Origin of the sequence: Mesorhizobium sp. LCM 4576, assembly GCF_001854815.1 — a bacterium.
GTDB lineage: Bacteria > Pseudomonadota > Alphaproteobacteria > Rhizobiales > Rhizobiaceae > Mesorhizobium > Mesorhizobium plurifarium.
This window is the reverse complement of sequence record NZ_MDDT01000089.1, coordinates 346,028-403,698: the sequence shown is the minus strand read 5'-3', so window position 1 is coordinate 403,698 and position 57,671 is coordinate 346,028. Positions and strand designations below refer to the sequence as shown.

The 57,671-nt window shown below is 64.3% G+C and carries 53 protein-coding genes (2 of these 53 running past the window's edge); 29 read left to right on the top strand and 24 right to left on the bottom strand.

The features are described 5' to 3' along the window. Positions 1-198 carry the 3' portion of a BrnT family toxin gene (locus tag LCM4576_RS33580; RefSeq protein WP_071036554.1) on the top strand. 48 nt of this gene lie to the left of the window's left edge, so only the last 198 of its 246 coding nucleotides appear in the window; its start codon lies beyond the left edge, outside the window; its stop codon occupies positions 196-198. Continuing rightward, complete coding sequence (locus LCM4576_RS33575; RefSeq protein ID WP_071036553.1) at positions 185-496, top strand: BrnA antitoxin family protein; 312 nt, start codon at positions 185-187, stop codon at positions 494-496. Before LCM4576_RS33580 ends, LCM4576_RS33575 begins: the two co-directional genes overlap by 14 nt. Positions 497-506: 10 nt before the next feature. Here LCM4576_RS33575 and LCM4576_RS33570 read toward each other — a convergent pair whose 3' ends face one another. The 4 genes from LCM4576_RS33570 to puuE form a co-directional block, all read right to left on the bottom strand. Then, on the bottom strand, positions 507-1,100 hold the full coding sequence (locus LCM4576_RS33570; protein ID WP_071036552.1) for a nucleoside deaminase: 594 nt from the start codon (positions 1,098-1,100) through the stop codon (positions 507-509). A 15-nt stretch (positions 1,101-1,115) separates the two neighbouring features. Then, positions 1,116-1,607, bottom strand: a complete 492-nt coding sequence (locus tag LCM4576_RS33565; protein ID WP_071036551.1) for an ureidoglycolate lyase — start codon at positions 1,605-1,607, stop codon at positions 1,116-1,118. Continuing rightward, on the bottom strand, positions 1,604-2,494 hold the full coding sequence (locus LCM4576_RS33560) for a bifunctional allantoicase/(S)-ureidoglycine aminohydrolase (RefSeq protein WP_071036550.1): 891 nt from the start codon (positions 2,492-2,494) through the stop codon (positions 1,604-1,606). Before LCM4576_RS33560 ends, LCM4576_RS33565 begins: the two co-directional genes overlap by 4 nt. Before the next feature lie 80 nt (positions 2,495-2,574). Beyond that, entirely contained in the window at positions 2,575-3,999 is a 1,425-nt protein-coding gene (puuE, locus tag LCM4576_RS33555) for an allantoinase PuuE (RefSeq protein WP_071036549.1), read from the bottom strand. 185 nt (positions 4,000-4,184) lie between these two features. Here puuE and uraH point away from each other — a divergent pair, with 185 nt between their 5' ends. From uraH to xdhC, 4 genes are all read left to right on the top strand, one after another. After that, entirely contained in the window at positions 4,185-4,559 is a 375-nt protein-coding gene (gene uraH / locus LCM4576_RS33550; RefSeq protein WP_071036548.1) for a hydroxyisourate hydrolase, read from the top strand. Between the two features lie 3 nt (positions 4,560-4,562). Continuing rightward, entirely contained in the window at positions 4,563-6,038 is a 1,476-nt protein-coding gene (gene xdhA, locus LCM4576_RS33545) for a xanthine dehydrogenase small subunit (RefSeq protein WP_071036547.1), read from the top strand. Then, positions 6,038-8,401, top strand: coding sequence for a xanthine dehydrogenase molybdopterin binding subunit (gene xdhB, locus LCM4576_RS33540; protein ID WP_071036546.1), 2,364 nt, complete (start codon positions 6,038-6,040; stop codon positions 8,399-8,401). Before xdhA ends, xdhB begins: the two co-directional genes overlap by 1 nt. A gap of 62 nt (positions 8,402-8,463) precedes the next feature. Continuing rightward, the gene (gene xdhC, locus LCM4576_RS33535; RefSeq protein ID WP_071036814.1) at positions 8,464-9,480 is read left to right on the top strand and encodes a xanthine dehydrogenase accessory protein XdhC; all 1,017 of its coding nucleotides are present in this window, start codon (positions 8,464-8,466) and stop codon (positions 9,478-9,480) included. A 244-nt stretch (positions 9,481-9,724) separates the two neighbouring features. On the opposite strand, the gene dps is transcribed toward xdhC, so the two are convergent. Beyond that, positions 9,725-10,213 carry a DNA starvation/stationary phase protection protein Dps gene (gene dps, locus LCM4576_RS33530; RefSeq protein ID WP_071036545.1) on the bottom strand — a complete coding sequence of 163 codons (489 nt, stop codon included), beginning with the start codon at positions 10,211-10,213 and terminating at the stop codon, positions 9,725-9,727. Between the two features lie 223 nt (positions 10,214-10,436). Here dps and LCM4576_RS33525 point away from each other — a divergent pair, with 223 nt between their 5' ends. Beyond that, positions 10,437-11,267 (top strand): PhzF family phenazine biosynthesis protein, encoded by an 831-nt coding sequence (locus LCM4576_RS33525; protein WP_041007284.1) that lies wholly within the window; start codon positions 10,437-10,439, stop codon positions 11,265-11,267. 5 nt (positions 11,268-11,272) lie between these two features. Here LCM4576_RS33525 and LCM4576_RS33520 read toward each other — a convergent pair whose 3' ends face one another. The 3 genes from LCM4576_RS33520 to LCM4576_RS33510 all read right to left on the bottom strand — a co-directional run bounded on the left by LCM4576_RS33520 (position 11,273) and on the right by LCM4576_RS33510 (position 14,837). Then, positions 11,273-12,523 (bottom strand): LLM class flavin-dependent oxidoreductase, encoded by a 1,251-nt coding sequence (locus LCM4576_RS33520; protein WP_071036544.1) that lies wholly within the window; start codon positions 12,521-12,523, stop codon positions 11,273-11,275. After that, complete coding sequence (locus tag LCM4576_RS33515) at positions 12,520-13,557, bottom strand: LLM class flavin-dependent oxidoreductase (protein ID WP_320411889.1); 1,038 nt, start codon at positions 13,555-13,557, stop codon at positions 12,520-12,522. The genes LCM4576_RS33520 and LCM4576_RS33515 overlap by 4 nt, the downstream gene beginning before the upstream one ends. A 359-nt stretch (positions 13,558-13,916) precedes the next feature. Next, complete coding sequence (locus tag LCM4576_RS33510; RefSeq protein WP_071036542.1) at positions 13,917-14,837, bottom strand: LysR family transcriptional regulator; 921 nt, start codon at positions 14,835-14,837, stop codon at positions 13,917-13,919. 139 nt (positions 14,838-14,976) lie between these two features. On the opposite strand from LCM4576_RS33510, the gene LCM4576_RS33505 reads away from it, so the two are divergent. The 4 genes from LCM4576_RS33505 to LCM4576_RS33490 all read left to right on the top strand — a co-directional run bounded on the left by LCM4576_RS33505 (position 14,977) and on the right by LCM4576_RS33490 (position 19,496). Beyond that, complete coding sequence (locus tag LCM4576_RS33505; RefSeq protein ID WP_071036541.1) at positions 14,977-16,203, top strand: urate hydroxylase PuuD; 1,227 nt, start codon at positions 14,977-14,979, stop codon at positions 16,201-16,203. A 2-nt stretch (positions 16,204-16,205) separates the two neighbouring features. Beyond that, positions 16,206-17,519 carry a guanine deaminase gene (gene guaD, locus LCM4576_RS33500; protein ID WP_071036540.1) on the top strand — a complete coding sequence of 438 codons (1,314 nt, stop codon included), beginning with the start codon at positions 16,206-16,208 and terminating at the stop codon, positions 17,517-17,519. 217 nt (positions 17,520-17,736) lie between these two features. Further along, on the top strand, positions 17,737-18,240 hold the full coding sequence (locus LCM4576_RS33495; protein WP_071036539.1) for a heme-degrading domain-containing protein: 504 nt from the start codon (positions 17,737-17,739) through the stop codon (positions 18,238-18,240). Next, positions 18,237-19,496, top strand: coding sequence for a glycerate kinase (locus tag LCM4576_RS33490; protein ID WP_071036538.1), 1,260 nt, complete (start codon positions 18,237-18,239; stop codon positions 19,494-19,496). The genes LCM4576_RS33495 and LCM4576_RS33490 overlap by 4 nt, the downstream gene beginning before the upstream one ends. 244 nt (positions 19,497-19,740) lie before the next feature. On the opposite strand, the gene LCM4576_RS33485 is transcribed toward LCM4576_RS33490, so the two are convergent. The 8 genes from LCM4576_RS33485 to LCM4576_RS33450 form a co-directional block, all read right to left on the bottom strand. Beyond that, positions 19,741-21,207, bottom strand: a complete 1,467-nt coding sequence (locus LCM4576_RS33485; protein WP_071036537.1) for a UdgX family uracil-DNA binding protein — start codon at positions 21,205-21,207, stop codon at positions 19,741-19,743. A 2-nt stretch (positions 21,208-21,209) separates the two neighbouring features. Continuing rightward, positions 21,210-22,445, bottom strand: coding sequence for a putative DNA modification/repair radical SAM protein (locus tag LCM4576_RS33480; RefSeq protein WP_071036536.1), 1,236 nt, complete (start codon positions 22,443-22,445; stop codon positions 21,210-21,212). Positions 22,446-22,533: 88 nt separating this feature from the next. After that, positions 22,534-23,940, bottom strand: a complete 1,407-nt coding sequence (locus LCM4576_RS33475; protein WP_071036535.1) for a glutamine synthetase family protein — start codon at positions 23,938-23,940, stop codon at positions 22,534-22,536. Positions 23,941-23,951: 11 nt separating this feature from the next. Continuing rightward, entirely contained in the window at positions 23,952-25,328 is a 1,377-nt protein-coding gene (locus tag LCM4576_RS33470; protein WP_071036534.1) for an aspartate aminotransferase family protein, read from the bottom strand. A 73-nt stretch (positions 25,329-25,401) separates the two neighbouring features. Beyond that, on the bottom strand, positions 25,402-26,376 hold the full coding sequence (locus tag LCM4576_RS33465) for a WD40 repeat domain-containing protein (protein WP_071036533.1): 975 nt from the start codon (positions 26,374-26,376) through the stop codon (positions 25,402-25,404). A gap of 110 nt (positions 26,377-26,486) precedes the next feature. Beyond that, a complete protein-coding gene (locus LCM4576_RS33460; RefSeq protein ID WP_071036532.1) occupies positions 26,487-27,014 on the bottom strand; it encodes a GNAT family N-acetyltransferase in 528 nt (175 codons plus the stop codon). Next, positions 27,011-27,289, bottom strand: a complete 279-nt coding sequence (locus tag LCM4576_RS33455; RefSeq protein WP_071036531.1) for a DUF1778 domain-containing protein — start codon at positions 27,287-27,289, stop codon at positions 27,011-27,013. Before LCM4576_RS33455 ends, LCM4576_RS33460 begins: the two co-directional genes overlap by 4 nt. Before the next feature lie 81 nt (positions 27,290-27,370). Next, positions 27,371-28,426, bottom strand: a complete 1,056-nt coding sequence (locus LCM4576_RS33450) for a GTP-binding protein (protein ID WP_071036530.1) — start codon at positions 28,424-28,426, stop codon at positions 27,371-27,373. 386 nt (positions 28,427-28,812) lie between these two features. Here LCM4576_RS33450 and LCM4576_RS33445 point away from each other — a divergent pair, with 386 nt between their 5' ends. After that, complete coding sequence (locus LCM4576_RS33445; protein ID WP_071036813.1) at positions 28,813-29,286, top strand: MarR family winged helix-turn-helix transcriptional regulator; 474 nt, start codon at positions 28,813-28,815, stop codon at positions 29,284-29,286. Between the two features lie 236 nt (positions 29,287-29,522). On the opposite strand, the gene LCM4576_RS33440 is transcribed toward LCM4576_RS33445, so the two are convergent. Continuing rightward, a complete protein-coding gene (locus LCM4576_RS33440) occupies positions 29,523-30,383 on the bottom strand; it encodes an AraC family transcriptional regulator (protein WP_071036529.1) in 861 nt (286 codons plus the stop codon). 45 nt (positions 30,384-30,428) lie between these two features. Here LCM4576_RS33440 and LCM4576_RS33435 point away from each other — a divergent pair, with 45 nt between their 5' ends. The 5 genes from LCM4576_RS33435 to LCM4576_RS33415 all read left to right on the top strand — a co-directional run bounded on the left by LCM4576_RS33435 (position 30,429) and on the right by LCM4576_RS33415 (position 34,641). Next, positions 30,429-30,836 carry a DUF2000 family protein gene (locus tag LCM4576_RS33435; RefSeq protein WP_071036806.1) on the top strand — a complete coding sequence of 136 codons (408 nt, stop codon included), beginning with the start codon at positions 30,429-30,431 and terminating at the stop codon, positions 30,834-30,836. A 303-nt stretch (positions 30,837-31,139) separates the two neighbouring features. Beyond that, complete coding sequence (locus tag LCM4576_RS33430) at positions 31,140-32,024, top strand: DMT family transporter (RefSeq protein ID WP_071036804.1); 885 nt, start codon at positions 31,140-31,142, stop codon at positions 32,022-32,024. 65 nt (positions 32,025-32,089) lie between these two features. Continuing rightward, positions 32,090-33,112 (top strand): LacI family DNA-binding transcriptional regulator, encoded by a 1,023-nt coding sequence (locus tag LCM4576_RS33425; RefSeq protein ID WP_071036528.1) that lies wholly within the window; start codon positions 32,090-32,092, stop codon positions 33,110-33,112. Further along, on the top strand, positions 33,109-34,092 hold the full coding sequence (locus LCM4576_RS33420) for a 2-hydroxyacid dehydrogenase (RefSeq protein ID WP_071036527.1): 984 nt from the start codon (positions 33,109-33,111) through the stop codon (positions 34,090-34,092). The genes LCM4576_RS33425 and LCM4576_RS33420 overlap by 4 nt, the downstream gene beginning before the upstream one ends. Positions 34,093-34,248: 156 nt before the next feature. Next, positions 34,249-34,641: a hypothetical protein gene (locus tag LCM4576_RS33415; RefSeq protein WP_071036526.1), complete on the top strand. Its 393-nt coding sequence runs from the start codon at positions 34,249-34,251 to the stop codon at positions 34,639-34,641. A 15-nt stretch (positions 34,642-34,656) separates the two neighbouring features. Here the strand turns inward: LCM4576_RS33415 and LCM4576_RS33410 are convergent, their stop codons facing one another. Continuing rightward, positions 34,657-35,430, bottom strand: a complete 774-nt coding sequence (locus tag LCM4576_RS33410; RefSeq protein ID WP_071036802.1) for a gamma-glutamyl-gamma-aminobutyrate hydrolase family protein — start codon at positions 35,428-35,430, stop codon at positions 34,657-34,659. Between the two features lie 265 nt (positions 35,431-35,695). On the opposite strand from LCM4576_RS33410, the gene LCM4576_RS33405 reads away from it, so the two are divergent. Then, positions 35,696-36,805: a TRAP transporter substrate-binding protein gene (locus LCM4576_RS33405; RefSeq protein ID WP_071036525.1), complete on the top strand. Its 1,110-nt coding sequence runs from the start codon at positions 35,696-35,698 to the stop codon at positions 36,803-36,805. A 171-nt stretch (positions 36,806-36,976) separates the two neighbouring features. Here the strand turns inward: LCM4576_RS33405 and LCM4576_RS33400 are convergent, their stop codons facing one another. The 4 genes from LCM4576_RS33400 to LCM4576_RS33385 all read right to left on the bottom strand — a co-directional run bounded on the left by LCM4576_RS33400 (position 36,977) and on the right by LCM4576_RS33385 (position 41,516). Then, complete coding sequence (locus tag LCM4576_RS33400) at positions 36,977-37,999, bottom strand: zinc-dependent alcohol dehydrogenase family protein (RefSeq protein WP_071036524.1); 1,023 nt, start codon at positions 37,997-37,999, stop codon at positions 36,977-36,979. Positions 38,000-38,009: 10 nt separating this feature from the next. Beyond that, positions 38,010-39,806 carry a TRAP transporter large permease subunit gene (locus tag LCM4576_RS33395; RefSeq protein ID WP_071036523.1) on the bottom strand — a complete coding sequence of 599 codons (1,797 nt, stop codon included), beginning with the start codon at positions 39,804-39,806 and terminating at the stop codon, positions 38,010-38,012. Next, complete coding sequence (locus tag LCM4576_RS33390) at positions 39,803-40,408, bottom strand: TRAP transporter small permease subunit (protein ID WP_071036522.1); 606 nt, start codon at positions 40,406-40,408, stop codon at positions 39,803-39,805. The genes LCM4576_RS33395 and LCM4576_RS33390 overlap by 4 nt, the downstream gene beginning before the upstream one ends. Positions 40,409-40,610: 202 nt before the next feature. Then, positions 40,611-41,516, bottom strand: a complete 906-nt coding sequence (locus LCM4576_RS33385) for a branched-chain amino acid ABC transporter permease (protein WP_071036521.1) — start codon at positions 41,514-41,516, stop codon at positions 40,611-40,613. Positions 41,517-41,610: 94 nt separating this feature from the next. Here LCM4576_RS33385 and LCM4576_RS33380 point away from each other — a divergent pair, with 94 nt between their 5' ends. From LCM4576_RS33380 to LCM4576_RS33335, 10 genes are all read left to right on the top strand, one after another. Beyond that, positions 41,611-42,219, top strand: coding sequence for a CGNR zinc finger domain-containing protein (locus tag LCM4576_RS33380; RefSeq protein ID WP_071036520.1), 609 nt, complete (start codon positions 41,611-41,613; stop codon positions 42,217-42,219). Continuing rightward, positions 42,212-42,742, top strand: coding sequence for a hypothetical protein (locus tag LCM4576_RS33375; RefSeq protein ID WP_071036519.1), 531 nt, complete (start codon positions 42,212-42,214; stop codon positions 42,740-42,742). Before LCM4576_RS33380 ends, LCM4576_RS33375 begins: the two co-directional genes overlap by 8 nt. 274 nt (positions 42,743-43,016) lie before the next feature. Further along, complete coding sequence (locus tag LCM4576_RS33370) at positions 43,017-46,490, top strand: indolepyruvate ferredoxin oxidoreductase family protein (RefSeq protein WP_071036518.1); 3,474 nt, start codon at positions 43,017-43,019, stop codon at positions 46,488-46,490. A 143-nt stretch (positions 46,491-46,633) separates the two neighbouring features. After that, positions 46,634-48,946, top strand: a complete 2,313-nt coding sequence (locus LCM4576_RS33365) for a bifunctional diguanylate cyclase/phosphodiesterase (RefSeq protein ID WP_071036517.1) — start codon at positions 46,634-46,636, stop codon at positions 48,944-48,946. A 145-nt stretch (positions 48,947-49,091) separates the two neighbouring features. Beyond that, entirely contained in the window at positions 49,092-49,871 is a 780-nt protein-coding gene (locus tag LCM4576_RS33360; protein ID WP_071036516.1) for an N-acyl amino acid synthase FeeM domain-containing protein, read from the top strand. An 86-nt stretch (positions 49,872-49,957) separates the two neighbouring features. Beyond that, positions 49,958-50,107 (top strand): DUF3096 domain-containing protein, encoded by a 150-nt coding sequence (locus LCM4576_RS33355; protein ID WP_023729728.1) that lies wholly within the window; start codon positions 49,958-49,960, stop codon positions 50,105-50,107. 149 nt (positions 50,108-50,256) lie between these two features. After that, positions 50,257-50,481 carry an aa3-type cytochrome c oxidase subunit IV gene (locus LCM4576_RS33350; RefSeq protein ID WP_071036515.1) on the top strand — a complete coding sequence of 75 codons (225 nt, stop codon included), beginning with the start codon at positions 50,257-50,259 and terminating at the stop codon, positions 50,479-50,481. Positions 50,482-50,567: 86 nt separating this feature from the next. Then, on the top strand, positions 50,568-51,821 hold the full coding sequence (locus LCM4576_RS33345) for a Re/Si-specific NAD(P)(+) transhydrogenase subunit alpha (protein ID WP_071036514.1): 1,254 nt from the start codon (positions 50,568-50,570) through the stop codon (positions 51,819-51,821). Further along, positions 51,821-52,246, top strand: a complete 426-nt coding sequence (locus LCM4576_RS33340; RefSeq protein WP_041000216.1) for a proton-translocating transhydrogenase family protein — start codon at positions 51,821-51,823, stop codon at positions 52,244-52,246. The genes LCM4576_RS33345 and LCM4576_RS33340 overlap by 1 nt, the downstream gene beginning before the upstream one ends. Before the next feature lies 1 nt (position 52,247). Continuing rightward, positions 52,248-53,645, top strand: coding sequence for an NAD(P)(+) transhydrogenase (Re/Si-specific) subunit beta (locus tag LCM4576_RS33335; protein ID WP_071036513.1), 1,398 nt, complete (start codon positions 52,248-52,250; stop codon positions 53,643-53,645). Between the two features lie 79 nt (positions 53,646-53,724). On the opposite strand, the gene gyrB is transcribed toward LCM4576_RS33335, so the two are convergent. Further along, positions 53,725-56,196: a DNA topoisomerase (ATP-hydrolyzing) subunit B gene (gene gyrB, locus LCM4576_RS33330; RefSeq protein ID WP_071036512.1), complete on the bottom strand. Its 2,472-nt coding sequence runs from the start codon at positions 56,194-56,196 to the stop codon at positions 53,725-53,727. Positions 56,197-56,436: 240 nt separating this feature from the next. After that, the gene (locus tag LCM4576_RS33325; protein WP_071036511.1) at positions 56,437-57,009 is read right to left on the bottom strand and encodes an NADPH-dependent FMN reductase; all 573 of its coding nucleotides are present in this window, start codon (positions 57,007-57,009) and stop codon (positions 56,437-56,439) included. Positions 57,010-57,191: 182 nt separating this feature from the next. Here LCM4576_RS33325 and LCM4576_RS33320 point away from each other — a divergent pair, with 182 nt between their 5' ends. Beyond that, positions 57,192-57,671, top strand: the 5' portion of a protein-coding gene (locus LCM4576_RS33320) for a cytochrome P450 (RefSeq protein WP_071036510.1). Its footprint extends 891 nt past the window's final position; 480 of the gene's 1,371 nt are visible here — the first part of the coding sequence; its start codon is at positions 57,192-57,194; the stop codon falls past the right edge of the window.

Here is a 57,671-nt window from a genome sequence, read left to right as displayed (position 1 = left end):
CGAGGTCTCGACTTCGCCRATCTCGATATCGAGTTTTTTGCCACGTCAATTGTCCTCCTGGCCAAGGCCGGTCGGCTCAAGGCAATTGGAGAATTTGGAGAGATCATTCTCGCCGTGATCTTCAAGCCGCTTGGTTCTGAAGCGATCTCGATGCGTCGTGCCAGCCGAAAGGAAAGGTCCGTGTATGAGCAACACTAAGTCACGTATTCGGCGGCTTACCGATGCCGAGGAAGCCGAAATTCAAAGACAGATTGCTGCTGATCCTGAGGATGGGGAGGCGACCGACGAACAGCTGGCCCAAGCCAAGCCTTTCGCGGAAGCGCTCCCGGAGCTTTTCGAGAGTATAAGGCGCTCCCGTGGCCGGCCGGCCCTGGAGAAACCAAAGCAAGTCGTCTCCATCCGCCTGGACCAGGACGTTGTCAGAAAATTCAWGGCGACCGGCAAAGGCTGGCAGGCGAGGATAAATGAGGTGCTGAAAAACGCGAAGGTAAGGTAGGCAATCCGCGTCAGTTCAGCGGAATGTCGTTCTCGGCCTTGCTCGCCTGATAGACGCCCGACAGCTTGTTATAACGCGCCTCAATTCTGCCGATCCGAGCCTCCAGCCGCTTGCGCTCGGCTTCGGGCAGCGCCCGCACCAGCCTGCGAATGGAAAAACTCTTCCAATAGGCGTTCTCGGCATTGTAGCCGCCGGGGTCGAGAGTGAAGACCTCTTTCAGGATTTTCAGATCATGCGGGATAGCAAAACTGTCGCGCGAATCCTCATGGCTGAACAGGTAGTAGAAATTGTCGAAGCCGGTCCAGGTTATCGCCGACAGGCAGAGCGAGCAGGGCTCGTGCGTGGCGATGAACAGCGCATCCTTGGTGTCGACGCGCTCGGCCTTGGGCATCTCGTAGAAACGCTTCAGGCAATGCACCTCGCCATGCCAGAGCGGGTTTTCCATCTCGTTGTTGGTCTCAGCCAGCACCAGCGAGCGGTCGTCTTTCCTCAGGATCGCGGCGCCGAACAGCTTGTTGCCATGGGCGACGCCCTCAGCCGTCTTTGGCACGATGTCGTGCTCGATCACGTCGAGCAGGCGGTCGATCAGCGAAACGTCGGTCATGTCAATCGCAAGCTTTCAGGGGAGGTGGATCTCGTAGGGGTGCGAGAAATAGAACTCTTCGAGATTGGAGCCGTCGCCGCCGCGGTCGACGATGATAAAATCCTGTTCCTCGCCGATCGGCGTCAGCACGCCGTGCCAGAGGTTGCGGCGGTAGTTGATGYCCTGTCCGGGGCCGGCGAGAAAGGCATGCGGCTCTCCGGGGCCGTCCTGGGTGTCATGGCAGACGACCACCAGGAACGGCCGCGGTGACAGCGGGATGAAGGCCTGGCTGCCGAGCGGATGGCGCTCGACCATGGCGAGCTTTAGCGRCATCTCATAGGGCGTGCCGCGCACCATGGAGATCAGCACGCGCGCGTTCGGGCCTGTAGCCTCGGCGGTGGCGAGGTCGTGATAGCGCATCGCCCGGCCGCCGTTGATCGGGTAGCGGTTGTCGCCGCTCATGTCGATGACGTCGCCGAAGGGCGCGAAACTCTCGCGGGTCAGCGGCTTGGCGACAATGCGGCTCACCGCGCCTTGCCCTCGAGATAGCCGCCCCCAAGATAACCGCCCCCAAGATAACCGCCAAGCCTGGCGTGACGATTGACGTCCTTGTAGAGCAGGTAGCGGAAATTGCCGGGGCCGCCGGCATAGCAGGCCTGCGGGCAGAAGGCGCGCAGCCACATGAAGTCGCCGGCCTCGACCTCGACCCAGTCCTGGTTGAGGCGGTAGACCGCCTTGCCTTCCAGCACATAGAGCCCGTGCTCCATGACATGGGTTTCGGCGAAGGGGATGACCGCGCCCGGCTTCAGCGTGACGATGGTGACATGCATGTCGTGGCGCATGTCGGCCGGGTCGACGAAACGGGTCGTTGCCCAACGCCCTTCCGTACCCGGCATCGGGCTCGGCGCCACATCCTGGTCGCTCGAGAAGAAGGCTTCCGGCACGTCGAGGCCGTCGACGGCCTCATAGGCCTTGCGGATCCAGTGGAAGCGAACGGCAGCGCCGCTCTCGTTACGCACAGTCCAGCCGCTCGCCGGCGGCAGGTAGGCGAAACCACCTGGGGTAAGCAGGTGCTTTTTGCCGGCAAGCGATACGGTGAGTTCGCCCTCGACGACGAACAGCACGCCTTCGGCGCCGGCATCGAGTTCCGGCCGCTCGCTGCCGCCACTAGGCAGAACCTCGACAATGTACTGCGAGAAGGTCTCGGCGAAGCCGGACAGCGGCCTTGCGATGATCCAGGCCCTGGTCTTGTCCCAGAAGGGCAGCGGGCTGGTGACGATGTCCTGCATCACGCCCCTGGGGATGACCGCATAGGCCTCGGTGAAGACGGCCCTGCCGGTCAAGAGCTCGTTCTGGCCGGAATGGCCGCCCTGYGGCGCGTAGTAGGTTCGCTCGGCGGTCTTGATCATATCCATGGGGTCCTGACCCTCAGAGCAATTCCAGGAAGAGTAAGCGGTTTTCCGTCGGGAATTGCGTCAACAAAAAACGACAAACATTAGAGTGGGAGCATGTCTTTCAGGCGAAGCAGTGCGATGCGCTCGACCTGTTTGCAGGCGGTTTCGAACTCGGTGCCGCGGCTGTTGCCRATCCGCGCCTCGAACTCCGCCAGGATTTCGTCCTTGGTCTTGCCCTTGACCGCGATGATGAAGGGGAAGCYGAAGGTGGTGACATAAGCGGCGTTGAGTTTCGAGAACAGCTCGCGCTCCTTGTCGGTTAGCGCGTCGAGCCCGGCGGAGGCCTGCTCCCTGGCCGATTCCGGCGTCAGCCGCCTGGCCGCCGCCARCTTGCCGGCAAGGTCCGGGTGAGCGTTGAGCACGGAAAGCCGTTCGGCCTCGCTCGCCGCGCGGAAGACGCGGCAGAGCGCGTTGTGCAGGCCGCCGGCGCTGTCATGCGCGGGCCCGAGTTCCAATTCGTAGGCGCGCTCGGCGATCCAGGGCGAATGCTCGAAAACGCTGCCGAAGGCATGCACGAATTCTTCGAACCCCATCCGCGACGGGCRCAGCGCCGGCGCCTCGTAGGGGTGCGTTTCGCGCCAGTGCTTGGCGATGTCGATGCGCCGCGTCAGCCAGACCTTGTCATGCGACTTCACATAGTCGATGAAGCGCTTCAGTGCCGCCACGCGGYCCGGGCGGCCGACCAGCCGGCAGTGCAGGCCTATATTCATCATGCGCGGCCTGCCCGCTTTGCCCTCGGCATAAAGCGTGTCGAAACTGTCCTTCAGATAAGCGAAGAACTGGTCGCCGGAGTTGAAGCCCTGCGGCGTCGCGAAGCGCATGTCGTTGGCGTCGAGCGTGTAGGGGATGATGAGCTGCGGCTTCTCCAGCCCGTCGCGGTCGAACCAGTAGGGCAGCTCGTCGTCATAGGTGTCGGAGATGTAGTCGAAGCCGCCCTCCTCGGCGACGAGCCGCACCGTGTTGACCGAGGTGCGGCCGGTGTACCAGCCGGTCGGCCGCGCGCCGGTCACGTCGTAATGCAGCCGGATCGTCTCTTCGAGATCGCGCCGCTCGTCCTCCGCGTCATGGTCGCGATAGTCGATCCATTTCAGCCCGTGCGAGGCGATCTCCCAGCCGGCCTCCTGCATCRCCGTGACCTGATCGGGCGAGCGGGCGAGCGCGGTGGCGACGCCGTAGCAGGTCACCGGCACCTTGGCTTCCGTGAACAGCCGGTAGAGCCGCCAGAAGCCGGCCCGGGCGCCGTATTCATAGATCGATTCCATGTTCCAGTGGCGCTGGCCGACCCAGGGCGCCGCACCGACGATCTCGGACAGGAAGGCTTCGGAAGCCTTGTCGCCATGCAGCACGCAGTTCTCGCCGCCTYCCTCGTAGTTGACGACGAACTGCACCGCGACATGCGCGCCGCCGGGCCATTTCGGATCCGGCGGATTGGCCCCGTAACCGCGCATGTCCCGATCGTAACGCATGGCTGCTCCTGCCCTTGTTGCACTGAAGATATCGAAAGGAGTGCTGCAGCATTCCCCCGAAAATTTTTGAAAGTGCTTTTTGCCGCACTCCGCTCGACCGGGGCTTATGCATCGCCTTTAATTGGCGCAGAATTGACCTGAAACTGTACCGGCCAATCGGTCGTGCTGGAAATGGGAGGCCGCCAGTGGCAGAGACGTCGAAAGCCGATGGCGGGCGCCTGACGACCCATGTGCTCGACACGGCGACCGGCCGGCCGGCAAAGGGCCTGTCAATCGGGCTTTTCCGCATCGAGGGCCAGCACCGCGCGCATCTCAAGACGGTTGCCACCAACGACGACGGCCGCTGCGACGCGCCGCTGCTCGCCGGCGCCGAGTTTCGCATTGGCGAATATGAGCTGGTCTTCGCCGCCGGCGACTATCTGCGCGGCCAGGGCATCAAATTGCCGGAGCCAGCTTTCCTCGACATCGTGCCGATCCGCTTCGGCATTGCGGAAGCGCGGCACTACCACGTCCCGCTCTTGATTTCGCCCTATGGTTACTCGACCTATCGGGGGAGCTGAGACATGGCAGAGATCCGCAACGAGATACGCTTCATCCTGAACRGCAGCGACGTGGCGCTGAGAGACGTCGCGCCCGATGCGACCCTGCTCGACTGGCTGCGGCTCGACCGCTCGCTGCGCGGCACCAAGGAAGGCTGTGCCGAGGGCGACTGCGGCGCCTRCACGGTGCTGGTCGRCAAGCTCTCGGCCGACGRCCTGGTCTATGAAAGCGTCAATGYCTGCATCCGCTTCATGGGCTCGCTCGACGGGACRCATATTGTGACCGTGGAACATCTGCGCGGCGAGCCCGGCAAGCTGCATCCGGTGCAGCAGGCGATGGTCGATTTCCACGGCTCGCAATGCGGTTTCTGCACACCGGGCTTCGTCATGTCGCTCTATGGGCTCTGGATGAAGACGCCCGATCCGTCCAACGCGGCGATCGAAAAGGCGCTGCAGGGCAATCTCTGCCGTTGCACCGGCTATGAGGCGATCATGCGTGCCGCGCATGCCATTTCGAGCTACGGCAAGGCCGCCAAGGACCCGCTGGCGGTGGAGCGCAAGGACGTCACCGCGCGGCTGGAAGCACTGCGCGACGGCGCCAGGGTCGAGATCGGGTCGGGCAAGGCGCGATTGGTTGTGCCGGCCGATGTCGACGATTTCGCCGCCGTGCTCGAGAAGGAGCCGGGCGCCACCATCGTCGCCGGCTCGACCGATGTCGGCCTCTGGGTCACCAAGCACATGCGCGACATCTCGCCGGCGATCTTTATCGGCGGTCTCGAAGGCTTGCGCACGATGTCGGAGAAGGATGGCGTGATCACCATCGGCGCCGGYGTCACTTACACCGAAGCCTTCGAGACGCTGCAGAAACGCTTCCCGGCGCTGGGGCCGCTGGTCGACCGCATCGGCGGCGAGCAGGTGCGCAACATGGGCACGATCGGCGGCAACATCGCCAACGGCTCGCCGATCGGCGACACGCCGCCCCCGCTGATCGCGCTCGGCGCGCAACTCACCCTGCGCAAGGGCAAGGCCCGTCGCACCATCCCGCTCGAAACCTTCTTCATCGCCTATGGCAAGCAGGACCGTCAGCCCGGCGAGTTCGTCGAAGCAGTCCATGTGCCGGTGCCGGAGAGCGGCAAAAAATTTGCCGTCTACAAGGTCACCAAGCGGCGCGACGAGGATATCACGGCGACGCTGGGCGCCTTCTGTCTGACGCTGGCCAAGGATGGCACCGTGGCCGACATCCGCATCGCCTATGGCGGCATGGCGGCGACGCCGAAGCGCGCCACTGCGGTCGAGAAGGCGCTGATCGGCAAGGTCTGGAACGAAGCGACTGWGGAGACCGCGATGGCCGAATACGCCAGTGACTTCACGCCGCTCACCGACATGCGGGCGACTGCCGAATACCGGGCGCTGGCGGCGAAGAACCTCTTGCTGCGCTTCTATATCGAGACGACCGGAACGAAGGCGCCGTTCCAGGTGTCGCGCGACGAGGCGGCCTGATGAACAAGCACGCTCCAGCCAATCTCAAAGCCGAGAAGATTGTCGGCGGCGTCGCCACCGACCAGCGGCATGATTCCGCGCACAAGCATGTCAGCGGTACCGCCGTCTATATCGATGACATGCCTGAGCCAGCCGGCACGCTGCATGTCGGTCTGGGCCTCTCCAAGATCGCGCACGGCACGCTGAAAAGCCTCGACCTGTCGGCCGTGCGCTCGGCGCCCGGCGTCGTCGATGTGCTGACCCATGCCGACGTGCCCGGCGAGAACGATGTTTCGCCGAGCAACATGCATGACGATCCGGTGCTTGCCGAAGGCAAGGTCGAGTTTTACGGCCAGCCGATCTTCGCCGTGGTTGCCGAGACGCGCGAGGAAGCGCGCCGCGCTGCGCGTCTGGCCAAGATCGACTATGACGAGCTTCCGGCCGTTATCGACATCTGGGATCTCGATCCCGTCAAGGACAAGCAGGTCACCACGCCGCTGATCCTGAAGCGCGGCGATGCGGCCGCTGCGATCGCGGCGGCTCCCCGCCGCATCAAGAACCGCATGTGGCTTGGCGGCCAGGACCATTTCTATCTGGAAGGCCAGGTGTCACTCGCCATCCCCGGCGAGGATGACGAGGTCACCGTCTATTGCTCRACGCAAGGGCCGAGCGAGACGCAGCATCTGGTCGCGCACACGCTCGGCGTGCCGAGCCATGCGGTCACGGTCGAGGTGCGCCGCATGGGCGGCGGCTTCGGCGGCAAGGAAACGCRGGCAAACCAATGCGCCGCGATCGCCGCCATCGCAGCCAAGAAGCTCAAGCGCGCGGTGAAAATCAGGYTCGACCGCGACGAGGACATGACCGCCACCGGCAAGCGGCACGACTTCGCCATCGACTACGAGGTCGGCTTCGACGACAAAGGCAACATCCTGGGCGTCGACTTCACCTACGCCTTGCGCTGTGGCTTTTCCGCCGACCTGTCCGGTCCGGTCGGCRATCGCGCGCTGTTCCATTGCGACAATGCCTATTTCTATCCGGCGGTGCATGCGAAGTCGGCGCCGCTCTACACCAACACCGTCTCCAACACCGCCTTCCGCGGCTTCGGCGGGCCGCAGGGCATGGTGGGTGCCGAGCGCGTCATCGACGAGGTGGCCTTCGCGGTCGGCAAGGACCCGCTCGAGATCCGCAAGCTGAACTTCTACGACCCGATGGAGGCGATCGGCGATCGCAGCGTCACGCCCTACCACCAGAAGGTCGAGGACTGCATCATCCAGCGCATCGTGGCCGAGCTGGAGGAAAGCGCGAACTATGCGCGACGCCGCCGCGAGATCAGCGCCTTCAACAACAACAGTCGCTTCATCAAGYGCGGCCTGGCGCTGACGCCGGTCAAGTTCGGCATCTCCTTCACCAAGACCGAGGCCAACCAGGCCGGCGCGCTGGTGCATGTCTATGCCGACGGCTCGGTGCATATGAACCATGGCGGCACCGAGATGGGCCAGGGCCTGCACCTCAAGGTGGCGCAGGTCGTCGCCGAGGAATTCCAGATCGACCTCGACCGCGTCAAGATCACCGCGACCACCACCGCCAAGGTGCCGAACACCTCGCCAACGGCTGCGTCCTCCGGCGCCGACCTCAACGGCATGGCGGCGCAGRATGCCGCCCGCCAGATCCGCAAGCGGCTGATCGACTTTGCCGCCGACAAATACCAGGTGCCGCACGACCAGGTGGTGTTCCTGCCGAACCGGGTGCGCGTCGGCAATCAGGAAGTGGCCTTCAACGACTTGGTCAAGCAGGCCTATATCAATCGTGTCCAGTTGTYGGCGGCCGGCTTCTACAAGACGCCGAAAATCCATTGGGACCGTGCCAAGGGCCGCGGCCACGCCTTCTACTATTACGCCTATGGCGCGGCCTGCTCGGAAGTCTCGGTCGACACGCTGACCGGCGAATATGTCGTCGAGCGCACCGATATCCTGCACGATTGCGRTCGCTCGCTGAACCGGGCGATCGATCTCGGCCAAGTCGAGGGCGGCTTCATCCAGGGCATGGGCTGGCTGACCACGGAGGAGCTGTGGTGGGACAATAGCGGTCGGCTGCGCACGCACGCGCCGTCGACCTACAAGATCCCGCTGGCGTCCGACCGCCCAAAGATCTTCAACGTGAAGCTGACCGACTGGTCGTCGGCCTACGAGCCGACCATCCATCGCTCCAAGGCCGTAGGCGAGCCGCCGCTGCCRCATGGCATGTCGGTGCTGCATGCGCTGTCGGACGCGATTGCCAGCGTCGCCGACAACAAGATCTGCCCGCGCCTCGATGCTCCGGCGACGCCGGAACGGGTGCTGATGGCGATCGAGCGATTGAAGCGGGAAGCCGCGAAGCCGGCCTGAATTCGGCCAAACGTGCAATTCGGGACGAAAAACGCTATATTTCCAATGTGGAAATGCAGACGATGAACTCGAAAGTGCAAAGCCTGAAGGCGTTTCTCGGCCAGGCTGGCCGGGTTGCCCTCGTCGAGGTGGCGGCCACGAAAGGCTCGACACCGCGCGAGGCCGGCGCCTTCATGCTTGTCTCGGCATCGGCCATTTTCGGCACCATCGGTGGCGGCCAGCTCGAATATATGGCGATCGACAAGGCGCGGCAGATGCTGGGCTCCTCACCCTCCCCCTTGTGGGGAGGGTCGGACGACGAAGTCGGCCGGGGAGGGGGGCGCGGCGTCGCCGTGTCCCCACCCCGAAGAGCAAACGCCGCTTCGCGCCGCCTGCTCTCCGACCCTCCCCACATGGGGGAGGGTAAAGAAACCCGCATCGAGGTCGATGAGGTCTGCGCCACGCTTGATGTCCCRCTCGGGCCGGAGATCGGCCAATGCTGCGGCGGCCGCGTCGAGGTGTCGATCCGCCTTGTCGACGCGACAATCGAGGAAAAGCTGATCGCCGACGCTGAATCGGAAGAAGCGCATCTGCCCCATGTCTATCTCTTCGGCGGCGGCCATGTCGGTCAGGCGCTGGCTGCGTCGCTGGCGCTGCTGCCGATCCACGTCGTCGTGGTCGAGACCCGATCCGAAGCGCTGGAAGGCATGCCGGAAACGGTCGAGACGCGGCTGACGCCGATGCCCGAAGCCGTGGTGCGCGAGGCGCCGGCGGGATCGGCCTTCGCCATCCTCACCCACGATCATGCTCTCGATTTCCTGATCGTCGCCGAGGCGCTGAAGCGCGACGACACCGCCTATGTCGGCATGATCGGCTCCAAGACCAAGAAGGCCACCTTCAAGAGCTGGTTCCTGAAGTCGGCCGAGGGCAGCGAAGCGCAGTTCGATCGGCTCGTCTCGCCAATCGGCGGCAATGCTGTGAAGGACAAGCGCCCGCCGGTGATCGCAGCGCTCGCCGCCGCCGAGATCATGACGGCGCTGGTGTCGCATGCCGTGGAGGCGCCAAGCTCAGCCAGCGCTGACAAGGCGATGGCCGGCTGATCCAGCCGGCCACGTGGGCAGGGCAATCGCATATGGCAGCGCTGCCCCCTCTCCGTCCGCTGCGCGGACACCTCTCCCCCATTTTATGGGGGCGAGGAAACGCCAACCGCCAAAGTCGCCGCCTTTGCAAGCCTGGGTTCCTCGCCCCCGCAAAGCGGGGGAGAGGTGTCTCGGCGAAGCCGAGACGGAGAGGGGAGCGCCATATGCGATTGCCCCGTCCATGTGAGAACGGGCAACCGCCTGACTATTCCTTCTCCTRCGTGTGCGCTTCGAGGAACCACAGCAATTTGTCCAGCGAGCGCGAATAGGCGGTGAAGATGTCGGCGGTGTCGGCATCGCCGGCGTCGTCCGCTTCGTCGATCGCTTCACGGGCGAGCTTGGCGGCCGTGGCATAGCGGTCGATCAGCGCCGCCAGATGATCCTTGGTCTTGTGGATGTCGGTCGGATAGGGTTTCAGCTTCGTCGCCTTCGACACGTCCTGCGAGGTGCCGTGCGCGGTGCCGCCGAGCTGCACGGCACGCTCGGCGATGATGTCGATATGGCCGTCGATCTCCTCGCGGAATTCGTCGAGCATTTCATGGATGGCGATGAATTGCGGGCCTTTGACGTTCCAGTGCGCCTGCTTGGTGATCAGCGCCAGGTCGATGGCGTCGGCAAGCCTGGCGTTGAGCAGATCGATCGATTCCTTCTTGGCATCGGATTTGAGGTCGTTCTTGGTGACGATGGCGTCCATGGCCGGCTCCTGTCGCGCTGCTGATTGCTGAGAGCTGAAAGGCGGCCCGGGTGGCCGCCAACCGTCAGAACGGCGATGGGCCGGATTTCGTTCCGCAATGGAATGAAGCACACGACTCCGATCGCAGATGTGACTGGCGCTCACCGCTGCTCGGCGCTTTCTTCATTTCCCAAAGCGGCCCGGAACGTGTTTGTTGCGCCTCACGGATAACGGGGCCAGGACCATGGATGTACTGAAGATCGCAGCCTTTTCGGACGGGAACACCGGCGGCAATCCGGCCGGCGTGGTGATCGGCGAGGCCTTGCCGGATGCGGCCGCCATGCAGCGCGTCGCGGCCGAAGTAGGCTTCTCGGAAACCGCCTTCGCCGCGCCTGAAGGCGTTAGCTGGCGCGTGCGCTATTTTTCGCCGGAGTCGGAAGTGCCGTTCTGCGGCCATGCCACCATCGCGCTCGGCGCGGCGCTGGTCAGGAAATTCGGCGACGGCATTTTCGAGCTGACGCTCAACCAGGCCAACATAACCGTGGAAGGATTTCGCGACGGCGCGAACTTTGCCGCCGCCTTGCAGTCGCCGCCGACGCGCAGCCGGCCGGCCTCGTCGGAACTGGTCGGCGAGGCGCTCTCCCTGTTCGGCTATCAGCCGGGCGACCTCGATCCCGCCATTCCGCCGGCGTTGATCCATGGCGGCGCCGATCATCTCGTGCTGGCGCTAAAGTCACGCGAAGCGCTGGCCGCCATGGCCTATGATCTCAAGAAAGGCCAGTCCTTCATGCGCCGCGAAGGCCTGGTCACGATTTTGCTCGGCTATGCCGAGACGCCGCGCCTCTTCCATACGCGCAATCCATTCGCCTCCGGCGGGGTTTATGAGGACCCGGCGACAGGCGCAGCCACCGCGGCCTTTGCCGGCTATCTGCGCGATCTCGGCTGGCCGCATGGCGGTGCGATCGACATCGTTCAGGGCGAAGACATGGGCATGCGCTCACGCCTCCATGCCGACATTTCGTCGGCGCCTGGCAGCTCGATCAGGGTGTCGGGGACGGCGCGGCTGATGGATTAAAGCCCTTAAGCCGGCCGCTTCAGGCCGAGATGCTCGCGCAGCGTGCGGCCCTCATAGTCCTTGCGGAACAGGCCGCGCCGCTGCAATTCCGGCACCACCAGCGTCGCGAAGGCGTCGAGCTCGCCCGGGAACCAGGACGGCATCACGTTGAAGCCGTCCGCCGCGCCGCCTTCGAAGCGCGCCTGCAATTCGTCGGCGATCTCTCCGGCCGTGCCGACGATGCGCCAATGGCCGCGTGCGCCGGCAAAGTACCGCGCGAGGTCGCGGATCGAGAGCCCGTCGCGGCGCGCCTGCTCGATCACCAGCGCCTGCCGGCTCTTCATGCCTTCGCTTTCCGGYAGTTCGGGCAGCGGTCCGTCGATCGGATAGCGGCCGAGGTCGGAGATGCTGAGATAGCTGGAGAGCAGGGCCACGCCGACATCGTCGGGGATCAACTCCTGCAGCGCATCGTATTTCGCCTGCGCCTCGGCTTTCGTTGCGGCCACGATCGGCGCGACGCCGGGCATGATCTTCACATCGTCTGGCTGGCGGCCATAGGCGGCGAGCCGCGCCTTGAGGTCGTCATAGAAGGCCTTGGCTTCCTCGAAGGTCTGTGCCGCCGAGAACACGACATCGGCGGTGCGCGCCGCAAGATCCTTGCCATCGTCCGATGCCCCGGCCTGCACCATCACCGGCGCGCCTTGCGGCGAGGGCGGGATATCGAGCGGATCGCGCACCGAGAAGCTTTCGCCGTCATGGCCGGCCGGGCGCCGGTTCCACAAGCCGGTGATCACCGTGGCGAACTCGCGCGCCCGCGCATAACGGTCCGCGTGCGGCCGCAGACCCGTTGCGCCGAAATTCGCCGCTTCGACCRGGCTTGCCGAGGTGACGAGGTTCCAGCCGGCCCGCCCGCCACTCAGATTGTCGAGCGAGGCGAACATGCGCGCCAGCCCATAGGGCTCGTTGTAGCTGGTCGATGCCGTGGAAACCAAGCCGATGCGCTCGGTCTGCGCGGCCAGCGCCGACAGCAGGCTGATCGGCTCGAAGCCGATCGAGCGCGAGGTCTGGCTGGCAATGTTGACATTCGCCTCGCGCAGGCCGGCCGCGTCCTCGCAGAACACCATGTCGAACTTCGCCGCTTCCRCCGTACGGGCAAGCGCGATGTAATGATCGATGTCGATGCCGGCCCTCACATGTGCGTCCGGATGCCGCCAGGCCGCTATGTGGTGGCCGGTCGCCCACAGGAACAGGCCGAGCTTCATCTGACGCGCGCTCATTTTGCGCCTCCATCGCCGAGCCCGAGGTGGGCACGCAGCGTCGTGTCGGCATAGTAAGCAGAGCGGTCAGAGTTTCGACGGCGCAATTCTGGCACGATGCGATCGGTGAAACCGTTGATCGCGGAAAGATCAGCCGGGAAAGCGAAGATGAGGCCATCACAGCTTTCTGCGTCCAACCACGCCTCCAGCCTTGCAGCGGTGAGATCGGGCGCGAAAACTGTCGTCAGCACTTTCAGGGCGTCAGCCGTTCGTCCGGCGGTCAGCACCCGTTTCTTGAGATCGTCGCAGGTCGCTCTAGCGCCTTCCGGCGATGGCTCCTCAATCGCTATGACATCGGCGACGCCGGCGGCGAAATCGAAGTCGGCCCCGGCGAGGCCGGACATGGCCAGYACCGGCATGTCCTGCRGCGAGCGCGCGACATTGAGCGGCCCGCGCACCGCGAAGAACTCGCCCTTATGGTCGAGGACATGCATCTTGGCGGGATCGTGGAACCGTCCGCCCGCCTTGTCGAACAGCAAGGCGTCCGCGTCCCAGCCTCGCCACAGCCCTTGCACGATGCCGATGAATTCCTCGGCGCGTCGTCGGAAGTCATCGTTCGGAATGCCTGCCGGTCGGCTGAAATTGGCCGCCTCGAGCGAGCTCTGCCGCAGTGTCGCGTTCCAGCCGACGCGGCCATGGCTGATGATATCGAGGGATGCAAAACGTCGCGCCAGGTTGTAGGGCTGGTGTGCAAGCGTCGAAGCACTCGCCACGAGGCCTATCTTCTCTGTTACGGTGGCCAGTGCGGCAAGAAGGGTCGTCGCTTCGAACGGGCTGGTCGATGGCTCGCCGCTCGTCAGCGAGTCGGAAATGATGACCATGTCGACACCGGCCGCCTCCGCCTGCTGGACGAAAGTGCTGATCTGGCCGAAATCCAGGGCTTCTTGTCCTGTGGCTGCGATGTTGAGCGAAACGGCGAAATGCATGTGGGGCCCTTCGGCTGCCCTGAAAGCGGGCAGACGTCTGGTCACCAACCTAGGCCCCTCTTCGCGCATGGCAACGGGATCGAGTGGGCCACCAGCCTGTCACTTGCCGGCCAGCCTTCTTCTGCCTCGAGGCAGAGATCTTGGCCCGAATGTCGTCTTGGCGGCGACATACTTCGACGATTAGCGCGAACGCCCCTCGCGGTCGTCATTCTATGGCGGAGCAAGGAGCGAAGCGACGCGGCGCAGACCATGGAATCCATCCCCTGACTTCGAAGCGCCGCCCTACGATGCAGAATTCTGCGCCGCTGCGCCATACGATTAAGGTCACGGAATGGATCCTCGGGTCTGCGCGCCGCTTCGCGTCGCTCCGCACGTGGATGACGATATCGCGGAGGCTTCGGCCAAACAGCGACGGAGCGCTGCCGCCCCTACTTCCCGGCCAGGATATCCTTGATCAGCCGCTGGCAGCGCTCGGCCATGAAATCGAGCAGCAGCCGCACCTTCGGGTCCTGCAGCTTCTTGTGCGGATAGACGGYGGCGAACTGCACCGCGGTTGGCGGCGTCTGCGRCAGAATCACTTTCAGCCGCTGGTCTCGGATGAATGGCTCGACCTCGAAACGTGGCTTGTTGATGATGCCGCGCCCCGACAGCGCCCAGCCGGTCAGAACGTCGCCATCATCGGTGTCGTAGGGGCCGTGCACCTCGAACTTCTGCGGGCCGCCCGGCGTCTGTAGCGTCCAGACATATTCGCGCGCGCCGGCATAGCGCAGCATCAGGCAGTCGTGCTTCTTGCCGACCAACTCCTGCGGCTCAACCGGTTCGCCGCGCGCTTCCAGATATTTCGGCGCCGCCACCAGCACGCGCTCGCACTCCATGATGCCGCGCATCCTGAGGCTGGAATCCTCGATGATGCCGAGGCGGAAGGCGACGTCGATGCCCTCCTTCATGATATCGACATTGTGGTCGGAGAGCCTCAGCCGCACCTCGATATCGGGGTATTTGTCGTGGAAATCAGGGATACCGGACGCGATCAGCCGGCGGCCGAGGCCGAGAGGCGCCGTAACCCTGATGGTGCCGCGCGGCTGGCCGGAAAGGGCCGCGACCGCGGCTTCCGCCTCGGTGATCGCATCCAGCACCTGCTTGGCACCGGTGTAGAACACCGTGCCGTGCTCGGTCGGCATCAATTGACGGGTTGTACGGTTGAACAGCCGGACGCCGAGGTGCTTTTCCAGTTCCTTGATGCKGTTGGAGGCGACCGCAGGCGAAATGCGCATGTCGCGCCCCGCCGCCGACAGATTGCCGAGCTCGACRACGCGGACGAAGACGGCGATGTTGTCGAGATAGGCCATGCGGGTGTCGTGGCTCTCAAACGGCTGCGAAGGGCAAGCCTAGTATTTTCCATTTTTTTTTGAAAGTCATCGCGCACCTCGCCTCTTTTCGTTTGCGCGCCAGACCGTAAAGTCGCTCTCATCGGCAGGGACGAATGCAATGATGGATTTCGCGATTTTCTGGGACTGGCTGAGTTTTGCGGTCCGCTGGCTGCATGTCATCACCGGCATCGCCTGGATCGGCTCGTCCTTCTATTTCGTCGCGCTCGATCTCGGCCTGCGCCAGCGCCCCGGCCTGCCCGCCGGCGCCTTCGGCGAGGAGTGGCAGGTGCATGGCGGCGGCTTCTACCACATTCAGAAATACCTTGTGGCGCCCGCCGAGATGCCGGAGCACCTCACCTGGTTCAAATGGGAATCCTACGCCACCTGGCTGTCCGGCTTCGCCATGCTCTGCGTGGTCTATTATGCCGGCGCCGATCTCTTCCTGATCGACCCCAATGTGCTCAACATTTCGGTGCCGGTCGGCATCCTCCTGTCGCTGGCCACCATCGGCGTCGGCTGGATCGTCTACGACCTGCTCTGCCGCTCRCCATTGGGCAAGAGCGACACCGGGCTGATGCTGGTGCTCTACTGCGTGCTGGTCTTCATCGCCTGGGGGCTGACGCATCTCTTCACCGGCCGCGCCGCCTTCCTGCACCTYGGCGCCATCACCGCCACGATCATGTCGGCCAACGTCTTCATGGTCATCATCCCCAACCAGAAGATCGTCGTCGCCGACCTCATCGCCGGCCGCAAGCCCGACCCGAAATACGGCAAGATCGCCAAGCAGCRCTCGCTGCACAACAACTACCTGACCTTGYCCGTCCTGTTCCTGATGCTGTCGAACCACTATCCGCTGGCCTTCGGCACGCAGTTCAACTGGGTCATCGCCTCGCTGGTCTTCATCATCGGCGTCTTGATCCGGCACTATTTCAACACCGTGCATGCCAGGAAAGGCAGCCCGACCTGGACCTGGCTGGGTGCGGCTGTGCTGTTCATGATCATCATCTGGCTGTCGACCGTGCCGAAGGTGCTGACCGGCGAGCCGAAGACCTCCGTCGCCTCCTCGGCCGCGCAGGTCTATATGGCCTCGGCGCATTTCCCGGCGGTGCGCGACACCGTGCTTGGCCGCTGCTCCATGTGCCACACGCAAGAGCCGGTCTATGAAGGCATCTACCATGCGCCGAAGGGCGTGCTGCTCGACACCGACGAGCGCATCGCCGAGCATGCGCGCGAGATTTACATCCAGGCCGGCCGGGCGCACGCCATGCCTCCGGCCAACGTCACCCAGATCACCGACCAGGAACGGGCCCTTCTGGTCGCCTGGTTCGAAGGCGCCGGAAAGTAAGCATGACAGCGAAAATTCTGCGCGGCCGCACGCTCTCCTTCCTGCGCTGGCCCGAAACGATCGACGACCATTCCGCCTGGCGTTTCGAGGAGGATGGCGCCCTGCTGATCGACAATGGCAGGATCGTCGCCGCCGGTTCCTATGCCGAGGTCGCGAAGAAAGCGGGCGCGGGCATCGAGACGGTCGACCATCGCCCGCACCTCATCCTGCCGGGCTTCCTCGACGCCCACGTGCATGTACCGCAGATGCAGATCATCGCCTCCTACGGCGCCGAGCTGCTCGACTGGCTGAACAAATACACGTTTCCGGAAGAGTCGAAATTCCAGAACGCGCAACATGGCCGCCGCATCGCCAGGCTCTTCCTCGACGAAATGCTGCGCCAGGGCACGACGACGGTCGTCGCCTATTGCTCGGTGCACAAATCTTCCGCCGAGGCCTTCTTCGCCGAGTCGCATGAGCGCAACATGCTCAATATCGCCGGCAAGGTGATGATGGACCGCAACGCGCCGGACGGCGTGCTCGACACGCCGCAGACCGGCTATGACGATAGCAAGGCGCTGATCGCCGAATGGCACGGCAAGGGCCGCCAGCTTTATGYCATCACGCCGCGCTTCGCCATCACGTCGACGCCGGAGCAGATGGAGACGGCCGGCGCGCTCTGCCGCGAATATCCCGATCTCCACATGCAGACGCATCTGTCCGAGAACCATGCCGAGATTGCCTTCACCCAGGAGCTCTATCCCTGGTCGCGCGACTATACAGACGTCTATGAACATTACGGCCTGCTGGGCAGGAAAAGCCTGTTCGGCCACTGCATCCATCTGTCGGAGCGCGAGGCCGATGCGCTGTCGCAATCGGGCTCGGTGGCGGTGTTCTGCCCGACCTCAAACCTTTTCCTCGGCTCCGGCCTGTTCGACTATCAGCGCTACCGCCGGCGCGAGAAGCCGCTCAGGATCGCCGCGGCCACGGATGTCGGCGGCGGCACCAATTATTCGATGCTGCGCACCATGGACGAGGGTTACAAGGTGATCGCGCTGAACGGCGAGAAGCTCAACCCGTTCCAGTCCTTCTGGCAATTGACGCGCGGCAATGCCGAGGCACTGTCGGTGGCAGACAAGGTCGGCACGCTGGAGGAAGGCACCGATGCCGATATCGTCGTGCTCGATGYCCATGCGACGCCTGGCATGCGGCTCAGGATGGAAACGGTCGAGACGCTGGCCGAGGAGCTGTTCCTCTTGCAGACGCTGGGCGACGACCGTGTGGTGCGCGAGGTCTATGTGGCGGGTCGGCCGGCGAAGAGCGCCATTGTGGCGTGAACCCCCTCACCCGGATTGCCAACCGAATTGCGAAGGGCAATTCGGGGCAATCCGACCTCTCCCCGAGGGGAGAGGAGGTCGCGGACGTTGGCGYCAGTCTCTTCTCCCCTTGGGGAGAAGGTGGCCGCGAAGCGCCGGATGAGGGGGCGTCCGCGACGAATGCTTGACCAGACAGAGCTTGTCGTACAAACGACGGTGGAATTTCGGAGAAAACGCCATGGCCACCGCCGACGACATCGCTCTGATCAAGAAACAGGAAGCCACGCTGGTCTTCCCGGCCTTCGACGAGGCCGTTGCCTTCAAGATCGGCTCCGCCATCAGGGACAGGGCTCTGAAAGAAGACCTGCCTATTATCGTCGACATCAGGACCTTCGACCGGCCGCTCTTCTATGCCGCGATGCCCGGCTCCAACGCTTCCAATCCGGACTGGGCGCGGCGCAAGATCAATGTCGTGAAGCGATATCTCAGAAGCACCTATCGCCTGGTGCTGGAACAGCAGCGCCCGGACCGCACGTTCAAAATCGGTGAAGGCCTGGACATTGCCGACTATGTGCTGGCCGGCGGCGGCTTTCCGGTCACCGTCAAGGGCGCAGGCGTGATCGGGGTCATCGCCGTTTCGGGCCTGCCGGAGCGCGAGGATCATGGCGTCGTCGTCGATGCGCTTTGCGCGCATCTGGGCGTCGATGCGAGCAAGCTCAGGTTGCCGCCGGAAGACAAATGACCGATCCAAAAACCTTCCTCACCTCGATCTTCAACGCCGCCGTCGCCGCCGCCGACCCGGAAAAGACGATCCGCAATCATTTGCCGGCAAAGCCGAAGGGCCGCACCATCGTCATCGGCGCGGGCAAAGGCTCGGCGCAGATGGCGGCGGCCTTCGAGAAGGTCTGGGACGGTCCGATCGATGGCCTTGTCGTCACCCGCTACGGCTATGGCGCCAGCTGCGAGCGCATCGAGATCATCGAGGCGGCGCACCCGGTGCCGGACGCCGCCGGCCTCGAGGGATCGCGCCGGCTGCTGGAGAAGGTGCGGGGCCTGACCGCCGACGATCTGGTCGTGGCGCTGATTTCCGGCGGCGGCTCGGCCCTGCTGCCGTCGCCCGCGCCCGGGCTGACGCTTGCCGATGAGATCGCCGTCAACGAGGCGCTGCTTGCCTCCGGCGCGCCAATCGCGGCGATGAACACCATCCGCAAGCATGTCTCGACCATCAAGGGCGGACGCCTGGCCGCCGCGGCGCATCCGGCGCGGGTGGTGTCGCTGGTCGTCTCCGACATCCCCGGCGACAATCCGGCGCTGGTTGCCTCGGGTCCGACCGTTCCCGACACCGGCAGCCGCGAGGACGCGCTGGCCTCGATTGCCGCTTATGGCATGAAACTGCCGGCCTCGGTCATGGCGCATATCAATTCGCCGGCCGCCGATGCTCCGCGCCCAGACGATCCGTGCTTTGCCGGCAATGAAGTGCACCTGACAGCCTCTGCCGGCGTGTCGCTGGAAGCGGCAGCCGCCGAAGCCAGGCGGCGGGGCATCGAGGCCGTCATCCTGTCGGATGCGATCGAAGGCGAGGCGCGTGAGGTCGGTGGCGTGCATGCCGCGATCGCGCGCGAGGTTGCGACGCGCAATCGCCCCTTCGCCAAGCCCGTCCTGATCCTTTCCGGCGGCGAGACCACCGTTACACTCCGCGCCAAGGGCAAGGGCGGCCGCAATTCCGAGTTCCTGCTCGCCTTTGCTATCGGCATCGAGGGCGTGAACGGCATCCATGCCCTGGCCGCCGATACGGACGRCATAGACGGCTCGGAGAACAATGCCGGCGCCTTCGCCGACGGCTCGACTGTGTCGCGCATGCGGGCGGTAGGCGTCGATGCCAAGGCGATGCTTGCCGGCAACAACGCCTGGACGGCGTTCAATGCGGTCAGGGATTTGTTTGTGCCGGGACCGACGGGGACGAACGTCAATGATCTGAGGGCAATACTCGTTCGATAGCGCGGAGCCCCACAGAGGTCGTCATTCCAAGGCAATGCAAGGAGCGTAGCGACGCGCGCAGACCCTGGAATCCATGCAATTGCCTCGGCCGTGGAGTGCAGCGGAGCAGAATTCTGGACCGTGGCGGCGCGTTGAAGTCACGGCATGGATCCTCGGGTCTGCGCTGCGTCGCTTCGCTCCTTGCTCCGCCCGTGGATGACGACCTGACGGGCGTTTCGGCTAATCTCCGGGGTCATGCGATCGATCAAGCAGCCATCAACTTCCTTACTTTCCTCATATCCTGCAAAAACCGCTCCCGCTCGGCTTCCTTATCCTCCTGCTCGCGGATGCGCAGAATGAAGGACGGGTGGATGGTGAGGAACACCCGCAACCCATCCTCGCGCTCGACCACGTCGCCGCGCATCTTGGTGATCGGCACCGCCTTGCCGAGCAGCGACTGCGCCGCCGTCGCGCCGAGCGCCACGACGAGGTTCGGCTTGACGAGATCAAGTTCCTTGTCCAGCCACCAGCGGCAGGCCTGAATCTCGCCGGCATTGGGCTTGGAGTGGATACGCCTTTTACCACGCGGCTCGAATTTGAAATGTTTGACCGCATTGGTCACATAGACCTTGCGGCGGTCGATCGCGGCATCGTCCAGGATGCTGTCGAATATTCTGCCCGCTGGCCCGACAAAGGGCTTGCCGGCCAGGTCCTCCTGGTCGCCGGGCTGCTCGCCGACGAAGATCACATCGGCATTCTCCGGCCCCTCGCCGAAGACAGTCTGGGTCGCATCGCGCCACAACGGACAGCGGCGGCATCCTTTCGCCTCCTCGCGCAGCTCCGGAATATCGTCGGCCTCTGGCGCCACAACATCGGACGGCTCGGGCGTCGGCCAGTGCTTGGCCTTCACCTTGGCATGGTGCGGTGCTGGGGTGGTTGGCATCCGGGCGATCATGTCTGATGCGGCTCTGTCCGCTCCTGCTATCAGATCTGGAATGAGCGAGGCCTCGGGAAGGTTCCGCCAATATTTCTTCGGCAYCTCCCTCTGCATCGCCTTCACCTTGAGGCGGGCCGGGTTGAAGATGTTTTCGAAATAGGTCCGCCACAGCGCCTCGGCATCGTCTTCCGCCGGCGCGTCGCGCTTGGCCGCACCTGGGCCGATCGCCAGACGCTCGCCGTCCCAGTCGGCTGAGGCATGCGGGGTCAGGATCGTCCAGCGCATGCCGGTGAATCGGCGCACGAAGAAATCGGCATTGCGCTCGACGATGAAATGATCGGGCTCGAACCACGCGACATAGCGCTCGTCCGGGCCTTCGCCGATTTTTCGGAAGCGCACGAAGGCGCGCATCTTGTGGATGTCGCGATGTACCGCCTTCTCCATCGCCTCCAGCCGCCGGATATCGGGATCGGTGGCGATCGAAAGCAGCTTCGGCTCCGAACGCAACCGCCAGAGCAGCCGGTAGAGAAAGCTGAAGCGCTCCGGATCGGAATGGCAGATCACAGTCTCGGCGCGCTCGATGAAGTCGCGCGGCACGACCAGYCGCGCATCGGCTTGCGCAGGCGGCAAATCGCTGGCGCAACTTTCGCGATCCGGTTCGACCTGCCACGCAACATCTTCCGGCGGAATATCGTTCGTCGCCAGCCGGCGCGCCGCATCCCGCCAGCCGGCGAAATCGGTCTGGCTTTCGAGCCGGACGAGATGAGCGGCGAGGTTGAGCTGAGTTCTTGTCATGGTCAGAACAATGAAAGCTGCTCGCAGGAGCGGGTGATCTCCTGGCGCAAACCGGCCTTGTCGGTCAACGCTCCCGGCGACCAGCCTTCCGCGATGATGAAAGGCCGCACCTTGGCGACCGAATGACAGAGCCGGCCGACATCCTCGAGCCGCAGCCGGCGGTGGCGGCGTGTCTCGATGATCCGGTCGATGACCTTGGTGCCGAGGCCGGGAACGCGCAGCAGCGCTTCTCGCTCGGCGCGGTTGACGTCGACCGGAAAGCGGCCCCGGTTGCGCAGCGCCCACGCAAGCTTGGGGTCGATGRCAAGGTCGAGCATGCCGTCATTGCTGCCGGCGAGGATCTCCGGTTGCGAGAAGCCGTAGAAGCGCATCAGCCAGTCGGCCTGATAGAGCCGGTGCTCGCGTATCAGCGGCGGTTTCTGCAATGGCAGGGACGACGACGAATCCGGGATCGGGCTGAAGGCGGAGTAATAGACGCGTCTGAGGCGATAGCTGCCGTAAAGCCGGGCGCTGGCACGCAGGATGCCGTCATCGGACGTCTTGTCGGCGCCGACGATCATCTGCGTCGACTGGCCGCCCGGCGCGAAGCGCTCGCGCCTGCGGCTCTGCAAAGTGGGCTCGGCCTTCTCCTCGATCTTGCGGCGCAGTTTGGCCATCGAAAGCCGGATCGTTTCCGGCTTCTTCTCCGGCGCCAGCTTCTTCACACCCTCGTCGGTCGGCAGCTCGACATTGATCGACAAACGGTCGGCATAAAGCCCTGCCTTCTCGATCAGCTCGGCCGACGCCTCAGGAATTGTCTTCAGGTGGATATAACCGCCGAACTTCTCCTCGATCCTCAGCCTGCGCGCTACCTCGACCATCTCGCCCATGGTCTCGTCGGGCGAGCGGATGACGCCTGACGACAGGAACAGGCCCTCGATGTAGTTGCGCCGGTAGAAATCCATGGTGAGCTTCACCACCTCCTCGACGCTGAAGCGGGCGCGCCGCACATTCGAGGACGAGCGGTTGATGCAATAGCTGCAGTCATAGATGCAGAAATTGGTGAGCAGGATTTTGAGCAGCGAGATGCAGCGCCCGTCCGGCGCGTAGGAATGGCAGATGCCGGAACCCTCGGTCGAGCCGATGCCGCCCGATCTCAGCGAGTCTCGTTTTGCCGAGCCGGACGACGCGCAAGAAGCGTCGTATTTGGCGGCGTCCGACAGGATCGCCAGTTTCTCGCGGATGGAAAGCACAGCCATTTGTTCATGATATGTTCCAAAGGTGCAATTGGCTATAACTTTTGATTGCCGCTGGCAAAACGTGATCGCCGCGCCTGTCGTGCCAGCCTTAGACCTCGTGCAGGTAGAGGTGATAGTCCAATTCGCTGACGGTCCGGGCAACCCGTAGATATTCAGCCTGCTTGATCGCCACGAAGGTGCGGTGCAGGTCGGGGCCGAGCGCCGACTTCAGAAAATCGGAGGCACGGGCCGCTTCGATCGCGGCGCRCCAGTCGGCAGGCATCGCCGATTTCTCCGTCGCCTGCTCGTAGCCGTTGCCGGTCGTCTCGGGACCGGGATCCAGACCTTCATCCAGGCCTTTGACGATGCCGGCCAGCACTGTTGCAGCGATCAGATACGGGTTGGCGTCGACGCCGGAGGGCCGGTGTTCGATGCGGCGGTTCCTGGTATCGCCCGCCGGCACGCGCAACGCCACCGACCGGTTGTTGACGCCCCATGTCGGCGCCACCGGCGCGTAGGATTGCGAGACGAAGCGCCGCCATGAATTGGCGTGCGGCGCAAACACCAGCATCGATTCCGCCATGGTGTGGATCAAGCCGCCCAGCGCGTTGAGCAGCTTGGGCGACCATTTCTCGCCGGTTGCCTCGGTGAAAACGTTGCGGCCGGAATCGTCCTGCAGCGAGACGTGGAAATGCATGCCGGAGCCGGCATAGGCCTCGATGGGCTTGGCCATGAAGCAGGCGGTGACGCCGTGCCGGCGCGCTTGCGCTCGCACCAGCCGCTTCAGCATCACGAGGTCGTCCGCCGCGCGCATCACGTCCTTGCGGTAGTTGAGCGTCAGCTCGTACTGGCCGGGCGCGTATTCGGAAATGACCGTTTCGGCCGGGATGCCTTGCGCCTTCGCTGCGGCGTAGATGTCGGAAAACAGCGGCTCCATGCCGTGCAGGTGGTCGACCGAATAGACCTCGGTCTTGGCCGAGCGGCGGCCGTCGAGCACCGCGCGGGCAGGCTGCACCTTGCCGTCCGCGTCGCGCTCGTTGGACAGCAGGAAGAACTCCAGCTCGAAGGCACCGGCCGGATGCAGGCCGCGCGCGGCGAGCAATTCCACCTGCCTTGCCAGCACCAGCCGCGGGTCGGAGGTCATGGGCTGGCCGTCGAGATGGTACATCGACATCAGCATCTGGCCACGTGGCGGGCTGGTGCCGAAGAGCGGCGCCAGCGTGCCCGGGATCGGCCATGCCCTGAGGTCGCCGTCGCCGGTGTCCCACACCAGGYCGGTCTCGTGCACGTCCTCGCCGGTGATGTCGAGGCCGAGGATCGAGATCGGCAGATGCCGGCCGCTCTCGAAAATGCCCATCAGCTCGTGCCGGCGCACGATCTTGCCGCGGCCGATACCGTTGGCGTCGGTGAGCACGATGTCGAAAGCCTCGATGTCGGGATGGGCGTCGAGAAAGRCTTTTGCCTCGGCCGGTGTCGAGCCGGAAGGCGAGGTGGTTACGGCGTTCGGATTGTCCATAACTGCTTGTCTCACGCCGCAAGTTTGCCCGCAACCGCGGCGAAGGCGGCGATCAGCCGCCTCACTTGTGCGGACGTTGTGACCGGCGATATCAGCATCATGTTGTGGAACGGCGCGATCAGCACGCCGCGATTGACCAGCGCGACATGGATGGCGGCTTCGAGTTCCGGCGCATGCGCCTTCTCCGCCTCGCCACCATTGTGCAACGGTCCCGGCGCGCAGATGAATTCGACGCGCGCGCCGACCCGCGCGACATGCCAGGGCAGCTTGTTTCGCTGGATGACGGCGGAGAGCCCCGCATCGAGCCGGCGCGCCAGCCGGTCCATATGCGCGTAGGCCTCCTCGGTCATCACCTCTTCCAGCGTCGCGCGCATCGCCGCGAATTGCAGCGGATTGGCCGACAATGTTGTGCCCATGCCGGAATAGCCGGGCTCCTTGGTCCGGTTGTAGGCGCCGTAGCGCGTGGCGACCTCCTCGCTCATGCCCCAGATGCTCGCCGGCACGCCGCCGGCCACCGGCTTGCCGAGCACGAAGAAATCCGGCTCCAGCCCGTGCTTCTTCGTAAAGCCGCCGGAGCCGGTGGAGATGGTATGCGTCTCGTCGATCAGAAGCAGCGTGCCGGCCGCGCGGGTCAGCTGCCGCAGCGCGTCGTGGAAGCCGGGTTCCGGCAGCACCATGCAGGAATTGGTCAGCACCGGCTCGGTGATGACGCAGGCGACGTCGCGGTCCGCAAGCGCTGCCTCCAAGGCTGGGATGTCGTTGAATTCGACGATCTTGGTAGCCCGCGTGAGATCGCGGAACTCGCCCGCGAGCCCAGGCCGGTTCACCGGCTTGCCGTCGATCAGCCGCACCATCGTCTCGTCGACCGAGCCGTGATAGCAGCCGTTGAAGACCAGGATCTTCTCGCGTCCCGTCACCGCGCGGGCGACGCGCAGTGCGAAGCGGTTGGCGTCCGTGGCGGTGGTGGCGATCTGCCAATAGGGCAGGCCGAAGCGCTGCTGCAGGAGGGTGCCGATCGCCAGCGCRTCCTCGCTGGGCAGCATGTAGGTCAGGCCGCGCGCGGCCTGCCGGCGGATGGCGCGCGCGACCGCAGGCGGCGAATGGCCGAGCATCGAGCCGGTGTCGCCCAGGCAGAAATCGTCGAGCCTGTTGCCGTCTATGTCGGTGATGGTGGCGCCCTTGGCGCCGTCGACCAGGATCGGGAACGGCGTTGGCCAGTCGGTCATCCAGTGCATCGGCACGCCGCCGAGGAAACCGGCAATGCCGTTGCCGAGCTTCGCCTCGGATTTCGGCCGCGCCTTGCGGAAGGCGGCCGCCTCTGCCTCGCGCAACGCTGCGATGCGGGCGATGTCGATGCCGCCGATAGAAGTCCCGTCGGTTGAATGCATGAGCCCCCCCTGAGGCAGTAGGCAGTAGGCAGTAGGTGCCGTCACCTAAGCCCTACTGCCCAATCCCTACTGCCTATGCTGTAATATCGATGACGCCGCAATCGCCGGCGGTGCTTCCGAACACGATGCGGCGCTCTTCCTTGTCCCACGTCATCGACGTGATGGCGCCCTTGCCGGGGCGGCGTAGCAGCACTTCCTTGGCATCGGCGAAGCGCGCCGCGATCACCATGCCGTCCTCATATCCGATGGCCGTGACGTCCTGGCTCGGATGGCAGGCGACGCAGGTCACCATCGTGTTGCCGCGCGTGCCGAGCTCCAGCGGCGCCTTGCCCATCGGYCCGTCCTTGGCTTGGAACGGCCAGACGATCGCCGCCGGCGCGCCGGAGCTTGCCAGCCATTTACCCTTCACGCTCCAGGACAGGCTTTTCACCTTGCCGGGATAGCCCGACATGCGCATRTGCTTGCCGTCGGCGAGCTTCCAGCCATGCAGCGCATTCTCCTGCATGGTGGTGACGAGGAAGGCGCCGTCCGGCGAAAAGGTGATCCCGGTATGGGCGCCAGCCCATTCGAGCTCCACCGGCTTGCCCTCGGCGGCCGGGAAATGCAGCGTCGCGCCATTGTAGCGGGCGACGCCGAAACGCATGCCCTTGGGCGAGAAGGCCAGCCCCTCCACAGAACGCGGATGGGCAAATTCCTTGATCCTGCCGTCGGCGAAACGCACGAACGCGGTCTTGCCGGAGGCATAGGCGATCGCGCCCTGCGGTCCGGCAGTGACGCTGGTGACCCATTTCTTGCCGACGCTGGCGAGTTCGCTCACCTCGCCGCCGGCCTTGACAGCAAACACCTTGCCGTCCTCGCCACCCGTGATCAGCCGGTCGTTGGCCGCGTCATGGAAGGCGGAAAGCAGGCCGTCATTGGCCTGTATCGTTTTCTGCCCGTTGTCCAACCGGTGGATCGCGCCGTCGGCCAAGGCGAAATGCGGCACGTCGTTGAGGAAGACGGCGGCGACGCAATGGCCTTCGAGATCAAGCGGGGCGACTGTGGGCATGGCTTCCTGCGTGAGCGAGATTTGGATTTATCTGGCGRCTTACTCGACGTTTCCCGCATCGGCAACCATAGGAACCGGCAGCGGTCCCTCAAAGACAGGGTGGGAAGGCATCAAAGCAGCCCCTTTGCCCGCAACTCCGTCGCAAAAGTCGCAAGCGGCATCACCAGTGTCAAAGGTTGGCCTTGAAGAGGCTCGGCACCGTAGCTGGTGTACCATCCTGCTGCCCGCTCACTCTTGGCGTCAATAATGAGCAGGACRCCGCCGCCCTCGCCAGCGAGGCGCAAGCAGCGGAGCGCGGCGGCGGCAAGCAACTGACCGCCAAGCCCTTGCCCTGCAACGCGGCGATCCGTCGCGAGACGGGCAAGCTTGAAACCGGAAACTTCGTGCCGCGCCAAACCCCTCGTCATGGCCGCGGGCACGGTTTCGTGAGCGAATGCAGACGGCGCGATTGTATAAAAGCCGAGAATCCGCTCGGTATTCGCGTCGTCGATTGCACAGAAGGTCTTGGCGGCATTTTGTTCGTGGCTCTGTCGCGCGAACCGCCGCAAAAAGTCATTCATCTGTGCGTCGCCGCAGTCGAACGAGGCCCGATCGTGCTGTTTCGCAATCGGCTGCTCGTGCCAGGACGGCAGTGTCACAGTGTTTCCGGTAAGGCCGCGATCGCCGCTCGCAGTTTTGCATTGGGTCTCGGCGGATTCTCCAGCAGGTCGAGTATGYGTGTGAAATTACGGTCGGATACTTTTGTGACCTCCGCGRCTTCGATCACAGCCTGCGCCTCGGGAACGACCTTGTTGAGGATGAAGTCGGCAACGTCCTGATGCGAGAGTGCAGCCGCGCGCGCGATCATCGCCTTCTGCGCGGGCGCAATGCGAATTTGATAGCGCTCAGTCTTCTGGTCGGAGGGCCGCGACATAGGGTGTCTCCCAGGCTTCATGTACACATGGTATGTGTACATGAAGCCGCAATCAATCCTATGGGATAAACAATTTGGCGTTTAGGCCGCCTGGCAGGCCTCAAAACTCTTTCTGAGCCGCTCGGCGTCGAGATCGCGGCCGATGAAAACCAGCCGGCTTTCATGCTTTTCGCCGTCCTTCCAAGCACGCTGGTGGTCGCCCTCGAGGATCATGTGCACGCCCTGCAATACATAGCGGTCCTCGTCGCCCTTGAGCGCGATGATGCCCTTCAGCCGCAGGATGTTCGGCCCTTCCATCTGGGTGACCTTTTCGATCCAGGGGAAGAACTTCTTCGGATCCATCTCGCCGCCCCGCAGCGACACCGACTTCACCGTCACGTCATGGATGTCGGACGCATGGTGGTGATGATGATCGTGACCGTCGTGATGATGGTGGTCGTGATCGCAATCCGGGCCGCATTCATGGTCGTGATCGTGGTCGTGCGCCTCGAGGAAATGCGGGTCGTTCTCCAGCGCCCGCGACAGGTCGAAGGCGCCGCGGTCGAGCACTTCGTCGAGCGCCACGCCGGACCGCTGCGTGCGATGGATCTTTGCCGCCGGATTGATGGCGCGGATGGTCGCTTCGACCTTTTCGAGCTCTTCCGGCGTGACGAGGTCGGTCTTGTTCAGCACCACCACGTCGGCGAAGGCGATCTGGTCCTCGGCTTCCTTGGAATCCTTGAGGCGCAGCGGCAGGTGCTTGGCGTCGACCAGCGCCACCACAGCGTCGAGCTTGGTCTTGGTGCGCACGTCATCGTCCATGAAGAAGGTCTGCGYCACCGGCACCGGATCGGCGAGGCCCGTGGTCTCRACGACGATAGCGTCGAAGCGGCCGGGCCGGCGCATCAGGCCCTCGACGACGCGGATCAGGTCGCCGCGCACCGTGCAGCACACGCAGCCATTGTTCATCTCGTAGATTTCCTCGTCGGATTCCACGATCAGGTCGTTATCGATACCGATCTCGCCGAACTCGTTGAYGATGACGGCGTAACGCTTGCCGTGGTTTTCCGACAGGATGCGGTTGAGCAGCGTCGTCTTGCCCGCGCCGAGATAGCCGGTGAGAACGGTTACGGGGATTTGCGTCTGTGCATCGCTCATGGTTTGCCTCGAAGATCTTGGCCTCGAAAATCTGGGATTGTCGGCCTCATATAGGATGGGTGCCACGCTTTTGCACGCGCCAAACCGATAGGCCAGGCGGAGCTCCTGACCGGCGGGCGCCGAGGGACGGATTGGCGGCGGCCGGGGCAGGCAGAACGGAGGGGCCACGAGAGTGGCCAGAGGTCATTGCCGGCCTCCGTTGTGAATCTCGTCGGTTCAAAAGTCGTTTGTCATCTAACTGAAATAAACATCTGGCATCACCTGCGCGGGCACCGCAATGCTTGCCGGCAAAGCGTTCCGCAAGCCGGTTCTTAGAGATCGTCATTTGCCAACCGTCGGGCGGCCTCTATGCTGGCCGCGCCGGTTCGGCCGAAGAGGGAACGACCATGGCCAAGGCGGACAAGACAGCGACCATGAGCCGGCTGCATTCGGCGGCGAGATTGGCGCGCACGGCGCTCGCCGCGCGGCTTCTGGCGCATGGTTTTTATGCCGGCCAGGACCAGATCATGCTGGCGCTCGACCGCGAGGACGGCCAGACTCCCGGCAATCTCGCCGGCCGGCTTGGCGTGCGGCCGCCGACCATCACCAAGACCATCAACCGGCTGCAGGCGCAGGGTTTCCTCGAAAAGCGCGCCTCCAACGCCGATGCCCGCCAGGCCCATATATTCCTCACCGAGTCCGGCCGCGAAACCATCCGCGCCATCGAGAAGTCGGTCAAGAAGACCGAGAAGCAGGCGCTGAGGGGCCTCGACAAGAAGGACCAGAAGGCGCTGTTCAAGTTGCTCGCCCGCATCGAGGCGAACCTGTCGAACGAAGATCTGGTCCTGTTGGACGACGACGCGGAGCTGGATGAAGCGTAAGCGCGATGCGAAGCATCGTCGCTTCACTCACCCACGTCGACATTGTTCCGAAAGCGTGACGCGCAGCGTCATCGCTCAACCGCGAGGCGTTGGTGACAGACGCGCGATGCGAAGCATCGTCGCGCAACCGTGGATCAATGCATCGGCGGCTTAGAGGAAGGGCGACGACGCTGCGCGTCGCGCCTAAGCGCCATCATCGGGCGTCTCGCGGTTAGCGACGATGCTGCGCATCGCGCCTACGCGTCGCGCACAAGCGTCGCCCAGCGCCCCGGCGTCATGCCGAACGCCTTCTTGAAATGCCGGTTGAAATGGCTCTGGTCGCTGAAGCCGGCGCCGGCGGCGATCTCCGCCAGCGACTCGCCCTCGGCGATCATGCGTCGCGCTCTTTGCAGCCGGCGCATCAACAGGAAGCGATGCGGGCTGGTCGAATAGGTGGCGCGAAAATGGCGCGACAGCGCGTAGCGGTCGAGGCCGGTGACGGCCTCCAGCTCATCGGAATGCACTGCACGCTCGGCATTCTCTTCCAGATAGTCGCGCGCAAGCGCCGCTGCGCGCCAGGCGGTCTTGCTCGCTGACTTTGCCGGCTTTCCCGCGTGGCGTCTCAGATGCTGCGCCAGTTGCGCGACGAAATCCGCCACGAACAGGTCGCAGAGCTCTTCGTTCAGCGGCGCCAGCGCCGAGAACARCGTGTCCCGTAGCGCCGGATCGTCGACAACGGCGCCATGGACGAAGGGCAGCGGCTCGCCGCCGAGGCAGTCGAGCAGCAGGGACGGCTCCAGGTAGAGGATCCTGTAGCGCAGCCCGTCTTCCGTGCCGGCGCCGCCATCGTGCAATTCGTCGGGGTGCAGCACGATCGCCTGGCCCGRCAGGCTGTGCTGCAGCGCGCCGCGATAATGGAAGCGCTGCACGCCGTTGAGTGTAACGCCGATCGCATAGGTGTCGTGCCGGTGCAGCTCGAAGGCGTTGCCRTGGAAGCGCGCCTCGATGCGTTCGAGGCCAAGYCCGCCCGGCGCCGAAACGATGCGATCGCCGTTGGCTGCATCCGCGCACGAACGTTCAAGACCTTCCGTCGCTTCCGCGCCTAGAGCCTGCGCCATCGCCCTGTTCCGCCCGTCATGGGCCATCTCGGAGTATCAATCTTGGTGTTCGATACGAAAATTGCAATTGTCCTGAGAGAGGATCTGCCGGTGTGGCAGAAGCTCAACGTCACCGYGTTCCTGACCAGCGGCATCGTCGCGCAGTTTCCCGAAATCATCGGCGAGCCCTATCGCGACCGCGCCGGCAACCTTTATAACCCGATGTCGATCCAGCCGGTCATCGTCCTGTCGGCCGATGCAGCGACGCTGGGCACGATCCATCGCCGGGCCTTGGAGCGCGGGGTGACGACGTCCGCCTATGTCGAGGAGATGTTTTCGACCGGGCACGACGTCGCCAACCGCGCCGTCTTCGCCGAATTCGCGCCGGACGACGCCAGGATTGTCGGCATCGCCTTGCGCGGCGACAAAAAACTCGTCGACAAGATCACCAAGGGCGCCCGCATGCATGGTTGATTTTGTACCGTCTTGAACGTTCGGGATTGGCTGCAACCTCGCGACCTCGTCATCCTCGGGTCTGCGCGCGTCGCTTCGCTCCTTGCTCCGRCCGTGGATGACGACCCGCGAGAACCGTTCGAACCAATCGCCGACGGCAATCCGCTCTAAGCCTGTCCGGCGCGCTTGTTGGGCCAGTCGCTTTTGGCTTGCTGGCCAGCGGCGATTGCCGMAGAAGGGTAATGTCTATCTTCCTTCGGCCCGACCTTGAGCATTCCCAAAAACRCCGACGACAGCGCAACGCCGCCCGCGGCGATGCTTCTGATGCTTTGCGTCTATGTCTGCTTCACCTTTCTGGACACCTCCAGCAAATATCTGGTGCTGGCCGGCGTCTCGGCGCTGATCGTCGCCTGGACCCGCTTCGCCGTCCATGTCCTGCTGGTCGGCCTCTTTCTGCGCGGCTGGCGCGAGCCGAGGCGTTTTCGCGCCAACAACCTGCCGGCGCATATATTGCGCGGCTGCATGCTTTTCGGCTCCACCATGTTCAACATCCTGGCGCTGAAGACACTGYAGCTCGCCGAAACCACCTCGATCTATTTCTTCGGCCCGATGGTGATCACCGCTCTTGCCGGCCCGCTGCTTGGCGAATGGGCCGGCTGGCGGCGATGGCTCGCGATCCTCACCGGCTTTGTCGGTGTTCTGATCATCACCCGGCCGGGCGTCGGCGTGTTCGGCATCGGCCATCTCTTCGCGCTGGGCTCGATGCTGTCGAACAGCTTCTACGTCATCATGACGCGGCGCATGTCGGCGACGGAAACCTCCGAGAGCCTGATATTGTTCTCGGCGCTGGCGCCGTCGGTGCTGCTGGCCCCGATGCTCGCCTTCTCGCCCGCGCTGCCGCACGGCGGCATCCAATGGTTCGTCGTCCTGATGCTGGGCGTCTTCGGCGCCGGCGGGCACTATCTGCTGGTCCGCGCCTATCGTCTGGCGACCACGACGCAACTGGCGCCGTTCCCCTATTCGCAAATGGTGTGGATGATCATCTCCGGCTGGGTGATCTTCCACCAGTTCCCCGACCGCTGGACGTTGCTCGGTGCGGCCATCATCGTTGCCAGCGGGCTCTACATCATTCACCGCGAGCACCGGCTTCGCGTCCGCAACTCCGCTTCGCTCGACACTGAGGCCGAGGCGCTGGCGAAAAAACTTTGATTTGCTCCCGATCGATGGCATAAGGCCGAATTTAAACAGTTTAAAGACCCTGGGGAGCGAAGGGCCTGGCACAGAAGATCAAGCTTTCGACAATCGCGGATGCGCTCGGCGTCTCCACGGCAACGGTATCGCTGGCGCTGCGCGACAGCCCGCTGGTGGCCGGCGCCACGCGCGAGCGCATCAAGGAACATGCCCGCGCCATCGGCTATATCTACAACCGCCGCGCCGCCTCGTTGCGCACCTCGCGGTCCGGTATTGTCGGCGTCGTCGTTCACGACATCATGAACCCGTTCTTCGCCGAGATCCTGCGCTCGATCGAAAGCGAGCTCGACCGCAGCCGCCAGACCTTCATCCTCTCCAACCATTACGACCAGTTGGAAAAGCAGCGCACCTTCATCGACACGCTGCTGCAGCTCGGCGCCGACGGCGTCATCATGTCKCCGGCCATCGGCACTCCGGCCGAGGACATCATCATGGCCGAGGAAAACGGCCTGCCGGCGGTGCTGATCGCGCGCACCRTGGCCGGCGCCGACGTGCCGGTGTTCCGCGGCGACGATGCTTATGGCACCGCATTGGCCACCAATCATCTGATCTCGCTCGGCCACAAGCGCATCGCCATGGTCGGCGGCACCGACCAGACCTCGACCGGCCGCGACCGCTACCAGGGCTATCTCAACGCGATGGAGGCGGCCGGCCTGGAGGTGAAGCCGTCCTGGCGCATTCCGGGGCCGCGCACMAAGCAGGCGGGGTTCGAGGCCGCGGGGCAGTTTCTGGCGCTGAAGGACAAGCCCACCGCCGCCTGCTGCTGGAACGACCTGGTCGCGATCGGGCTGATGAACGGCATCGCGCGCGCCGGCCTCGTGCCGGGCGTCGATATCTCCGTGACCGGCTATGACGATCTCGAGGAGGCGGCAATCGCGACGCCGGCGCTGACCACGGTCTGGAACGGTCAGCGCGAGGTCGGCCGCCGCGCCGCGAGCGCCTTGCTCGACAAGTTGAACGGGCAGGCGGTGCGGCCCTCGCAGGAACTGATCAAGCCGGAACTGCATCTGCGGCAGTCGACCGGGAAGCCGGTGGAGCGTGCATGACCAAGCCCGAAGGAGGATTGCCGGTCGCCATCCTGGTGYCCGCCGATTTCAACGATCATGCCGTCAGCCGCATCGACAAGGCGTTCAGGCCTGTGCGGATCGAACGCGCCGATCCGGCGCTGGTGACGGACGAGATGCGCGCGACGGTGCGCGGCATCGCGTCCTACGCAGGCATCAGCGCGGCGATGATCGACGCGCTGCCCAATCTCGAGATCATCGCCAGTTTCGGCGTCGGCTACGATTCCGTCGACGCCAATCACGCGGCCAAGCGCGGCGTCATGGTCACCAACACGCCCGACGTCCTGACCGAGGAGGTCGCCGACACCGCCATTGGCCTGCTGATCAACACCGTGCGCGAGCTCTACGCCGCCGAGAAATGGCTGCGCGACGGCGACTGGGCGGAGAAGGGCAATTATCGCCTGAGCCGGCTTACCTTGCGCGGCCGCAGCGTCGGCATTTTCGGCATGGGCCGCATCGGCCGGGCCGTCGCCCGCCGCATCGAAGCCTTCGGCCTGCCGATCGCCTACCACAACCGCCGCAGGGTCGAAGGCCTGGCTTACGGCTATCATGCCACTTTGAAAGGGCTTGCCGAAGCCGTCGACACGCTGATCTGCGTCGCTCCGGGCGGCGCTGCCACGGAGAGGGCGATCAATGCCGAAATCTTGTCGGCGCTGGGTCCGAACGGCGTTTTCATCAATATCGGCCGCGGCTCGACGGTCGACGAGGCGGCGCTCGCCGCCGCCCTCGAAAGCGGCGCCATCGCCGCCGCCGGGCTCGACGTCTTTGCCGAAGAGCCGAACGTGCCGCGGGCCCTGCTCGACGCCCCCAACACCTCGCTTCTGCCGCATGTCGGCTCGGCGTCGGTCCACACCCGCCGCGCCATGGCGGATCTCTGCGTCGACAATCTCGTCTCCTGGTTCGCCGAGCGCCGGCCGCTGACGCCCGTGCCGGAGACCATCAACATCAAGGCGCGCGGCTAGAGCGCCTTCAGGCAGGTATAAGGCGGTCTTCCCTCCATCGAACGTTGAACCGCTCCAGGCGCTTTCGCCACATTTGTTAATGCTTTAGCAGCCCCATTAACTCCCACTTAACGCTTTGAAATCATTTTCCATGCTGGTTGAGCGTGGAGAAGCGGCGTGAAGCTGTTCGTCGGGTTGGTTGTGTCGGTTGCGTTGTTCGGGGGCGCGCATGTCCTGTCTGGCGGCGAGGGCCAAAGCACGGCTGTCGAGACCGCCTCCTCGAGCACCTATCGATTGACGGCCAATGGCGACGAAGCCGCCTGCGCCGTGCAGCGCGGAGCTCCGGTCTCGGACGGCCTGTYGCGGCTCGACGTCGCCCCGGACTGCCGCAAGCTGATGCCCGGCATCGAGCGCGTGAGATTCTGGCGCGAGCAGGCGGACGGCTCGGTCGCTTTCAGCGAGAATGGCGTCGATCCGATCGTCACCTTCGAGGTCGCCGATGGCGACGGCTACGAATCCTACGCGCCGGTCGCGCCGCTTCTCGCGCTGAACAGCGACAGCAGCAACTGAATATAAGCGAAGTGTCTATTCCGCTGCGGCCCTGGCACCTGCCTTCGCGGCCGCGTGCAGCCGCACGGCATCGCCGAAGGCCTTGAAGATCTTGGCGGAATTGCTGTCCGACTTCACCCAGTATTCGGGGTGCCACTGCACGCCGACCGCGAAGGCTCGCGCATCCTTGACCGAGACCGCTTCGATCGTGCCGTCGGTGGCCAAGGCCTCGACCTGGAGYCTGGAGCCCAGCAGGTCGATCGCTTGGCGATGCAGGGAATTCACCTTGATCTCGCCGGCGCCGAACACGCCGGCAAGGCAGCTTCCGGGCTTGATCGAAACCGTCTGATGGATGGCGAAGCGCTCCTCCTGATTGTCGCTCACCGGCGCGCGGTGGTCGAGYGAGCCTTCGCGCTCCTGGATTTCGGTGCCCAGCGTGCCGCCCAGCGCGACGTTCAGCTCCTGGATGCCGCGGCAGATCGCAAGCAGCGGCACGCCGCGCTCGATCGCCTTGCGGATAAGCGGCAGCGTGGTGGCGTCCCGCGCCGGGTCGTAGGGCCCGTTGGCCYCACTCGGGTCCCCGCCATAGAGCGAGGGATGCACGTTGGACTTCGACCCGGTGACCATGACGCCGTCGACGGACGACAGCAATTCGTCGAGGTCGAGCCGGTCGCCGAAGGACGGCACCAGGAGCGGGAACACGCCGGCGCCGGCGACCGCCGCCTCCAGATATTGCTGGGGCGCTGCGTGCCAGGTGTAGTTGTCGAACTGGCGGACGTCGGTCGAGATTGCGACGAGCGGCTGCTGCATTTTGGGTTTGGTTTCCATCAGGCCAAGGATTTGTTCTGCCTATAAAATAAGCGATCCGTCGCGGCTTTTCCATGGCAAGTTTCGCCGCCTCGCATGGGCCAGACGAGAGGATGTTAGACTATAGTTGCAGTGGGCCGCTGAATGGCTGCAAGCTTGGCCGGCGGCGCTGGACTCGACTTCTTGCCCGTGTATGTTTCTCCCCCAACCGGTTCGGACACCGAGGATGTCCTGCATCGGTCAGCTGATCCGCAAGGGAGGAAACTTAATGGATCGTCGTTCGTTCATTCGCAAGGCCGGTGCCTCCGGCGTGGGTGCCGCCGCAGCGGCAGCGGCACTCGCCACGCCGGCCATTGCCCAGTCCAACCCGAAAGTGACCTGGCGGCTGGCGTCGTCCTTCCCGAAGTCGCTCGACACGATCTATGGCGGCGCCGAAGTCTTCTCCAAGATGCTGTCGGAAGCGACCGACGGCAATTTCCAGATCCAGGTCTTCGCTTCGGGCGAACTGGTGCCCGGCCTGCAGGCAGCCGACGCCACCGCCGCCGGCACCGTCGAAGCGGCCCATACCGTGGCCTATTATTACTGGGGCAAGGATCCCACCTGGGCGCTCGGTGCGGCCGTGCCCTTCTCGCTCAACGCGCGCGGCATGAACGCCTGGCACTATCATGGCGGCGGCATCGACCTGTTCAACGAATTCCTTGGCACGCAAGGGTTGTACGGCCTGCCGGGCGGCAACACCGGCGTCMAGATGGGCGGCTGGTTCCGCAAGGAAATCAACAGCGTAGCCGATCTCTCCGGCCTCAAGATGCGCATCGGCGGCTTTGCCGGCAAGGTCGTCGAGAAGCTCGGCGTGGTGCCGCAGCAGATCGCCGGCGGCGACATCTACCCGGCGCTGGAAAAGGGCACCATCGACGCCGCCGAATGGGTCGGCCCCTATGACGACGAGAAGCTCGGCTTCTACAAGGTCGCGCCTTATTACTATTATCCCGGCTGGTGGGAAGGCGGCCCGACCGTCCATCTCCTGTTCAACAAGGCGAAATACGAGGAGCTTTCGCCGACCTACAAATCGCTGGTGCGCACCGCGGCGCAGGCCGCGGACGCCAACATGCTGCAGAAATACGACTATGTGAATCCGCCGGCGGTGCGGCGGCTGGTGGCTGGCGGCGCCAAGCTCAGGCCGTTCAGCCAGGAGATCATGGCCGCCTGTTTCGAGAAGGCCAACGAGGTCTATGCCGAGATGGAATCCAACAACGCGCCGTTCAAGAAGATTTGGGAATCGATCAAGGCCTTCCGCAAGGAGCATTATCTCTGGGCTCAGGTGGCCGAATACAATTACGACACCTTCATGATGGTGCAGCAGCGCAACGGCAAGCTGTAGGCTGGGCCTTACCTTCTCCCCTTGWGGGAGAAGGTGGATCGGCGCGCRGCGCCGAGACGGATGAGGGGTGTTGGAAGGAATGAGGCGTTAGCATTCCCTGGAGCACCCCTCATCCGTCGCCTTCGGCGACACCTTCTCCCACAAGGGGAGAAGGAAGATCCGCACTTAGCCTCAACCCGGCACCACCAGAACCTTGACTTCGCCCGGCGCCGGCGGGTTGGCGATCACGTCCGGTGCGTCTTGCAGGCTGACTTGCCTCGAAATCAGCCTGTCGATCTCGATCGCGCCCGAGGCGATCAGCTGCGCCGCCCTTCCATGCGTGAACGGGTTGAGGAAGGAGCCGAGCACCTTCAGCTCGCGAAACAACAGATCGAACGGCTCGATTTCCACCTTCATGCCTTGTGGCACCACGCCGACGATCACCACCGTGCCGCCCGCCCTCGCCATGCGCAGCGATTGCTCGACCGTGTCGCGCACGCCGGCGCATTCCAGCACCACGTCAACGCCGCCCGGCGCCAGGCCATTCGCGCCGGCGACGGCCGCGATTGGGTCGCCGGCGCTAGGATCGATCGTCGCGGTCGCGCCGAGCTCCTTGGCAAGCGCGCGGCGCGAGGCCTGTCGGGTCGACAGGATGATGGTCGCGGCGCCCGCGAGCTTGGCCAACTGAACGACGAGCAGGCCGATGACGCCGCCGCCGAGCACCACCACCGACGCGCCCGGCCGGATCGCGGCAAGGTCGACCCCGTGCAGGCAGCAGGCGAGCGGCTCGCAGAAGGCGCCATGCGTAGGCTTGAGGTTTGCGGGCAGCCGGAAGGCTTGGCTTTGCGGCATCAGCACATAATCGGCGAAGCCGCCGTCGCGGTGGATGCCGATGGCGCTCAGATTGCTGCACAGATTGATGCGGCCGGCATGGCAATGGGCGCAGCGCCCGCAGGCGATGTTGGGATCGCCGGTGACACGGTCGCCTACGGCAATGCCGGACACCGCCGCGCCCACGCCTTCGACGATGCCGCAGAATTCATGGCCGAGCGTCACCGGCGGCGTGCAGGGAAACTCGCCATGGAAAAGGTGCCGGTCGGTGCCGCAGACGCCGCAGGCCTCGATCCGCACCAGGACATCCTCCGGCCCCGGCGAAGGCTTGTCCACCTCGCGAAGCGCGATGCTGCCGATTGCTTCGAGCCGGACTGCTCGCATGGCTGTCACCTCAATTGAAACTCGGCGGCTTCGAAAGGTCGGGCGCCGGCGCCGCCGGCTTGGCAGGCGCGGCATCGCCGAAATTCGGCGGCTGCGACAGGTCGGGCGTGCCGGGCGCGGCAGGTGCGGCGGCGCCATTGGCCGGAGCCGCGCCATTGTCCGCCGGCGGCGTGCCGAGCGGCGACAGCGAAGGCATGTCGGGCAGCTTGAGGTCGATCGTGCTTGGCTCCACCGCGGCGCCCTTGTAGCGCATCACCATCTGCGGGAAGGCGATGGTGAGCCCGATCATGATCACCTGGATGCAGACGAACGGCACGGCGCCCCAATAGATCTGCCCGGTGCTGACCGGCGCGATCTGCTTGCCGGTGATCCTGTCGAGGTAAGGCACGCGGGCCGCGACCGAACGCAGGTAGAACAGCGCGAAACCGAAAGGCGGATGCATSAAGCTGGTCTGCATGTTGACGCCGAGCAGCACGCCGAACCAGATCAGGTCGATGCCGAGCTTGTCGGCGGCCGGCGCCAAGAGCGGCACGATGATGAAGGCGAGCTCGAAGAAATCGAGGAAGAAGGCAAGCACGAAGACCAGGATGTTGACGCCGACAAGGAAGCCGGTCTCGCCGCCGGGCAGCGAGGTCAACAGGTGCTCGACCCAGATATGGCCGTTGACGCCGTAGAAGGTGAGCGAAAAGACGCGCGCGCCGATCAGGATGAACAGCACGAAGGAGGAAAGCCTCGTCGTCGAGGCCAGCGCCTGCTTGATTACGTCGAGCGAAAGCCGCCCCTTCAGCCCTGCCATGATGAGCGCACCCACAGAGCCCATGGCGCCGCCTTCGGTCGGCGTGGCGATGCCGAGGAAGATCGTGCCCAGCACCAGGAAGATCAGCGCCAGCGGCGGGATCAGCACGATCACCACCTGCTGTGCCAGTTTGGACATCATGTTCAGTCCCAGCCGCTGATCGATGATGGCCACGACATAGATGACGATGACGCCGACGGCGAAGCCGAGGATGTCGGCATTGTCGCCCTGCGTCGGCGCAAGATAGCGATAGGCGCCATAGGAGATGGCGCCGGTGACGAGCAGCGCCACGATCAGCGACAGCACRCCGTGGCCGAGCGTGCGGGCCTCCAGCGGCAGCGCCGGCATCGAGTTCGGCCGGACGATCGACATGATCAGGATGTAGAGCATGTAGATGCCGGTCAGCACGAGGCCGGGGATCAGCGCGCCGGCATACATGTCGCCGACCGAGCGTCCGAGCTGGTCGGCAAGCACGATCAGCACCAGCGAAGGCGGGATGATCTGGGCGAGCGTGCCGGAGGCGGCGATGACGCCGGAGGCGACCCTGCGGTCATAGCCGTAGCGCAGCATGATCGGCAGCGAGATCAGTCCCATGGCGATGACGGAGGCCGCCACCACGCCGGTCGTTGCGGCAAGCAGCGCGCCGACGAAGATCACCGCATAGGCAAGCCCGCCGCGTATCGGCCCGAACAGCTGGCCGATCGTGTCGAGCAGGTCCTCGGCCATGCCTGAGCGCTCGAGCACGATGCCCATGAAGGTGAAGAAGGGTATCGCCAGGAGCGTGTCGTTCGACATCACCCTGGTGCCGTAGAAATTGTCCGGCAGCGCGTGCAGCAGCGGCCAGGCAAGGTTGATCGACCCGCCGGAATAGGGCGAGACCAGCACGCCGATGAAGAAGAACAGCAGGCCGTTGGCGGCGAGCGAGAAGGCGACGGGATAGCCGATCAACAGGAAGATGATCAGCGAGGCGAACATGATCGGCGCCATGTTCTGCGCGATGAATTCGATCATGGGCGGGCCTCGCCCGCGATCGCCTTGGCTTCCTCGGCCAGCGCCTTGGCCTCGAGCTCGGCCTGCTCATGCGCCGACACGAAGGGATTGGGATCGTCCATGTCGCCGCGCATGATGGCGATCTTCTTGACGATCTCGGAGACGCCTTGCAGCGCGAGCAGGAAGAAGCCGACCAGCAGGATCGCCTTGGCCGGCCACACGATCAGGCCGCCGGCATTGGTCGACATCTCGCCGCTACGGAAGGACAGCGACACATAGGGCACGAAATAGATCACCATCAGCACGACGAAGGGCATCAGGAAGAAGAGGTGGCCGAGGAGGTCGATCCAGTGCTGCACGCGCCGCGGGAACATGCCGTAGACGATGTCGATGCGGATATGGTCGTTCTGCTTCAGCGTGTAGGCGGCGGCCAGCATGAAGGCGGCGCCGAACAGGTACCATTGCAGCTCCAGCCAGGCATTGGAGGAGGTGTCGAACACCTTGCGGATGACGGCATTGCCGGCGCTCACCAGGATCGCGAGCAGGATCAGCCAGGAGACCCAGCGGCCGATGAACTCGTTGATGCGGTCGATCGTCCTGGATAGAGCGAGCAGCCCTGCCATGCATATCCTCCCTGACCATGCGGCGCGCCCGATTCCCCCTCCGGTGTCGCGCCGCTTGGCCCAACGATATGCAGCGCGTGGTCCGGCAGGTCAACATGACAAAGCCGCGGCAAACGGATCGGCACGCTGGACAGTGGCGGAATACCGCCGCCTGACGATGCGTCATGCAACGAAAGTCTTGGGGGCAACGAAAGTCCGGGGATCAGGCGATCTTGGCCTGGTCGCGCCCGGCGCCGATCAGCACCAGCATGGCGACAAGGAAGAGGTAGATCCAGGCGTCGCGCCATTCGAGCGGGAAGTAGCCGGCCCAAAGCGATTCCGCCATGCCGAAGGCCGCTGCGCCGAGCGCCGCCTTGAGCGGCGACAGATAGCCCCCGACCGCCGTCACGAACAGGATCTTGAGGCCGTAGATCAGCCCGGTGCCGAAGGAGACATTGCCGTAGTAGAGGCCGGCAAGCACGCCGGCCAGGGCGGCGCAGAGGCCGCCGAACAGCACGGCGCGGCGGAACACGGCGCGCACATCGACGCCGCACATCGCCGCCGCTTTCGGGTCGTCGGAGACGGCGCGCCAGGCGCGGCCGAAGCGCGAATGCGAAAACAGCCAAGCTGCCAGCGCCACCAGCGCGATGACCGCCGCGCAGTCGAGCAGCTGGATGACGGTAAGCGTGACCTTGAAGYCGTCGCCCTCGGCGAAAATGACGGGGGTGGCGAGCATCGGCGGCAACCACAGATCATGCGTGTCGGCGGYGATGCGGCTCGCCTCCGACAGGAAGAGCAGGATGCCGAGCGTCGTCACCACGATGGCGTTGGGCGAGCGGTCGGCAAGCCTCTCGAAAACGCTGCGCGACAGGACGTGGCTGATCAGCACCGCATAGAGAATGGCGGCGGCCACGCCGAGCGCCACCGCGGCGGCAAGCGTCAGCCACAGCGCCTGGTAGCCGAAGGCGGCGGTCAGGATCATCGTCTGGCCGCAGAAGGCGAACAGCGCGCCGTAAGCCAGGTTCGTGCGATGCAGGATGCCGTTGGTCAGCACATAGCCGAAGGCGAGCAGCGCATAGAGCGCGCCCGAATGCAGCCCGTTCAGCACCTGCTGGAAGAAATAGAGCATGCGATATCCCGCGGGTCGTGTGACGCGACCTTGRCGAACCGTTGCATTCGGAATCTAACTTGTCAAACACGTTTTATCGGTTAGATTTCTGTCCATGACGGTTTCCTGGACCCCGCACCGCTTCACCGGCGGCATCCTTGCGCTCGATACGGCGAACACCGTCGTGCTGCGCAACGATCCGCAAAAGTCCTTCGACCGCTTCGACGACCCGGCCGAGATCGTCCGCTTCGCCGAGGCGGCGAGCGGTTTTCGCGCGACCGAACTCGGCGGCCGGCGGCTGCGGGCGTCGGAACCGGGCGAGATAAAACCGACCGTCATCTCGATCCGCGAAGCGACCGATCGCCTGTTTCGCCATGCCGTGTCGAACGGCGCGCTCGCGACCAGTCTCCTGCCGGATTTCCTCACGGCCTGCGCCGGTGGACTGTCCGGGAATGCGACCGAGATCGGGATGCCGGGCCAGCCTTTCGGCGATCCGGCAACGCCGATTGCCTTCGAGGCGGCCTTGGCCGTCTCGGCGCTGTCGCTGCTGCAGGGCGAAACGGTGGCGCGGCTTCGGATCTGCCCCAATTGCAGCTGGCTGTTCGTCGACCGCAGCCGCAACGCCAGCCGCTTATGGTGCGACATGGCCGTTTGCGGCAATCGCCAGAAGGCAAACCGCTATTACCGCCGCCGTACGGCAGCGAGGGAGGTTCCCAATGTTTAGGAAATTGTCGCGTTCGGCTCTGGTCGGTGCCGCCCTGGCCGCCGCTGTCGCGCTCGGCGCCTGCCGCGACACCGGCAAGGACCAGCTCTTTGCTATTTCCGGCAAGCTGTTCGAGTTCAACTACCGGCTGGCCATCGCCACCTACGTCATCACGCTGAAGCCGCTGCGGCCGATGGTCGACGGCCAGGTTGCGGTGGTGAGCTTCCAGAACCCGGCCGGCGGCGACCCGCTCGTCGTCAACCAGAAGATCTGGCCGAAGTTGCCCCACATCACGCTGACCAGCCCGCCGCTCTCCTGCGTGGTCAAGGACAAGCCCTATTCCGTCTCGATCCGCATTGAGGATTCGAGCGGCACATTGCTGCAAAGCATCGACACCACCATGACCTCGTCGGAGGACCAGACCATGCTGCCGGACCGGCCGCTGGTGATCGGCCCGAAATACGAGCTCAATCCTGACCTTGCCGGCCACCCGAACGGCAAGCTGCCCGACGAGCAGAAGCCGGATTGCTCGAAAGCGACCTGAAACGCAGGCGTCAAAGCAATCCCAGGAAAAGTGTGAAACGGCTTTCCGCCCGGAATTTTGTCGAACAAAAGCCGCGCCATCGCGAAATTTTTGTTCCTCGCGAAGCGGTTAGCGTGATCTTGCATGCGTCGCCGGCCACTCGCCAGACCGTTTGTTGCGTGTTATCTGGCCCCTGCGATTTTGTTTGACCTCATCGCCAAGGGACGAAAGACTGCGGCGTCCCACTCCGACGTTGGCTGCCTGATTTGGGCCGCCTCCGCAGAGGAAATGCCTGATGACGCTGCACGACGTCGCGCTCGACGACAAGTTCGACCTTGGCAAGGAGCGCGTCTTCCTATCCGGCGCGCAGGCGGTCGTGCGCATGCTTCTGATGCAGCGCGAGCGCGACCGCCGCGCCGGCCTCAACACGGCAGGCTTCGTTTCCGGCTATCGCGGCTCGCCGCTTGGYGGCCTCGACATGCAGCTGTGGCGGGCGAAGAARCAGCTCGCTCAAGCCGATATCGTCTTCCAGCCCGGCCTCAACGAGGAGCTCGCCGCCACCGCCTGCTGGGGTTCGCAGCAGACCGAGTTGCTGGGCGAAGGCACGCATGACGGCGTCTTCTCCGTCTGGTACGGCAAGGGGCCGGGCGTCGACCGGTCCGGCGACGTCTTCCGTCACGCCAATCTTGCCGGYTCGTCGAAACATGGCGGCGTGCTTGCCCTGATGGGCGACGACCACATGGCCGAATCATCGACCAACGCRCATGCCACCGAATTCCTCTTCGTCGACACCATGGTGCCGATCCTCAATCCAGCCGGCGTCCAGGAGATCATCGACTACGGCCTTTACGGCTTTGCCATGTCGCGCTTCGCCGGCACCTGGGYGGCGATCAAATGCGTCAAGGACAACATCGAATCGACGGCCTCGGTCGACGCCTCGATCRAGCGCCTGGGCATCGTCATTCCCGAATTCGACATGYCGCCGGGCGGCCTGAACATCCGCCACGAGATCGACATGCTCGGCCAGGAAGAGCGGCTGCACGAGTATAAGCGCGCCGCCRCTTCCGCCTTCATCCACGCCAATGGCCTCAACCGCATCGTCTATTCCGGCGGCCGCAATCCCAAGCTCGGCGTCATCACCATCGGTAAGAGCTATCTCGACGTCCGCCAGGCGCTGGAGGATATCGGCATCGACGAGCAGGCCGCCAACCGCATCGGCATCCGCCTGTTCAAGGTCGGCTGCCCGTGGCCGCTCGATTTCCAGCACATCGCCGAGTTCGCCCGCGGCCTCGACACCATCGTCGTCGTCGAGGAGAAGCGCTCGCTGATCGAGGTGCAGCTGCGCGAGAACCTCTACGGCACCGCCGTCCAGCCAGTGATCGTCGGAAAGAAGGACGAGCGTGGCGACTGGCTGTTCCCGGCCAAGGGCGCGCTCGATCCGAACGAGATCGCCATCGCGCTCGGCGAGCRCATCCTGCGCACCATCGGCCCGTCGGAAGAGATCGCGGCGCGGGTGGCGAAGCTGCGCCAGTTCCAGGCGATGCTCGCCGACACCGTCGATATCGGCTCGCGCACGCCTTTCTTCTGCTCGGGTTGCCCGCACAATTCCTCGACCAAGGTGCCGGACGGCTCGCTGGCCGCCGCCGGCATCGGCTGCCACTTCATGGCGCTGTGGATGGACAGGAACACTGTCGGCTTCACCGCCATGGGCGGCGAGGGCGCGCAATGGGTCGGCCAGGCGCCGTTCTCGAAGCGCGACCACATCTTCCAGAATCTCGGCGACGGCACCTACAACCATTCCGGCTTGCTGGCGATCCGCTTCGCGCTGTCGAGCCGAGCCAACATCACCTACAAGATCCTTTATAACGACGCCGTGGCGATGACCGGCGGCCAGCCGCATGAGGGCGGCCTCACCGTCGACATGATCGCGAGACAGGTGCGCGCCGAGGGCGTCGACCGTATCGCCGTCGTCACCGACGAGCCTGACAAATATGCCGGCAAGGCGGATTTCCCGGCCGGTATCAGCATTCATCACCGTGACGACCTCGACCTCGTCCAGCGCGAATTGCGCGACGTGAAGGGTGTTTCGGTGCTGATCTACGACCAGACCTGCGCCGCCGAGAAACGCCGGCGCCGCAAGCGCGGCACCTTCCCCGATCCCGACAAGCGCGTCTTCATCAACGAACTGGTCTGCGAAGGCTGCGGCGATTGCGGCGTGCAGTCCAACTGCGTCTCGATCCAGCCGGTCGAGACCGAATTCGGCCGCAAGCGCCGCATCGACCAGTCGAGCTGCAACAAGGATTTCTCCTGCCTCAACGGTTTCTGCCCGTCCTTCGTCACCGTGCATGGCGGCAAGATCAGAAAGGCCGAAGGCATTGCCGGCAGAGCCGATCCTCTCGACGGCGTGCCGGCGCCGGTTGAATTCGGCATGGGCAACCAGGGCTGGGCGGGAATCATCGACGGGGTCGGCGGCACCGGTGTCGTCACCGTCGGCGCGGTGCTCGGCATGGCCGCGCATCTGGAAGGCAAKGGCTGCGGCATGATCGACATGGCCGGCCTCGCCCAGAAGGGCGGCTCGGTCTTCACCCATGTCCGCATCGCCCCGACACCCGAGGACATCCACGCCATTCGCGTTTCGGCCGGCAAGGCCGATCTTGTGCTCGGCTGCGACCTCGTCGTCTCCGGCGCCAAGAAGGTGCTGGGCGCGGTGCGCGAGGGCCACACGATCTTCCTCGCCAACACCGCCGAGATCATGCCCGGTGAATTCACCCGCTCCGCCGACTTCTCGCTGCCGGTCGAGCGGCTGAAGAAGGCGATCCGGGCGGCCGCCGGCGACGACAAGGCGCATTTCTTCGACGCCACCCGCACGGCGACCGCGCTGTTCKGAAATTCGCTCGGCGCCAACATGTTCATGCTTGGCTTCGCCTTTCAGCATGGCGGCCTGCCGCTTTCGGCCGAAGCCGTYGAAAAGGCGATAGAATTGAACGGTGAAGCGGTGGCGATGAATATTGCGGCTTTCCGCTGGGGCCGTCGCGCCGCGCATCAGCCCGATTTCGTGCGCGGCCTGGTCGCCCAGACCGGCAAGCCGGCGTCGAAGCCCGCCGAGACGCTGGACGATGTCATCGCCCGCCGTGTGGCCTTCCTCACCGCCTATCAGAACGCTGCCTACGCCAGGCGCTACGCCGATCGTGTGGCGATGGCGCGCGCCGCCGAAGCCAAGGCCGTGCCAGGCTCGACCGCGGTGACCGAGGCAGCCGCCAGGAACCTCTTCAAGCTGATGGCGATCAAGGACGAGTATGAGGTGGCGCGGCTCTACACCGACGGCACTTTCGCCGCCGACCTCGCCAAGCAGTTCCAGAGCTATGACAAGCTCGAGTTCCATCTCGCGCCGCCGATCCTCGGCCGGCGCACCAATGACGGCAAACCCCGGAAATCGAGTTTCGGCCCGTGGATGATGAAGGGTTTCCGGCTGCTGGCAGCAATGAAGGGCCTGCGCGGAACCGCCTTCGATCTTTTCGGCTACACGGCCGAGCGGCGCATGGAGCGCCAGTCGCTGAGAGACTACGAGGCCGATCTCGACCTGATCGCCAAAGCGTTGGCGCCGGGCAGGGTGGAGGCTGCGACGGCCCTGGCCTCGGTGCCGTCGCTGATCCGCGGCTATGGCCATGTCCGGCAGGCCAGCGCCGCGAAGGCGGCGGGCGAGCGTGCGCGGCTGATCGAGCGTCTGCAAAGACCGCTGGCAAGCGAGGAATTGCAAGCGGCCGAGTGATCGATACGCCTTGTTTACCTGAACGAGCGTTTCATCAGCTTCCGCAACGTCAATCGACTTGGCTRGAAGGCCCGAAAGCTCTCTCTAAAGCTTTCTTAAGGCGAATATGACACTGCTTGGCTCCCAATGATTGGGATTCAGGCGTGAAACTGAGAAAAAAGAGCGAGATCCCGGTCGACGTCTACATCCCGTTCGTGGAAACCTTGTTTCGCGACGGCCTGACGCTTTCCATCGGTTTCTTCGCGCAGACATTGCTGGTCGTCCTGGTCTACTGGAAGACAAAGGACCCAACCTACATAGCTGTTGCAGCTGGACTGCTGACAGTTGCATTCCTGCGCCTGCGCAACATCAGGAAGTACCGCAACGCGCCGTCACCAGCGAACTGGGAGGAGGCACGTCKCCGCGAGAACGATTACATTCTCTACGGTTCCATGCATGGATTCATGCTGGGTGCCTTTTGCTTTGTCGGCATCTATCTGGCGCACGACAACTTCGCAGAAATCGCGGCCGTTTGTGTGACGTTAGCCTCCGCCACCTCGATCGCTGGCCGCAACTACGGCTCGCCCAGGATGGTGATGATCTTCATCATGACCATGACTTGGCCGATCTCACTGGGCTTCATCTTACGCGCCGACCCCTACCATTTCATCCTCGGCCTTTTGTCGGTGCCGTTCCTGTTCGCAATCAAGCGCTTCGCGGATCTTGTCCGCGAGGTGCTTTTTGCGGCCTTGTCGGAAGAGAAGAAGGCCAACCGCCTCGCCCAGCGCTTCAACCGGGCACTCAATACCATGTCGCATGGCCTAGTCATGCTCGGCCCGGATGGGCGCGTCGCGGTGGCCAATGCCGAGGCCGCCCATTTGATGTCGCTGAAGTCGGCCGACTCGCTGCTCGGCCGGTCGATCCACGGTCTTCTGATGCGCGGCGTCGCCGGCGGCATGCTGGCGCCGAAAGACTGCCGCTACATCGAGGCGCAACTGACGCGCGCCCTGCGCGAAGGCCGCGACCGCAAGGTGCTGGTTTCCCTCGCCAACGGCCAGCACTACGAATTCTCGGCCCGCGAAGGCAGCCAGGAACTGGGCGTCATCACTTTCGAGGACGTGACGGCGCGCGTCGAGGCGGAGGAAAAGATCCGCTTCATGGCGCGCTACGACAATCTGACCGGCCTGCCCAACCGCGCCTATTTCCACGAGCTGGTCGGCGAGGCCATGGCCTCCGGCGACCAGGACCGRCTCTGCGGCCTCGCGGTGCTCGATCTCGACGACTTCAAGAGCGTCAACGACACGCTCGGTCATCCGGTCGGCGACGGGTTGATCTATGCCGTGGCCGAGCGCCTCGCCGCGATTGCCGGACCCGGCATCACCGTCAGCCGCTTCGGCGGCGACGAGTTCATGGTCTTCTTCGACCGCGTCGAGGACGAGAGCCACCTCAGCACCCTGCTTGACCAGATCTTCGCGGACCTGCAGGGCGAGGTGGACGTCGCCGGCCACGGCTTGCGCATCCAGGCCAGCGGCGGCGCGGTGCTTTCCAAGGTCAGGGACACCGACGCGGACGCCATGATCGTCAAGGCTGACCTTGCCCTCTACAAGGCCAAGGAGCTCGGCAAGAACAGCTGGCGGCTGTTCGAGGCGGCCATGGATGCCGCTTTCCGCAATCGTCAGCTGATGAAGGCCGATCTGCGCAATGCGGTGCAGGCCAGGGATTTGCGCGTGGTCTATCAGCCCATCGTGGCCGTCAGCACCATGCGCATCGCCAGTTGCGAGGCGCTCTGTCGTTGGGACCATCCCGATCTCGGTCCGATCTCACCMAGTATTTTCATTCCGTTGGCCGAGGAGATGGGCATCATCTCCGACATCAGCACTTTCGTGCTRCATGCGGCCTGCGCGGAGTGCGCCAAATGGCCGGCGCAGACCAGCGTTTCTGTCAATCTCTCGGCAAAGGATTTCCGCAACCGTGACGTGGTCCAGAAGGTACGCGAAGCGCTGGCGGCATCGGGACTTGCGCCGGGACGCCTCGAAATCGAGGTCACCGAGACCGCGCTGCTCGATGACAAGTCGCTGACCAGGCAATATCTCGAGGAATTGAAGCAACTCGGCGTGCGCATAGCGCTCGACGACTTTGGCACCGGCTATTCGAGCCTCAGCTATCTTCACAAGCTGCCGCTCGACAAGATTAAGATCGACCGCTCGTTCCTGATGGACGTCACCCAGAACCGCCGCTCTCTGGAGCTGTTGCGAGGCATCATCAATATGTCCCGGCCACTTGGCCTGTCAGTGACTGTCGAAGGCGTGGAGACCTTTGAGCAACTCAAGATCCTTGCGCTGGAGGTCAACCCGGATCTGGTACAAGGCTTCTTGTTCGGTTCGGCGCTGACTGCCTCTGGTATCGAGACGATGTCAAACACCGTCTGGCCCTTCGCCGAGGAAATCAAGACAGTGGAGAAGGCGGCTCGGCGTTAAATTCTGCCCGCCACGTGCGGCTTTTTAGTACAATTTTACCGATTATTAACCTTAACGCTCGGTAAACAACCTCGATCCGATTTTCATCTTTACATCTGGTGGCCTTGACGTACGGTTGCGATGCGGCTGGTTACGAGGTCAGTAAATGAGTGCGCAGTTGATGGCGCTTCGTCAAAKGGCGGGCGCGGATGGAGTAGATGCGCCAGATCACGCGTCGAATTTCGCTCGCCACGTATACGAAATGCTGGAGCGCACCGAGTATCGYCGATGCGACAAGGGCGAAGATCTCGAGGATATCTACAGGTTACGCTATAAGTCCTACCGCCTGAGCGATATGGTTCCGGAAAATCCCAGCCACATCGTCCATGATGATCTCGACGAAGCGGCCAATTGTTCCAAGTTCGGCATCTATATCGACGGCACGCTGGTCAGCACGCTGCGTATACATCACGCCAGCAGCGCTAYGCCGCAGTCACCATCGACGATGGTGTACGGCGACATACTGCGTCCGATGCTGGCGGCGGGTGYRCATTTCGTTGACCYGAGCCGTTTTGCGGCCGACCMGGAATGGTCGCGTGTTTATCCGCTGATTCCCTATCTGACGCTGAGGCTCGCCGGCATGGCCTGCTTCTATTTTGAAGCGCCCTATTGTCTTTCGACCATTCGGCCTGAGCATGCCGGCTTTTACCGCCGCATCTATTGCTCCGAGCAGATCGGTGAGACACGTGATTATCCGGGGCTAAACTACCAGGTAGTGCTTTATCGCGCCAATGTCGCGGCCATCCGTCAGCGGTCTTTCTCGCGCTTCCCCTTCTTCCGCTCCACGCCGATGGAGCAGCGCATGCTGTTCGAGGTGCCCAGTGCCGGGGAGCTTGCGCCGCTGACCATCCTGCCGACGGCCAAATATTATCACGAGGCGGCCTGACGCTTCRCTGGGCCGGCGGAGCTTTTTCACGCCATTCGCGTTGAGGTGGTCGAATGACCTTGGAGCAACGCGAAGAGGATCTCCGCATGACCATCCACTCGCTCGCGCTGACGCCGCTGATCTCGCTGATCGCCGGCGTGCTGATCCTGGTGATGCCGCGGCTCCTCAACTACATCGTCGCGCTTTACCTGATCGTCGTCGGCCTGCTCGGCCTTTTTCCCCATCTCGCCGGCTGAAATCCCCCCTCGCGGCGCGGACGAAGGCATGGCGTTCAATTTCAACTTTCGTTTGAGGCTGTTGTCGCAGGCCGTGCGGCAATAGCGCCATTGCTCTTGGTTCGGCTTTTCGCTATGTGCCTCACAGGCATTTTCGAAGGGGTACTTCCATGGCAGATCACTCGCCGACCGGTCCTGTCGAGCTTGGCGCGCAGATGGACTATGCCGAGCACGAGCGTACCTACAAGGCCTTTCTCGGCCTGGCCAAATACGGCTCGCTGGTGTGTGCCGCCATTCTTATTGCGATGGCCTTCGGCTTCTTCGTCGGCGGCTTCTTCTCGGGGACCATCCTGTTCATCCTGATCATGGCCATCGGCGCCCTCATTCTGCGGTAGATTTCCCAAGCCAATTGCACTTGACGTCACCGGACGTCCCGGCTGACGCTTTGCGCAATCAAGGTTCCAGCCGAAAGGATCATCCGGTGGGACAAATCGTATTCAYCCCTCGTGAGGTTGACCCGAACGAGCCGCGCGTCGCGGCCTCGCCCGAGACGGTCAAGCGTCTGGCGGGTCTAGGCTTCGACGTGATCGTCGAGAAGGGCGCCGRCCTCGGCTCCCGCATCCCCGACCAGGATTTCACCGCTGCCGGCGGCGCGATCGGGACGGCGGTCGACGCCAAAAAGGCAGATGTCGTGCTGAAAGTGCGCCGTCCGACGGATGCGGAGCTGAAGGGCTACAAGTCGGGCGCCGCCGTCATCGCTATCATGGACCCCTATGGCAACGATGCGGCGGTGGCGGCGATGGCCAAGGCCGGGATCACCGCCTTTTCCATGGAGTTCATGCCGCGCATCACCCGCGCGCAGGTCATGGACGTGCTGTCGTCGCAAGCCAATCTCGCTGGCTACCAGGCCGTGATCGACGCGGCGGGCGAATATGACCGCGCGCTGCCGATGATGATGACCGCCGCGGGCACGGTGCCGGCCGCCAAGACCTTCATCATGGGCGTCGGCGTCGCCGGCCTGCAGGCGATCGCCACCGCGCGCCGCCTCGGCGCGATCGTCACCGCCACCGACGTGCGCCCGGCGGTGAAAGAGCAGGTGCAGTCGCTCGGCGCCAAGTTCCTGGCGGTCGAGGACGAGGAGTTCAAGGCCGCCGAGACGGCCGGCGGCTACGCCAAGGAGATGTCGAAGGAATATCAGGCCAAGCAGGCGGCGCTGACTGCCGAGCACATCGCCAAGCAGGACATCGTCATCACCACCGCGCTTATCCCCGGCCGCCCGGCGCCGAAGCTGGTGTCGGCGGCCATGGTCGCCTCGATGAAGCCGGGTTCGGTGATCGTCGACCTTGYGGTCGAGCGCGGCGGCAATGTCGAGGGCGCGGTGCCGGGTAAGGTCGTGACCACCGAGAACGGCGTCAAGATCGTCGGCCATCTCAACGTGCCGGGTCGTGTCGCGGCATCCGCCTCGCTGCTCTATGCCAAGAACCTCTACGCCTTCCTCGAGACCATGGTCGACAAGACGACCAAGACGCTTGCCATCAAGCGCGACGACGAACTGGTCAAGGCGACGATGCTGACCGATGCTGGCCAAGTCGTGCATCCTGCCTTCGCCAAGGCGGCGGAAGAGCCGCGCACCGAGCCGGCGGCCATTCCGGCGACGACCATGGTTGCCGATGYCGCCGACGCGAAGCCGGCTACGAAGAAGAAGTCCGCAGCCAAGCCTAAGGGGACCGCGTGATGGACGCCTTGCAGAAAGCTCTCGATCAGCTCGATCAGGCGACCGCCGCCGTACGGCTCGCGGTTCAGGATCTCGCCAACAACGCGCCGGGCGCGGCCGATGCCGCTGGCGGCGCGGCGCACGCGCTCTCGGGCGGCGCCATCGATCCCTTCGTCTTCCGCTTCGCCATCTTCGTGCTGGCGATCTTCGTCGGCTATTATGTCGTCTGGTCGGTGACGCCGGCGCTGCACACACCGCTGATGGCCGTCACCAATGCAATCTCTTCCGTGATCGTCGTCGGCGCRCTGCTCGCGGTCGGCATCGCGGCTTCCGGCCTTGCGGCGGGCTTCGGCTTCGTCGCGCTGGTGCTGGTCTCGGTCAATATCTTCGGCGGCTTCCTGGTCACCCAGCGCATGCTTGCCATGTACAAGAAGAAGGAAAAGTGACGTGACCGTCAATCTCGCTTCCTTCCTCTATCTCGTCTCCGGCATCCTGTTCATCCTGGCGCTGCGCGGCCTATCGCATCCGACCACCAGCCGCCAGGGCAATCTCTACGGCATGATCGGCATGGGCATCGCCATCGTCACCACGCTGGCGCTGGCAACCCCGTCGGCCGGCCGCTTCGGCCTGATCGTGCTCRGTCTCGCCATCGGCGGCGGCATCGGCGCGGTCACCRCGCGCCGCATCGCCATGACCTCGATGCCGCAGCTCGTCGCCGCCTTCCACTCGCTCGTCGGCTTCGYCGCGGTCATGGTCGCGGCCGCCGCGATCTACGCACCGGAAAGCTTCGGCATCGGCACGGCGGGCGACATCCATGCCCAGGCGCTGGTCGAGATGAGCTTGGGCGTGGCCATCGGCGCCATCACCTTCACCGGCTCGGTCATCGCCTTTCTGAAGCTCGACGGCCGCATGTCCGGCAAGCCGATCATGATCGGCGGCCGCCACCTCATCAACATCGTCCTCGGCGTCGCCCTGGTGGTGCTGATCGTGCTTCTGGTCACCACCGAATCCAAGCTTATCTTCTGGTTGATCGTCGCCGCCTCGCTGGTGCTGGGCGTGCTCTTGATCATCCCGATCGGCGGCGCCGACATGCCGGTCGTGGTGTCGATGCTGAATTCCTACTCGGGCTGGGCGGCGGCGGCGCTTGGCTTCACCCTCGGCAATCTGGCGCTGATCATCACCGGCGCGCTGGTCGGCTCGTCGGGTGCGATCCTGTCCTACATCATGTGCAAGGGCATGAACCGCTCGTTCATCTCGGTCATTCTCGGCGGCTTCGGGGGCGAGACGGCGGCAGCAAGCGACGACGGCATCGAGCGCACCGTCAAGCAGGGCTCGGCCGACGACGCCGCTTACCTGATGATGAACGCGCAGAAGGTCATCATCGTGCCAGGCTACGGCATGGCGGTCGCCCAGGCGCAGCATGCGCTACGTGAGATGGCCGACAAGCTCAAGGCCAACGGCGTCGAAGTGAAATACGCCATCCATCCGGTGGCCGGCCGCATGCCCGGCCACATGAACGTCCTTTTGGCGGAGGCGAACGTCCCTTACGATGAAGTGTTCGAGCTCGAGGACATCAACTCCGAATTCGCGCAGGCCGACGTCGCCTATGTCATCGGCGCCAACGACGTCACCAACCCGTCCGCGCGCGACGACAAGTCCTCGCCGATCTACGGCATGCCGATCCTCGACGTCGACAAGGCCCGCACCTGCCTCTTCGTCAAGCGCTCGCTCGGCTCCGGCTATGCCGGCATCGACAACACGCTGTTCTACAAGGACGGCACCATGATGCTGCTCGGCGACGCCAAGAAGATGACCGAGGAAATCGTCAAGGCGATGGATCACTGATCCAGCCCCAGTTCCTGCAATAGAAAAGCCCGCTCGATGCGGGCTTTTTTATTTGCGGAAACTGTCGGCCAGGCCGCGCTCAGATATCCAGGTTAGCCACCGACAGCGCGTTGTCCTGGATGAACTCGCGCCGCGGCTCCACCTCGTCGCCCATCAGTCGCGAGAACAGCGAGTCGGCGTCGGTCGCGTCGTTGACCTTGACTTGCAGCAGCGAGCGCACATTCGGGTCCAGCGTGGTTTCCCACAGCTGCTCGGCATTCATCTCGCCGAGGCCCTTGTAGCGCTGCATGGTGAGGCCCTTGCGGCCGGAAGCGAACACCGCGTTGAGCAGCGCCAACGGCCCCGAAAGCAGCTCCGAGGCTTCCTTGCGGCGCAAGCTGGGCTGTTCGCCATAGACTTCCGAAAGCCGCGGCGCATAGCGGTCGAGCTGGCGCGCATCGGCCGAATTGATCAATCCGGCATCGAGCTGCACCACATCCTTCACGCCGCGCACGGTGCGCTCGAAGACATAGCCGCCCGAGCTGTCATTGGAAGTCGAAAGCCGTCCGGTCCAGCCGCGCTCGGTCTCCTCTGCGATCATGTCCAGCCGCTTCGCGACACGCTCGGCCATCGCGGTGGCGCGGCCGAGATCGGCAAGCACGTCGGCGTTGAGCGCGCCGGCGATTGCGGCCTGTTCGACGACGTCGCGGTTGTAGCGYGTATGYAGCCCGTTGATCAGCTGGCGCACCGCCAGCGCGTCGTCGACGGAGGCGCGCAGGTCCWGCCCGACCCGCACCTCGCCGGAGGCAAGCACCAGCGAAGCCTCGTCCAGTCCTGACTCGATCAGGTATTCCTCATAGGCGCTCTCGTCCTTGAGATATTGCGAGCTCTTGCCCCGTGTCACTTTGTAAAGCGGCGGCTGGGCGATGTAGAGATGGCCGCGTTCGATCAGCTCCGRCATCTGCCGGAAGAAGAAGGTGAGCAAGAGCGTGCGGATGTGGGCGCCGTCGACGTCGGCGTCGGTCATCAGGATGATCTTGTGGTAGCGCAGCTTGTCGGCGTTGAATTCGTCCTTGCCGATCGAGGTGCCGAGCGCGGTGATCAGCGTGCCGATCATGTCGGAGGAGAGCATGCGGTCGAAGCGGGCGCGCTCCACGTTCAGGATCTTGCCGCGCAGCGGCAGGATCGCCTGGTTCTGGCGCGAGCGTCCGCCCTTGGCTGAGCCACCGGCCGAGTCACCCTCGACGATGAAGATTTCCGACTTCGCCGGATCGCGCTCCTGRCAGTCCGCGAGCTTGCCGGGCAGCGAGGTGACGCCGAGCGTGCTCTTGCGCGTGATGTCGCGCGCCTTGCGCGCGGCCTCGCGCGCGGCGGCCGCCTGGATCACCTTCTCGACCACGACCCTGCCTTCGCTCGGATGCTCTTCGAGCCAGGTGCCCAGCGCCTCGTTGACCAGGCTCTCCACCACCGGACGCACCTCGGAGGAGACCAGCTTGTCCTTGGTCTGCGAGGAGAATTTCGGGTCCGGCACCTTGACCGAGAGCACCGCGGTCAGGCCTTCGCGGCAGTCGTCGCCGGTCAGCGAGACCYTTTCCTTCTTGGTCTGACCCGACGATTCGCCATAGCCGGTGATCTGCCTGGTCAGCGCCGCGCGGAAGCCCGCCAGATGCGTGCCGCCGTCGCGCTGCGGGATGTTGTTGGTGAAGGCCAGCACGTTCTCGTGGTAGCTGTCGTTCCACCACATCGCGACTTCGACGGTGATGCCGTCGCGCTCGGCGCGGATGGYGATCGGCGCCTCGATCAGCGGCTTCTTCACCCGGTCGAGATATTTGACGAACTCTTCCAGGCCGCCGTCATAGTGCAATTCATGGCGCACGAGATCGGCATGGCGCGCGTCGGTCAGGATGATGCGCACGCCGGAATTGAGGAAGGCAAGCTCGCGCAGGCGATGCTCCAGCGTGCCGAAATCGAATTCGATCATGCTGAAGGTCTCGGCCGACGGGAAGAAGGTGATCTCGCTGCCGCTACGGCCCTCATAGGTGCCGGGCTGCTTGTCCTGCACATAGGTGCCGGTGACCTTAAGYGGCGCGTCGGCATTGCCATGCGTGAAGCTCATCTCGAAGATTTCGCCGTTGCGGCGGATCTTGAGCCTTAGCCAGGCGGAAAGCGCGTTGACCACCGAGACGCCAACGCCGTGCAGGCCGCCGGAGACCTTATAAGAGTTCTGGTCGAATTTGCCGCCGGCATGYAGCTGCGTCATGATCACTTCGGCCRCCGAAACGCCCTCCGAGGGGTGGATATCGGTCGGAATCCCGCGGCCATTGTCGATGACTGTCACCGAACCGTCGGGGTTGAGCGTCACCGAGACGAGGTCGGCGTGGCCGGCCAGYGCCTCGTCGATGGCGTTGTCCACCACCTCATAGACCATGTGATGCAGGCCCGAGCCGTCATCGGTGTCGCCGATATACATGCCCGGACGCTTGCGGACAGCATCCAACCCCTTCAAAACCTTAATGGAATCGGCGCCGTACTCGGCTTCCACGCCAATGGCGCTTTCGGTCTGGTCGCTCATGAATACCTGTCTGATTGATGTCGATGGTCCGGCGCGGAAAAATGGCCGCGAATCGCGCCGTTTTGATGTCCTAGATATAGGCGCAAACGGTTGCTTTTCCAAGGTTTGCGGCCATTTTGCCGGCTTGGCGAGCGGTCTYTCCACGCCGGCGCGAGATGCTGGCCTGTTGAGGCGGGGATTCGATCGCGAAAGCCGCGCCGAAACGCGGCCTCGCAAGTGCAGTCGAGGAGGATTCCGTGCCTATGCGGCGGCCCGCAATGCCTTCAGCGCCTCGCTCCAGCGGGACAGTTCGTCGAGCATGGTCTTGGCGCCTCCCTGCACCTGCTCGCTCGGGTGAAAGGCGCGGTCCTGGTCGAGCAGCGTCGCATAGGCCGGCAGCGCCACGCCTTCGGGGATCGGCATGACGCCGACGGAGGTGAGYAGCGGCTTCAGCGATTGYGCCGCGCGCAGGCCGCCGGACACGCCGCCATAGCTGAAGATCGCGGCCGGCTTGTAGCGCCATTCATGGACCAGATAGTCGATCGCGTTCACGATCGCCGGCGCCACGAAATAGTTATACTCCGGGGCGACGAACACGAAGGCGTCGGCGGCATCGATCGCCTTCGACCAGGCCTTGGTGTGGTCGTTCTCGTATTTACGCAGGCGCGGATGGTGYGGCTCGTCGAGCATCGGCAGGTTGAACGCCGCGATGTCGGTCAGCACCGGCTCGAACTTGCCGTGCTCGCGCGCGAAGCCTTCCAGCCATTCGCCGAAAATCGGCCCGGCGCGTCCCGGCCGCGTGCTGCCGATGATGATGTCCAGACGATGCTTCACGGGGAACTCCTTGCTTGGCGGTATCCGTTGGTGACTAACGTAAGGTTCCGCCGGCAACAAGCAGCTACCGGCTGATGTCGGTCACATTCCGGCGACATGTGGCGACCGCGCGCTGCCGTCCGGCCACATGGACGCCGGTCTCGTCGGGCACTACATTCGGCGCTGACAGCGGAGCATGCTTCATGGACACCAAGCCCGCCCCCTTCGTGCCGCCGGCGCCTACGCCGCGCACAAAGCCGCCTTCGACGCTGGAGATGATGCGCATCGTCTACCGCAATCCGCTCGAGCTGTGGGGCGAGCACACCTACAACGAGCCCTGGATCTCGGTGACCGGCATCGGCGGCCCGCTGGTGATCGCCAACGATCCTGGTCTGATCCGCCATGTGCTGATCGATAATGCCAAAAACTACAAGATGGCGACGGTGCGCCAGCTGATCCTGCGCCCGATCCTGCGCGACGGGCTGCTGACCGCCGAGGGCGAGGTCTGGAAGCGATCGCGCAAGGCGATGGYGCCGGTATTTACGCCGCGCCACATCTTCGGTTTCGCCGAGCCGATGCTGAAGCGCACGCTGGAGTTCGTCACCCGCTACGAGGCCGGCGGTACGACCGATGTCGCYCACGACATGACGCTGCTCACCTATGACATCCTGGCCGAGACGCTG

Coding starts and splice junctions, on each gene's coding strand:
- LCM4576_RS33570 (WP_071036552.1), bottom strand. CDS start 1,100: ATGACCGACGTTTCGCTGATCGACCGCCTGCTCGACGTGATCGAGCAC.
- LCM4576_RS33525 (WP_041007284.1), top strand. CDS start 10,437: ATGGATGTACTGAAGATCGCAGCCTTTTCGGACGGGAACACCGGCGGC.
- LCM4576_RS33495 (WP_071036539.1), top strand. CDS start 17,737: ATGGCCACCGCCGACGACATCGCTCTGATCAAGAAACAGGAAGCCACG.
- LCM4576_RS33445 (WP_071036813.1), top strand. CDS start 28,813: ATGGCCAAGGCGGACAAGACAGCGACCATGAGCCGGCTGCATTCGGCG.
- LCM4576_RS33400 (WP_071036524.1), bottom strand. CDS start 37,999: ATGCGAGCAGTCCGGCTCGAAGCAATCGGCAGCATCGCGCTTCGCGAG.
- LCM4576_RS33390 (WP_071036522.1), bottom strand. CDS start 40,408: ATGGCAGGGCTGCTCGCTCTATCCAGGACGATCGACCGCATCAACGAG.
- LCM4576_RS33380 (WP_071036520.1), top strand. CDS start 41,611: ATGACGGTTTCCTGGACCCCGCACCGCTTCACCGGCGGCATCCTTGCG.
- LCM4576_RS33375 (WP_071036519.1), top strand. CDS start 42,212: ATGTTTAGGAAATTGTCGCGTTCGGCTCTGGTCGGTGCCGCCCTGGCC.
- LCM4576_RS33355 (WP_023729728.1), top strand. CDS start 49,958: ATGACCATCCACTCGCTCGCGCTGACGCCGCTGATCTCGCTGATCGCC.
- LCM4576_RS33350 (WP_071036515.1), top strand. CDS start 50,257: ATGGCAGATCACTCGCCGACCGGTCCTGTCGAGCTTGGCGCGCAGATG.